This window comes from Microbacterium sp. GXS0129, from assembly GCF_044769785.1.
GTDB classification, from domain to species: Bacteria; Actinomycetota; Actinomycetes; order Actinomycetales; family Microbacteriaceae; genus Microbacterium; species Microbacterium nymphoidis.
The window spans coordinates 732,251-788,378 of the sequence record NZ_JBIZVZ010000002.1; the positions used below are offsets into that span (position 1 = coordinate 732,251).

Here is a 56,128-nt window from a genome sequence, read left to right on the forward strand (position 1 = left end):
CTCCGCCCGAGACGATGCCGGCGCGCCTCCTCGCGGCGGCGGCGACGGCTGCGATCCGCATCAGCCTCGAAGGATGGTCGGCCGACGATGCGCCGGCCACGCCGCCGGCACAACTGGCCGTGCACGCGTTCGCCCAGCTCAGCTCGGGGGTTGCCGGAGCGATCCGCGGGGAGTGAGCGGTCCGCTCGACGAGGACGCTAGAGGCTCATCCAGCAGTACATGTTCTCGCCCCGCTGCTGCGTTGTCTGGGCCAGTCCGCGCCACTCACGGAGCATGTCGAGAAGCTCGGCGGGATCTTCACCGCCCCAGAACTCCTCCGTCTGCGACCACGGCCCCACGACCTCGGCCAGCTTCTCATCGGAAGCGCACGCCACGGCCTCGGTGAACTCGGCCGGCAGCCACACCACCCACGCGGACTCGTGATCAGGCGCCGTGATGAGCCGCGCCCACGACGGACCGGCCGTCACCTCCTCGTAGGTCTGCCCGGTCAGCAGCGCCATCAGAGTGCCGGCCTGAACCGTGGCCTCGACGGCATCCAGGACGGGGGCGAACGAGACTGGCCCGTCGTCGACGGCCGCAGCCGCCGTCGCATCATCCGTTGCTCCGAAGGAGGTATTGATCGTGCCCACGTTCTTCCTCCTTCCGAGAGGTCTGCTGTCGCGGAGCCGGCGCGGTGCGCCGGCGAAGGCGAAGGCGAAGGCGAAGGCATCCGACATCGAGGAGATATCCGCCGACCCCGGCCGGCGGCACTGTTCAGCGCTCGCCACCCGGCGCTGCTCGACCTGGTCCATGATGGGATCGCGACCGTCCGGGCGGACGGAGCGCGCGTCTCGTGACGCCCGCGAGGAAGGCGGAAACATGAACGGGCAGATGATGGCGGCGATCGTGGACCGCTACGGGCCGCCGGAGTCCATCCGCATCGAGACGCTCCCGCAGCCGGTTCCGCGACAGGGCGAGATGATCGTGCGGGTCGAGGCCGCGGCCGTGACATCCGGTGACGCCCGGTTGCGAGCCGGCCGGTTCCCCCCGGGGGTTTGCGCTGCCCGCGCGACTGGCAATCGGCGTCCGCGGCCCACGGCACACAATTCCCGGCGTTGTGTTCGCCGGGCGTGTAGTCTCACGCGGCGCCGGTGTCGACGACTTCGCGATCGGCGACCGGGTGGCGGGGCTGACCGGCGCGCGCCTCGGGGCCCACGCCGAGTACGTCGCGGTGCGAGCGAGTGCCGCGACCCTCATTCCCGAGAGCGTGAGCTCACCCGATGCGGCGGCCGCGCTCTTCGGCGGAAGCACTGCGCTGAGCTTCCTCCTCCACCGCGCTCAGATCGGGGAAGGCCAGTCGGTGCTGGTGAACGGCGGCTCGGGATCGGTGGGCACCGCCGCCATCCAGCTGGCCGCCCGGGCCGGGGCTGCCGTCACCGCGCTGAGTTCGGCCCCCAACCACGAGCTTCTGCGACGCCTGGGAGCAGCCGAGACCATCGACTACCGGACGACACCCGCGGCAAGCGTTCCGCAGCGCTTCGATGCCATCCTCGATGCGGTGGGGAACCTGCGCCGCTCGGACGGCCTCCGCCTCACCGCGCCGAGCGGCAGCGTGATCCTGGCGGTGGCAGGGCTGTGGGACACCGCCACGGCACGGGGCCGCGTGATCGCGGGCCCCGTCCCGGAGCGCCGTGAGGACTTCGCGACGATTCTCGCGCTGGTCGCGAGCGGCGACTTCGATCCGCTCACCGAGGTCATCGGCGGACTGGACGCGTTGCCCGAGGCGCACCGACGCATCGACGCGGGGCGGAAGGTCGGCAACTTCGTCGTCACTCTCTAGGCCGCACCGCCCGTCTGCACCCCGTACCCATACGGCGGGCGTCCTCTCACCCGGCCGAGATCCAGGGCCGGGTGAAGCCGAGCACGCGGCTTCCGTCGGTATCGGCGAGCGAGACGCCCACGAACGAGGTCGCCCCCGCCGAGCTCTGCCACCGGAATCGGTACTCGTCCGCCCGCGCCGCATCGGCGATCGCCGCACCGGCGGATTCGGGTGTCTGAGCGTTCGCAAAAGCCCCCGACGTCCGCGCAATGTACGCCTCGAGCAGCGCCGCATACGGCCCTCCCCGCTCCGGACGAACAGCATTGGCGACGAACGCGCTGGCCACCGCTGCGGGCTCGATCACGCTGACACGCACGCCGAAACGTTCGGCGACGACCGCCAGCGATTGCATGAACCCTTCGACGGCGAACTTCGCGCCGCAGTATGCATCGGCGAACGGCTGCCCCACCGCACCCCCGACGCTCGTCACCGTCACGATCCGTCCGCTGCCACGCTCACGCATTCCCGGCAGGACGAGCTTGGTCAGATTCACCGGAGCGAGGTAGTTGATGTCGAGCTGCTCCTGGATCTGCCGGATGCTCAGCTGCTCAGCCGTTCCGACGGCGCCCTGCCCCGCGTTGTTCACGAGCACCTGGATGCCGCCGAGCTCTGCTTCGACCTCGTCCACGAGCCGGGCCGCAGCAGCGTGATCAACCACGTCGAGAGCACGGACGTCGATCTCCACCCCCGCCGCTGCCGCAGCGTCCCGCAGCGGTGCTGCACGCTCCACATCGCGCATCGTGGCAACGACGTGCAGCCCGCGACGGGCGAGCTCCACCGCCGCGTGCAGGCCCATACCGGATGAGGTTCCGGTGATCAGTGCGACTTCCGTCATGCGTGAACAGTAGCCCCCGGGGGACTATGGATGCACGCACTGCCCGCTGCGGTCGGCACCACGCCTCACACACGCTCCCTAGATGCGTCGGCCGCTGGCGGTCCAGTACGACTCGCGCACCGCACGCTTCAGCACCTTGCCCGTCCCGCTGCGCGGAAGCTGCTCGACGATATCGACCCGTTTCGGCGCCCGCACGCTGCCGAGACCAGCCTTCGCCCACGCGATCAGCTCCTCCGGCGTCACGCTGTGTCCCCGTGACAGCTCCACGACGGCCACGACCATCTCCCCCCAGTCGTCGTGCGGCGCCCCGATCACCGCACAGTCGTTCACCGCGGGGTGGCTCCAGATCACCTGCTCCACCTCGCTCGGGTAGACGTTGAAGCCGCCGGAAATGATGAGGTCCTTCTTGCGATCCGTGACCGACAGGTAGCCATCGGCGTCGATGTGGCCGATGTCGCCGGTGTGCAGCCAGCCGTCGACGATCGTCTCGGCGGTCTTCTCCGGGTCGTTGTAGTAGCCGCGCATGACCAGGTCTCCGCGTACGCAGATCTCCCCGCTCACACCGACGCCGACGGGATGCGCGTCGTCGTCGCGGATCTCGACCGACAACAGCGGCCCCGGCCTCCCGCAGCTGTTCAGTCTGTCGTCGGGGGCCAGCCGGCCGTCCACGAAGCGGTCCTCGGGCGTCGCGAAGGAGATCGCCGCGAAGGCCTCGGTCTGGCCGTATCCGCCCATCAGGACCGGGCCGAAGACCTCGATCGCACGCTTCAGTTTCTCGACCGACATGGGCGCTGCGCCATGAGCCAGATAACGCAGCGATGAGAAATCACGGGTCTGTCCGTCGAGCCAGTCCAGCAGACGGTAGATCGCGGTCGGTGGAAGGAACAGGTCAGTGACCCCGAAGCGCTCGATCGCCTCCACCACGGAGGCGGGGTCCGCCCGCTCGATCAGCACGACGGTGCCGCCGCGGGCGGTGGTCTGCAGGCTCAGCACTCCCGCGGTGTGCGTCAACGGCGCGGCCGCGAGGTTCACCTTCGGATCCGGCTCCGCGTACCGGAAGGCGAGGAGATGGTGGGCACACGCATTCGTCAGCGAACGATGGCTGTTCATCACACCCTTGGGCAGTCCGGTCGTGCCGCCCGTGGGCGAGATCATGACGATGTCGTCCGGGTCGTAGCCGACCGCCGGTCTCGTTGCGGGCTGGTGCCGCGTCCACTCATCGAGTGACGGGAACGTGCCACGCTCGTCCGCATCGATGCACACGGTGAGGCGGATGCCGGGAACCAGCTCGATGATCTGCCGCGCCTCGTCGCGCATCGTGCTGTGAAAGAACAGCACGGTGCAGTCTAAGCGCCGCATCAGCTGCGCGGTGGTCGCCGATGGTTCGCCAGGGTGAAGCGGCACCCAGGTCTTGCCCGCCCGCCAGATGCCGAGCACGCAGATCCACGCCACAGGGTCGTTGGGGGCGAGCACCGCCGCGTGCACGTTTGCCGGCAGTGCAGCGTCCAGCAGTGCGTGGGCGATGCGGCAACTGAGCTTGCCCGCCTCCTCGTAGGTCCAGTGGCGTTCGCCCATGACGTATGCGGTGCCGCCCGGGTTCTGGCGCCAGCCCCGGTCGAACAGGTCGATGACAGACATCCGTGTCCTCTCATGATCGTGACGGCATCATCGCCGCCGGTTCTGCAGAATCGTGACGACCGCGACGGCCTCCTCGCCCGTCACGAATCCGCCGCCGTTCTCCGCGAGCGCGATGCGCGCACCCTCCACCTGGCGGGCTCCGGCCTCGCCGCGCAGCTGGGCCACCAGCTCGAACACCTGACCGAGTCCGGTCGCGGCGAGCGGGTGGCCCTTGGATTCCAGGCCACCGGAAGTGTTGATCGGGATCCGCCCGCCGAGCGAGGTGACTCCGGCTTCCGCAGCCGGCCCGCCCTCCCCCATCGCGACCAGTCCCAGCAGCTCGCTCACCAGCAGCTCGCCGAAGGCGGTCGCGTCGTGCACTTCTGCCACGTCGACCTCTGCGGGGCCCACGCCGGCGCTCTCGAACGCGCGCTGCCCCGCGAGGCGCGTGACGTGACGGGAGAAATCGTCCGGTGCGCGAGTGGTGCCCGTTCCCACCGCACAGGCGAGCACTTCGATGCTGCGATCGCCGGCGAGCCGACGCGCCACGGGCTCACTGCACACGATCACCGCCGCGGCACCGTCGGTGAGAGGCGAGCACATGGGCACGGTGAGCGGAAACCCGAGCGGACGTCCGGCCAGCACGTCCTCGATGCTCATGTCGCGGCGGAAGTGCGCCAGCGGGTTCGCCACCGAATGCCGGTGGTTCTTCGCCGCCACGGCCGCGAGCTGACGCTGCGTGGAGCCGTAGGCGGCCATGTGGGAGCGTGCCATGGCCGCGTAGATGTCCATGAATCTGCTGCGCGGGCCCACGGCGCTCAGATCGACCTCGCCACCGAGGTCGCGAAGGATGCGATCGAGGGCGGCGGGATCCGAGACGTCGTACGCGCCGTCGAAAACGGTCATGCTGCGCATCCGGTCGCCGACGTTCATCTTCTCGACGCCCACCGCGAGCGCGATCTCCGATTCCCCGGCCCGCACGCTGGTGATGGCGAGGCTGAGCGCGGACGATCCGCTTGCACACGCGTTCTCGACGTTGAAGACCGGAACGCGCTCGAAGCCCATTCGCCGCAGTGCGACCTGGCCGGGCACCATCAGCTGACCCTCCAGAGCGCCCTGCGTGGCGTTGGCGAAGAAGACGCTGTCGATCTCGGCGACGGCGATCCCCGCGTCGTGCAGTGCGTCATTCACGGCGCGAGCCGTGAGACCGCCGACCGTGTCGTTCTCGTGCACCCCGAACGGCGTCATGCCGACGCCGGCGATGTGGGCATTGTGACTCATGCGCACTCTTCCTGTGTGAGCGGGCATGCTGCGAGAGCGAGCCCGCAGCATGCCCGGCGGATCAGACGATCTCTCGCAGCACGGGCCCCAGAGCAGCGCCCGGCGCGTCGGTGGGGTGCGCACGAAGAGCCTCGTACATCCGCTCGACGCTCCACTCCTGCAGTTCCCGTCCGGCCGCCTCGCGCAGTCGCGGCGGCATGTCCTCGCGACCGACGAAGGGCACGTGCAGCAGCTCGGCAACCGAGAGCACACCGCCGCGTTCGGCGACCTGCTGGGGCGTGACCCCCTCGGCGTGATCGACACGGGCCTGATCGAGCGCGGCGAGCAGCTTCGTGCGCCAGTAGTGCAGGTCCTCGCGCTTGAGCGGGTCGGAGTGCCCCTGGACGTACCAGTCGACGTCGAGTGTCTCCAGGAGCGCGATCGTCGTGAGCCAGGAGATCGGATTGCCCGACTGGATGGCGGGGGTGGTGCCGGTGTCGGCGATGAAGGCGACCCGGTCGTCGACGGCATGCACGATGGTCGATCCCATGGTGTGTCCCGGCGCCTCGAACAGCGTGAATCGCTTCCCGCCGAGCGCGAAGTTCATCCGTCCGCGATACGTCATCGTGGGCCGGGCCATCTCGAAGGCATCGATGAACGCCGGATCGGAGTCCGGATAGTAGCCCCAGGTGCGCATGGCCTCACGAGCGGCCTCGTCGCTGTCGAGGCCCGCCGCGGTGGTCTCGGAGGTGATGAGAACCTCGGGCTGCAGGATGGGTGCGGACACGGCGTGATCGGAGTGGTGCTCACAGTAGATCTGGAAGCGCAGCGCCCCCTTGGTCGCGATGAACTCCTTCCACACGGCTGCCCGTCCCGGTGACATGGGACCGTCGATGGCGACACAGCCCTCGTCGGTGACCACGAGGCCCGAGTACGGATAGGTACCGAAGACGTAGACGTCATCGCTCAGGCGGATGAGGCGAGGGTCGCCTTCCAGGGCGGGTGCTGCTGCGTTCATTTCTCTCTCCTGTTCGCGGTTGTTACGGCTTCGGTACGACGTACTGGGTCAGAACGCCGATCTTCTCGATGTCGAGCTCGACGAGAGCCGGGCGCGGCAGGCGTCGACCGATCTCGAAGGACGACCCGTTGCGCACGGTTCCGGTCCCCCACACCTCGCCGGCGACGATCTCTTCGCGTGCGCTTAGCTGGACCACCGCTTCGGGGAAGGAGTGCAGCATCTGCGAGGAAGAGCCCTCGCCCCACACCTCACCGTTCACGCGCACGCTCATGCGCAGCGCACCGGGATCGCCGATCTCGTCCCGCGTGACCACGCAGGGTCCGAACGGGTTGGAGTGCGCGAAGTCCTTCGCGTTCCCGTGCGCTCCGGCTCCGGCCAGGGCGTTGCGCGCCTGGACGTCGCGCAGCGACCAGTCGTTGTAGACGGTGTAGCCGAAGATGTGCGACTCGGCATTCTCAGGCGCGATGTTCGAGCCCGTGGTCCCGATGACGGCCGCGAGTTCGAGCTCGTAGTCCAGGTACTCGCTGTCGGCGGGCCACTCCAGGACGGCGTTCGGTGCGGATACCGTGGCGGGGTCGCGTTCCGCGAACTGCACCGGGGTGGAGGGGTCGTACAGCGCGTTGAACGCGCCGTCCATCTGCCGATAGAACTCGCCGTACGAGTGCGGAGTCCGGGTGTTCTCCGTGAGCCAGCGAGCGGTCCGGGAGATGCTCTGTCGCAAATGGCTGACCATCAGTCCGCAGTCGCGCATACGCCGCGGAGTGAAGGGAGCGAGCAGAGTGACGACATCACGCATCACGAGAGCAGACTCGTCGATCTGCTGGTACGCCTCCGCCGCGCGGTCGAGCGCGCGTTCTCCCCCGTCGATCAGAGCGAGCATGGACGCGAATGCCGGGTCGTCGGGATAGCGAGCGGTGAGGTCTGTGTAGGTCTCACCATCGTTGTTGTCGACGCCGAGGCGCGGTCTCAGGTCCCCGGGGCGGTGGAAGGTGACGAACTTCATCTCTTGCTCCTTCAGATTCACAACGTGAGTTGTGGAAACAACGTGACATGTCACGTAAGCATGTCTCAGATGTTACGACTGTGAATCAGGGATCGCAAGAGGGGTAATCTGTGTTCGAAGGCGCGGCGGCCGGAGCCGCGCGAGCGATCTGACGGGAGAGTGGCTGGATGTCCGCATCGGCGCAGCGCGCGGCGACAGGAAGCGAGCTTCCACTGTCTGAGGTGGCTTACAACCGGATCCGAGACGACATCCTGTCGTGCCGGCTCGCACCGGGCGAGAAGGTGACGGAGCGCGGGCTGGTCGCCGACCTCGGCATGAGCATGGCAGCTGTGCGCAATGCGATGACGCGCCTCGACCAGGAGGGACTGCTGATCACGCAACCGCGCCAGGGGTCGGTCGTCGCACCGCTGTCGCTGCACTCCGTGGGCAAGCTCTTCGACTTCTGGGCACTGCTCGCTCCCGAGATCGCGCGCACCGGAATTCCCGCACTGTCCGACGATCAGCTCGCGCGGGTGGTCGAGAACGGATCACGACTGAGCGCCCGTGTGGTTCCCGACGACGATGCCGCGACGCGCGAGAACCTACTGACCGCGATCGATGCTGCCCTGCACATCTTCACGCTGCTCGCCGAGGCCACGGAGAACTCCTACCTCATCGCAGCGCACCGTCGTCTCATCGGCGAGCTCAGCCGCGTCTGGCGGCTGGTCATCCAGTCCGAGTTCGACGAACTCGGCGGCCGCGTGAGCGCGCTTCAGGACGTCGTGCGCTTCGTCGAGGCCCGCGATGCGGAGCGCAGCGCAGAATTCCTGCGCACCCACATCGAGGCATCACGACGGCGGGTACTGAGCGCCCTCGCGCGCTGGCCCTCCGTGAGCAGGTCGGAGATCACCGTCGTGCGGTGACGCGTCCGTGCGCTTCACCGCGTGCCCCGGCGACGACGCCGCGACGCATCCGCGTGAGCGTGCGATCGGAGCACGGAGCACGGCCGCGTGTTGCAGCGCCGCGAACCGGGAGACCTCCCGTGCTCCGCTGATTTCCCCTCAGCAACGTCCCCACGTGGAGGCTGGAGGCCGCACCCTCTGCCGGCTCGGACTGCTCGTGAATCCGCTCGCGCGAGCGGGCTCCAGCAGCCCGGGACACGGACTGCCCTCACACGGTGCTTCCGGGGTGATGTCAGGATCGGAGCGACACCGCCTCGGTCGTGTCGACGACGGGAGCCCAGCGAAAGTGCGCGATCAGACGCGCCAGCGCGGGCACGCGCAGGAGCAGCACCAGCAGACCGTATCCCAGCATGCCGCCGGCGACGTTGCTGACGAGGTCACTGGCGTCCGCGATGTGACCGCCGCCGAACAGCTCCTGCACCGCCAGCTGCGTGAGCTCGATCCCGAGGCTCGTCGCGGTCACTGCGATGAGGACCTTCCACCAGGTCGGTCGTGCGAGCACCAAGGTCAGCAGCATGCTGAGCGGCACGAAGATGAGGGCGTTGAGCACCGCATCCCCGATCTCGTAGTCGACGAACGGCACGAACACCACACCGGTGTACCAGGGCTCGGCGCGGGGGCTGACGTTCGCGTAGATCGGAAAGACGGTGTTCGCGACGATTCCCGCTGCATACACGGCGAGCGCGGCCGCGACAGCGACCCGGCCGGGGCTGACCAGACGGATGACGGCCAGCCGCCACAGCAGAAGCCCGAAGACGAGGATGCCGAAGGGGATGACGATCGGCAGCATCGGGAGCTGATCGAAGTGGTCGCTCATGATCGTCCACGCTATCGACGCCGCCCTGCGAGATCTCCGTGCGGTCGCCTGCCTCGTTTCATTGCGCGCGATTGGCTCCAGAACCTGCGGGATAGGAGCGAGTTGCGCGCGATGAACGGTTCATCAGCCTCCGAAGATCAGTCCAGGCGGATGAGCCCCGCCAGCGTGCTGCGGAATCCGCAGGACGCATAGAAGGATTCGAGCGCGGGTTCGTAGTCCACGTGCAGCCAGGAATATCCCGCGGCGGTGACCTCGGCCCGCAGTGTGTGGATCAGCGCTGACGCGATTCCCCGCCGCTGGTGTCCGGGATCGACGATCGTGTCCAGCACGAACGCGTGGGTTCCGCCGTCGCCGCAGGCATGGACGAATCCGACCAGTTCGTTCCCGTCGAAGGCACCCACCCACGCCACGCTGTGCCGCTCGAGGCGGGCCCGCCAGGGCGTGGTGCCCGCGTCGGGGCTTCCGAAGGCGCGGGCATGGAGACGGCCGAGTTCGTCGTCATCGACGGAGAACCGCACGCGCAGATCCACGGTGGCAGTCATGCCGGCTCCTCCTCACACCCCGCCGCTGATTCGCCGCCGCGAGCCGGGCCATCGGCCCGTCAGAGCTCAACCAGCGTGGGTGTGATGTCCAGCCGCATGCGCTGCAGCATCGACTGGAACTCGGCGAGGGGGTGGCTCGGCGATTCCGTCGCGAGAGATACCAGCCTGCCCTCCCCCGGCGTAGCCAGCGGCGCGAACTCGGCGACGACCTGGTCGGCGGGATCGAACAGGAAGAGGTCCGGCGCCTCCTGCGCGATCGCGGGAGCGAGCCACGGCAGATGAGTGCTCGACAGCGACAGCCCACCCAGGCGCGGGTGCTGATCACGAAGCGCCGCGAGGAAGTCGGCGATGGGCTGCGCGACCTGCGCGCGGTCGAGGAATGCCCCGGACTCGACGAGGGCGATCAGCGCGTCGGCGGGAACGGCGTGCACGCGGTCCGCGTCGTCACCGGCCTCCATGGCGATCAGGCGCTCCAGCGATTCACTATGCACGAGCACGCTTGCGCCGGCGACGACGAGGGTCCGGTCGTCGGGCAGGGCGGCGAGGGCCGCACGCACCGGCGGCACGACGCCCAGGATCGGGCCGCTCAACCGCTCGCGCGGAGGTTCGAGCACCGTCACGCTCGGCGCATTGGAGGCCAGGATGATCGAGCTCGCACCGAGACGCTCCAGAGCACGGGCCGCGCGGCTCACACTGTCCAGGAGCGACGATTCGCTCTGCGCTCCGTACGGGAAGCTCGCGCGATCCGCGAGGTACAGCACGTCCTGCTGCGGATAGGCGGCACGGATCCGGCGCACGAGATCGTAGCTGCCGATCCCCGCGTCGAAGATGCCGACGGGGCGGTGAAGGTCCTCTGGGGTCACGACGACGACTCTAATCCGGGATTCGCGTTGCGTTCCAGAATGTGCGGGCCCCGCACGTCACTCCGTCACCCCACCGAGCTCGACCAGCGCGACTCCGGCCACGATGAGAACCAGCCCCGCGCCCATCGTCCACGTGAGGCGTTCCCCGAAGACCACCCAGGCGAGAACCGCGGTCAGCGCCACCCCTGCCCCCGCCCAGGTCGCATATGCGGTGCCCACGCGCATGCCCAGGCGCAGCACCTGGGACAGCATCACGAAGGCACCGACGTAGCCCCCGACAACGGGGATGAGCCACGGCCACCGCGTGAGTCCGTCCGAGGCTTTCAGAGACAGCGTGGCCACCACCTCCAGCAGGATCGCTCCCCCGAGCATCAGCCATACGAGCATTCGCCTTCTCCTCTCCGATTGCGGCGCGAGGCGTTTACTGTACCGCACGTGCGGTACAGTAAACGCATGCACAAGGAGACACCAGCCGTCCGCGACGGGATCCTCACTGCCGCCGCGACCGCGCTGATCCGCGACGGCGTCGAGGCTTTCACGATCAGTCGCGTCGCCGCGGAAGCCGGCCTCAGCGTGGGCGGACTGCGCTACCACTTCGCGTCCAAGCAGGCACTGCTGGAAGGCCTGATCGATCATGCGGTGGGCGGCTTTGATCAGGCCCTCGAACGGGCGGGTGACACCCCCGGGGCCCGAACCCGCGCGTACATCGCCGCAGCGCTTCCGGGGGAAGGATCCGGGCGCATCGCCGCAGCGCTCGTTGCGACGGTGGCCGTGGACACGAGCATGCTGGCGATCCTGCGCCGGCACTTCGAACGCTGGCAGTCGATGATCGAAGACGACGGCATCGATCCCACGACGAGCACGATGATCCGGCTCACAATGGACGGCTGGTGGCTCGCGGCCTTCGCCGATCTGGCCCAGCCGGATGCGGCCACCGCGGCTGAGCTGAAGTCCCGGCTGACCCGCCTCATCGATGAGGCCACCGATGCCTGACCGGCCTCAGGACGACCGCCTGACGCGGCGGGTGAAGGCGACGATGCTGTGGACCGATCTCGGCTTCCTCGCATACTGGGTCGCGACGGCCGCCGGCGTCCTCTCGGTCGGTGGCGGGCAGATCATGAAGGACTGGAACTGGTCGTTCTTCGGTCTCGACCTCATCGCCATCACGACCGGTCTGCTGAGCCTCGTCCTCTCCCGCTGCGGGCATCCGGCCGGCCGGAGCCTGATGCTGGTCTCCCTCTCCCTGACGGCGGCCGCCGGGCTCATGGCCCTGAACTTCTGGGCCATCCGCTGCGAGTTCGACCTCGCCTGGTGGGCGCCGAACCTCTGGCTGTTCCTCTTCCCCGTGGTCGCGCTGTTCCTGTTGCTCCGACCCGCGTCCGCGCGGGTGCGATGCGGTTGATGCCTCGGGCAGACCCCCTCGGTGACACATACTCCTCGGCGCACGTGTCGCCGAGGAGTATGCCGCGACCGCGGGACGCTCCGGGGCTGCGGGCATGAGGGACGCCTCCCCGTCACGACCGCAGCCACGCCCGCGATCACGAAGTAGGCGCTGGACGCGGGGTTGGCAGAGGCCTCCGTCAGGAAGCCCACGAGGGTCACGCCCGCCGAAGCGAAAAGTTGCACCATGATGAACAGCGCCGCCGTGCCCTGCGCGATCGATGCCTTGGGCAGCACGCGGTACAGGCTGGTACGCGACGAGATCCGGGAACGGGCTGTCCGGCGTGAGCGCCGAGGACGACGGCTGGAAGAGGCTCCGGTCGGCGACCTTCGCCTTCAACGCCGCTCGGCGGACTTCCGTGTATCCCCGGTCGCCTGGACGAGCCGGGTCTTGCCGTCCCAGTCACGGTAGCGGGCGCGCGCGACGACCCGCCCGCTGGGCCTCACGAGGTGGCCGATCTCCCCGAAGGTGCCGATGGTCAGGCGCTGCCGGCTCATCGGATCACCGCCCACCCGCCGGTGCTGGCGGCTCGGGGTCGCGTTGCTGCTCGATCCAGATCCGCACGTCCGAGAGAGCGAACTTCAGATGCTTCCCGAAGCGATACGCCCGCGGACCGAGGCCCCGAGTGCGCCAGTCGTAGACCGTCGAGACGGGTACGCCCAGATAGGCGGCGAGCTCGCCGACGTCGAGCAGCGGCTCCAGGCCCCAGGGGTTGCCGGCCGGGCTGTGTTCGGTGTCCACACCGAACAGGTGCGTCCTGCTCCCACCCACGAACCGGGAGCAACCGCCACGGTCGCTCCGCTACCGGAGCACGACGGCCGGAGATAGCCGTGAGAGCGTCAAAGTGATGGGTTTTCGATGACCGGATCACATCCACCTACAGAAAAAGTCCCGGAAACCCTTGAGTTTCCGGGACCTCTCGGTCGGGCTGACAGGATTTGAACCTGCGACCCCTTGACCCCCAGTCAAGTGCGCTACCAAGCTGCGCCACAGCCCGTTGTTCAGTTTTCTCACCTCCACGGAGGCAACTCATTCATCCTACCCGGTCCGGACGGCAGTCGCGAACCGGGGCAGTCGCGCGTGTCGGAGGGTCGGCGTAGGGTGCAGATCATGGCGAACATCACGATCGAACCCGCAAGCGCGGAGCGATTCGCAGACGTGCAACATGCCATCACCGGAGGCGGGGATGGACCGAGCTGCCAGTGCCAGTGGTGGACCATGCCCAACGCGGAGTTCCGCGGCACCACCCGCGCCGACAAGGAAGTCCGATTCGAAGAGGAGCTCGGATCGCCCGTCTCCCCCGGGCTCGTCGCCTACGTCGACAACGTGCCAGCGGGGTGGGTGCGCGTCGGACCGCGCACTCTGCAGGCGCGCATCGCCCGCACCCGGCTCGTCACGTCGGGGAGCGCCGAACCGCTCGACGATCCGACAGTCTGGGCTGTCACCTGCTTCGTCATCCGTCGCGACCACCGCGGGATCGGACTGGCGCACCTCCTGCTGGACGCGGCCGTCGAGTATGCCCGCGATCACGGGGCCCGCGTGATCGAGGGATATCCGGTCGATACGGCGGAGGTGAAGCGCTCCGCCAACGAACTCTTCCACGGCACGCTCGCAATGTTCGAGGAGAGCGGTTTCTCGGTCTCCAGCCGCCCGTCGAACGGACGCGCGGTGATGACCCTGTCGCTCCCGGTCGCCGCTGAATAGCGACCCTACGATGAGGGGACATCCACCACGAGGAGGTCACCGTGGAAAGCCGCTCCCCCGACGCCGAGCAGACTGACGAACAGCGAAGCCAGCGTGCTGCTGCCATGCGTTCCGGCGCGGATGTGAACGCAGAGGCGACGGCCGGCGCGGAAGTCGCAGCGGAACAGAGCGACATTGATCGGCGCGCGGGCGAGGACTCGGTGATCGGAACGAACGAGTCCGAAGCAGATGCCCCGTTCGACGGGCAAGCCGATACCCCGGTCAGCGACGAAGCGGGCATCACGGACGCACTCACTCCGGAACCGACCGGGGCGAATGCTCGCATTCTGGAAGCGGACGCCGAGGCCAATGCGGAAGCAGACGCTGCCGATCGGGCAGACAACGAGAACACGGATGCGCACGTCGCGAACAGTACGGCCAGCGCTGAGACGCACAGCGCAGAGGCCACGGCGGACGCGACCATCACGCGGAGCCGTGACACAAGCGTTGACGGGACACGTGCGACCCCGCCCACGTCTGCCGGAAACCGGCGCAACAAGACACCCCGCGGCCCCCGCACGACGCAACCCGCCGCGCCGGCCGCAGAACACCGGCCCCCGTCGCAGCCAAGCGCCAGCACCCGTCGGGTCCCCCGTTGGGCGTTCCTCCCCTTCATCGCGCTCTCCACCGTCCATGTGATCGCCCTCGCCTTCCACAACGACGCACTCGCCGCGCCGACGAAGCTCGGGCTCATGCCGCTGCTCGCGTTCGCTGTGCTCGTCGGCGCCAGGGGACTCCGCGCCACCGCGCCCATCGCCCTGTTGCTCACCGCGATCCTCTTCTCCTGGCTCGGCGACGGCGCAGGAACCTTCGTCCCGTTCCTGCCGACGCTGCCCATGATGCTGGCGTTCTTCGGCATCGCGCACCTCGCCTACATCGCCCTCTTCTGGCGTCACCTGCGCGTGCGGAAGTTCCCGCTCGCGGCCGCACTTCTCGTCGTGTGGTGGGCGGCGATGGTCATCGTGATCGCGCCCGCCGCGAAGGAACTCGCCGTCGCGGTCGCCGCATACGGCATCGTGCTCGGGCTCACCGCCGCGTTCGCCACCCGCTGCTCTCCGATGGTGTTGGTCGGGGCGCTGTTCTTCCTCGCATCTGACACGATCCTCGCGTTCATGCTGTTTCTGCCCGACCTCACCCCGCCGCTCACCGACGCGGCCGTCATGTTCACCTACACGCTCGGGCAAGGCCTCATCGCGGCCGGTGCTCTCGCCACCCTCCGCCGCCGACAGAACGAAACCCCCGCGTGAGCGACAGCGCACGCGTCGACAGCTGGCTCTGGGCTGTCCGCGTCTACAAGACCCGTTCCGCCGCGACGGCGGGGTGCCGCGCGGGACACGTCCGCGTCAACGGAGAACGGGCCAAAGCAGCGCAACCGGTGCGGATCGGTGACGAGATACGCATCCGCATCGAAGGATTCGACCGGATTCTCGCGGTCCGCCAGCTCATCACGAAACGAGTCGGCGCACCGCTCGCCGCCCTCGCGGCGGAAGACCGCACGCCTCCGCGCCCCAGCGCGAGCGAGCTCGGGGTCTTCGCGAAACGCGACCGCGGCGCGGGACGACCCACGAAACGCGAGCGCCGCGACATCGACCGGCTGCGCGGTCGAGACCTCGACGGCTACGACGACGAGTAGCAATCGGGAAGCGCCTGAGCGGGCAGAAGGGACTCCCCGGCGACGCGGCCGCCCGCCTACTCCCCCAACAGCTCCGTAATCCAGTGCGCGCCCCGCGGGGTCGCGCCCAGCGCCGACACCCGATCCTGCAACTCACGATCACTCGTCACCACGGTCACCCGCGGAGCGAGATCCTCCTCGTGGCCGGCGAGCGCAACGGCGGCGACGATGGCCTCGTCGCCCAGCCCATCGGCGCGCATCACGGTGATACCGTCCACGTCCTCCGCCGCACGGGCCTCGCCTTCGAGCACCGCGACGATCCACGGGAACCACCGCACGTTCGGCTCGCCGAAGCGATCACCAGCGATGCCCTCGGACGCGAGCCGGGCCAGCCGCTCCAGCACGCGAGCGGATGCGCCCGCACGGTCCTTCCACCAGCCGTTCGGCACGGAACCAACGACGTTCGCGACGTCCACCACGATCACCGGACGCAGGTCGAGCAGGCGACGAAGCTCGGGCCATGCAGCACCGAAGCCCGGATGCAGCGGAAGGTCCTCGACCTCATCCAGCGGCACCCAGCGCAGTTCGAGGCTCTCGGGATCCGAGATCTCGGGGACGAAGGGCTCCTCGACCGTCGCAACCAGCGTCGTGTACTGCCAGATCTCCAGATCCAGCACGCGCGTCAGCAGCGGGCGGACGGCCCCGGGCGGCACGGCGGCCTCTTCTTCGGACTCCCTCAACGCACCGGTGACAGCGTCCTCACCCTGGTGCAGGGCACCACCGGGGATTCCCCAGGTGCCACCGAAGTGACTCCACTCGACGCGCTTCTGCAGCAGCACGCCACGCACCTCGTCGACGGCCAGCAGACCGGCCGCGCCGAAGGCGCCCCAGTACTTCGTGCCGTCCTCGGCGATCACCCACGCATCGCCCGGATCACGCGGCCCCTGCGGTCGACGCGGTTCACCGGGAGTAGGGGGCACGATCGTCACCCTTCCAGACTCCCACACCCCACGAGGGGTGGGACCGTGAATACCCCGCGCGTTGCGCCCCATGACGCGCGCGGACGACGGTCAGGGCCCGGTGAAGCGCCGAGACCGGCCCACGGGGCGTGGTTGAGGAGGGAAGGGTGCGGCATCACCGAGAAGCCGCGACCGAATATCCGTGATCGACAACGTTGACGCGCCAGCCCAGCGGCCCACCCGAACGTGTCCCCCGCAAACACAGAACCGCCCCGGTCTCCCGGGGCGGTTCTGTACCGACTCAACGCTGGCGGCGTTCGCGCACGCGCATGTTGATGACGATGGGCGAGCCTTCGAAGCCGTACAGCTCGCGGAGGCGGCGCTGGATGTAGCGGCGGTAACCGGGGTCCAGGAAGCCCGTCGTGAAGAGCACGAATGTCGGCGGACGCGTGGCCACCTGCGTACCGAAGAGGATGCGCGGCTGCTTGCCACCACGCAGCGGGTGCGGGTGCTCGGCCACGAGCTCCGACAGGAACGCGTTGAACTTTCCGGTCGGGATGCGGGTGTCCCAGGAGTCCAGTGCCAGCTCCAGCGCGGGAACGAGCTTCTCCAGGTGACGACCGGTACGGGCCGAGATGTTCACGCGCGGAGCCCAGGCGACGTGCGCCAGGTCCTGCTCGATCTCGCGCTCCAGGTAGCGGCGACGCTCGTCGTCCAGGAGGTCCCACTTGTTGTACGCGAGCACCAGGGCACGCCCAGACTCCAGCACCAGGTCGATGATGCGGACGTCCTGCTCGCTGATGGGCTCCGACACGTCGAGCACGACCACCGCGACCTCCGCCTTCTCCAGCGCGGCGGAGGTGCGAAGCGACGCGTAGAAGTCGGCGCCCTGCGACAGGTGAACGCGACGGCGGATACCGGCGGTGTCGACGAAGCGCCACAGCTTGCCGCCGAGCTCGACGATCTCATCCACCGGGTCACGCGTGGTGCCGGCGAGGTCGTTGACGACCACGCGCTCTTCGCCCGCCGCCTTGTTCAGCAGTGACGACTTGCCCACGTTCGGACGGCCCAGGATCGCGACACGACGGGGACCGCCGATCTCCTGCTTGGCGACCGCGGACACCTCCGGAAGCTTCTCCATGACCTCGTCGAGCAGGTCCGCCACGCCACGACCGTGGATGGCCGACACCGGGTGTGGCTCCCCCAGACCGAGGTTCCAGAGCACGGCGGCCTCGGGCTCCTGACGCGCATCGTCGATCTTGTTCGCGACGAGGAACACCGGCTTGCCGGACTTGCGCAGCAGCTTCACGACGTGCTCGTCGGTGGACGTGGCGCCCACCATCGCGTCGACCACGAACAGCACCAGGTCGGCGAGGTCGATGGCGATCTCCGCCTGCGCGGCGACCGACGCGTCGATGCCGCGGGCATCCGGCTCCCACCCGCCGGTGTCCACCAGCGAGAAACGACGACCCAGCCACTCGGCCTTGTACGTGACGCGGTCACGGGTGACACCGGGGGTGTCCTCCACGACGGCCTCGCGACGACCGAGGATGCGGTTCACAAGCGCGGACTTGCCCACGTTCGGACGACCCACGATGGCGACCACCGGCAGCGCCGGCGAGTACTCCATCCCGTGCTCGTCGACGAAGACGGTCTGCAGCAGCGCCGCATCCTCCTCGTCGAGGTCGTACTCCTCGAGGCTGGAGCGCAGCGTGGCTGCGCGCGCCTCGATGAGCTCCTCGTCCATGCTCGCGAGCTTCTCCTCGAGCTGGTCGGGCGCGCCTTCATATTCTTCAGTCGACATATGTCTCTCCGCTCCTGCGGTCCACCACGGAAAGCACCGCGGCGATGGTCTGTTCGAAGTCGAGGTCGCTGGAATCGACCACCTCGACACCGGGAGCCGCCTCGAAGAAGTCCACGACGGCAGCATCCGACGCGTCCCGCTTGTGCAGGGCGGCGGCCACCGAAGCGGCATCCTCGCCCACCAGCTCCTTGCTCCGGCGCGTGGCGCGCACCTCGGGCGACGCCGTGAGGAGAATCCTCACCGGCGCATCGGGCGCGACCACCGTGGTGATGTCGCGCCCCTCGATCGTCACGGCCGTACGCCCGGACGATGCCACGATGTCGTGGAACATCGCGTTCAGATATGTGCGGACCGCGGGGATCCGCGCCACGCCGCTCACGGCCGCGGAGACCCGCGGCTCACGGATGGCGGCGGTGACATCGGTGCCCTCCACGATCACCCGGCGCACGTCCGGGTCGAGGCCGATCACCGGCGCGAAGCCGTCAGCGGCAGCGAGCACGGCCGACGCATCGTCGGTGTCGCCGCCGCGCTCCAGCACGAGCCATGCCAGCGCGCGGTACGCGGCACCGGTGTCGAGATAGCCGTAGCCGCGACGCCGGGCGATCTCCTTGGAGACGCTCGATTTGCCGGATCCGGCGGGTCCGTCGATCGCGATGATGAACGGTCCGGCCGTGCCTGTCATGTCCTCAGTCATTCATGCTCGCAATCCGCCAGCCCCGCTCTTCGAGCCCGGCCGTGGCCCGCAGGACGATGGAGGGGTCCACGCTGATCTCCGCGAGACCGAACTGCGCGCCGGGCGAATGCTCCAGCCGCAGGTCCTCCACGTTGATGTCCAGTTCACCGAGATCGCCGAACAGGCGTCCCAGCTGACCGGCGGTGTCGTCGACCATGACCACCAGCTTCTCGAACTGACGGAACTGGCCGTGCTTGCCAGGAAGGCGCTCGACGCCTTCGTTTCCGCGGCGGATGGTCTCGGCGATCTCCCGGCGAGCGCCGGGGACGTCGGGAGCGCGCAGCGCATCGGCCACCGCGGTGAGGTCGCCCGCGAGCTGGTCGAGAACGTCGACCACCTCGGCGGCGTTGGCGCTCAGGATCTGCACCCACAGCTCGGGTGCGGAGGCGGCGATGCGCGTGGTGTCGCGGACACCCTGCCCCGCCAGCTGCAGCAGTCCCTCGTCGACCGTTCGGAAGCGGCCGGCCAGCAGCGATGCCACCAGCTGCGGCACGTGGGAGGTGAGCGCGATGGCGCGGTCATGCTCTTCCGGCGTCATCTCGAGCGGCATCGCGCCGAGCTCCAGAGCCAGGGATTCGACCAGGACGAGGTCGTCGCGGGAGGTCTCGCCATCACGGCACACCACCCACGGACGCCCCGTGAAGATGTCGGCGCGGGCGGAGATTGCTCCCCCGCGCTCTCGTCCGGCCAGCGGGTGCGAGCCGATGTAGCGAGACAGGTCGACACCGCGCGAACGCAGTTCGAGGTATGGCTGCAGCTTCACGCTCGCGACGTCGGTGACCACGGCACGCGGGTAGGCCGCAAGCTCCGCCTGGATCACATCGGCCACCACGTCCGGCGGCACGGCGACCACCACGAGCACGGGCTCATCCTGGGCGGCCGCGGCTCGGCCGGCGCCGTAGTCCACCGCGAGGCGCAGCTGCGCCGGCGAAGTGTCCGTCAGCGCGACGTCCACGCCCTTCAAGCGCAGCGCATGACCGATGCTCGCACCGAGCAGGCCCGCGCCGACGATGCGGACGGTGCCCGACAGGCGCGATGCGACGCGGGTCGCGGGATCGGTCACGATAGCTCCAGTTCAGCGGCGGGGACGGCGCGGGGCACACCGACGCACCAGTCTACCGGGCGCGCACGTCACCGCCTGGGAACTTCGGGCTCCGCCCCGGTCCCGAGTGCAGGAGCATTCACCCAGTCCATGAGCGAATCGGCGAATGCGTCATGGATTCGCAGCGTTCTCATCCCCCAGGGACACAGCGCATCATCCTCGGTGCCGAACACCGATGATGTCCTCCGTGCTGCCGTTGATGACTCGCAAGCCCCAGTCGGTATGCGTCACGAGATCAACGAACAGGGATGCAAGCGCTGCGTTTTGCGTCGCCGTATCCGCGTGACGCGCCACGAGCGCCAGCACGATGACGCCGGGCTTCTCGACGTCGCCCAGGAGATCGACTCGTCCCGCGAACCACGTTTGGGTAACTGCGTGGGCGGCGGCGTACGACGGAGCACCCGTCACCTCCACGAAGTCCGCGTTCATGGCGTGGAAGAAAACCTCGTCAGCTCTTCGCCTCGCGAGCGATCGTGAGCAGCGCACCCCGCTCGGCGGCGGTGAGCTCACGCGCCTTGCCGATGGGCAGCGGTCCCAGATGCAGCGGCCCGAACTGGCGACGCACGAGCTCGGTGACCGGATGTCCCACCGCGGCCATCATCCGGCGCACGATGCGGTTCTTGCCGGAGTGCAGGGTCAGCTCCACCAGACTGGAGCCGCGGGACGAGTCCAGCAGCCGCGCCTTGTCGGCCTGGATGAACCCGTCCTCCAGCTCGATGCCCTTGGTCAGCTGTGCGATCGTGCGCGGGAGCACCTCACCGCGCACCTTGGCGATGTATACCTTGGTGACACCGAAGGAGGGGTGCGCCAGCACGTGCGCCAGGTCGCCGTCGTTGGTGAGCACGAGAAGACCGCTGGTCTCCGCATCCAGCCGGCCGACGTTGTAGAGGCGCTCCTCCCAGTCGGCGGTGAACGCACGGAGGTCCGTGCGCCCCTGCTCGTCCTTCATCGAGCTGACCACGCCGGTGGGCTTGTTCAGCATGACGTACCGCTTCGTGGTGTCCAGCTGGATGGCGGTGCCGTCCACGTCGATGAGGTCGTTCTCGGGGTCGACCCGCGAACCGAGCTCAGTGACGACCTCCCCGTTCACACGAATGCGTCCGGCGACGATCATGTCCTCCACCACGCGCCGTGACGCCACCCCGGCGTGCGCCAGCGCCTTTTGCAGCCGCACCCGGTTGTCGTCACTCGTGTCGTCGGTCATGTTCATTCGTCAGTCTTCTCATTCACATCAGCGAGCCGTCCTCGCGCGAGGACGACATATCCATTCTCGGCCTACGCAATCACGCCGTCGAATCCGTCGGCACCGTCATCGAGCAGCGGAGAGATCGGGGGCAGCTCGTCGAGGGAGTTGATGCCCAGGTAGGTGAGCAGCGCATCCGTCGTGCCGTAGTTGATGGCGCCGGTCTCGGAATCGGTGAACAGCTCGGTGATCAGTCCGCGCGCCACGAGCGTGCGCACTACGCCATCGACGTTCACGGCGCGGATCGACGCCACCTGACTGCGGGTGACCGGCTGCTTGTACGCGATCACGGCGAGGGTTTCCAGCGCGGCCTGCGAGAGCCTCGACGGCGCCTGCGCGTTGACGTAGTCGGAGACCATGTCGTCGTGCTCGGCACGGACGTAGAAGCGCCAGCCGCCTCCCACTTCGCGCAGTTCGAACCCCCGGCGAGGCCCACCGCTCTCCCCGTCGTAGTCGGCGGCCAGCGCCCGGACCACGCGACGGACCGCCGCGGTGGGAGCCTGGACGGCAGCGGCGAGACTCACGATCGACTGCGGCTCCTCCACGATGAGCAGAATCGCCTCGACGCGCTGCGCGATCTCCGCATCGGTCAGCGGCCGGTCCTCTGGCTCGACGGCAGCGGTCACATCGGTGGCGAGGTCATCGGTCATAGTCGGCTCCCAGTGCGGCAAGGGTCTCATCGGACCAGGTCTCGGCCACCCATCGCAGGGTGAGCTCGCCCAGCGGTTCGAGCTGTTCGAAGGTGATGGCCGCGTGACGATACAGCTCGAGGATGGAGATGAAGCGCGCCACGACTACGCCCGGGCCGTCGGCGTCGGCGACCAGTTCCCGGAAGGACATCTGCTCGCGACTGCGCAGCTGCATCACCACGATGGCCGCCTGTTCCCGGATGGAGATGAGCGGGGCATGGAGGTGGTCGAGGCCCACGGTGGGCAGGGTCCGCGGTGCGAAGGCGATGAGCGCGGTGGCCACGAAGTCGTCGAGGGTCGCGGTCCAGATCAGCTCGGGAACGCGCGCGCGGTACTTCTCGTCCAGCCGTACGGCGCGGGTGTGGCGGCGCGCTTCACGATCCAGGTGGGCGGCGAACCACTGCGACGCCTCCTTGAACGCGCGGTACTGCAGGAGCCGGGCGAACAGCAGATCCCGTGCCTCCAGCAGGGCGACGGATTCAGCGTCCACCAGCTCACCCTGCGGCAGCAGGCCCGCCACCTTCATGTCCAGCAGCGTCGCCGCCACCACCAGGAACTCGCTCGCCTGGTCCAGCTCGGACGGGTCATCGAGGTCCCGGAGGTAGGCGATGAACTCGTCGGTGACCGTACTGAGCGACACCTCGGTGATATCCACCTCGTGAGCCGAGATCAGGCTCAGCAGCAGGTCGAACGGGCCATCGAAGTTCGACAGCGAGACGCGGAATCCGCTTGCCGCGTCGGCAGCTCCTTCGTCGCCGGAAGCGACCTCCGAGGGCTCCGCAGCACTGGCCACCGAAGCACCGGCGGCCCCTGCCGACGCGCCAGACGCCTCCGTCACCTCCGCCGTGTGCGCAGCCCGAACGGCCGCAGCCACCTCCTCCGAGGTGGCGAGCTCACCGTGCTCAGGCGACGGCGCCACGATCGACCAGCTCACGCGCCAGTCGGAGGTATGCCTGCGCCGCCGGATGCTCCGGCGCGAACTCGGTGATGGGCATGCCCGCCACCGACGCATCCGGGAACTTCACCGTGCGGCCGATGACCGTCTCCAGCACATCGTCTCCGAACGCCTCCACCACACGCTCGAGAACCTCGCGCGAGTGCAGCGTGCGCGGGTCGTACATCGTCGCCAGCACGCCGTCGAGCTTGATGTCGGGGTTCAGGCGGTCGCGCACCTTGTCGATGGTCTCGATGAGCAGCGCGACACCGCGCAGCGCGAAGAACTCGCACTCCAGCGGGATGAGCACGCCGTGGCTCGCGGTCAGCGCGTTCACGGTCAGCAGACCGAGCGACGGCTGGCAGTCCACCAGGATCACGTCGTACTCGCGGGAGACCTGGCGCAGCACGCGCGACAGGATCGTCTCACGCGCCACCTCGTTGACGAGGTGCACCTCCGCGGCCGACAGGTCGATGTTCGCCGGCATCAGGTCGAGGTTCTCGACCTGCGTCGCGGTGATCACATCATGTGCGTCGCGCTTCGGATCCAACAGCAGGTCGTAGATGGTGGGGATGTCGTGCGTCGGGACGCCGAGACCCGCCGACAGCGCGCCCTGGGGGTCGAAGTCCACGACCAGCACTTTGCGGCCGTATCCAGCGAGAGCGGCCGCCAGGCTGATGGTGGTGGTCGTCTTGCCGACGCCCCCCTTCTGGTTGCACAGGGCGATGATGCGGGCGGGACCGTGCTGGTCCAGCTTGGGAGGAGTCGGGAAGCCGTGATAGGGACGCCCCGTGGGCCCCATCGGCACATCGCCGTTCTGCTGGCTCTTGCCCGTCATCGCCTTGTTCGCCACCGAATCTCCCGTACTCACGCCTGAATCGCGCTCAGGAAAGTCTAGCGGCGCTCTCCCCGCCGCTTTCGTACCGCGCCGCGCGGCGAGACATCCGCTTCGCCCGAAGACGAGGGTGTGCGCCGGCCCCAGAGGACCGGCGCACACCGGTCAGGATCCGCGCAGGGCAGCGACGGGTTCGATCCGCGCCGCGCGACCGGCGGGGTACGCCCCGGCGAGCCATCCGACGACGGCGCCCAGCAGTGCGCCGCCGATGGCGACCCAGGGCTGCACCACCGGTGTCCATCCCTGCGTCAGCGAGACGATGACGATGGCGAACACGCCGACGCTCGCACCGATCAATCCGCCCAGCAGGCCGATGATCACCGACTCCACCATGAACTGCGTGGCGATCTGCCGCCTCGTCGCACCCACCGCCCGGCGAAGACCGATCTCCCCCACGCGCTCCATCACGTTCAGCAGCGTGACGTTGGCGATGCCGAGCGCACCGGCCAACAGCACGATGCCACCGAGGATCAGGAAGACGAAGTTCACGTCGGCCTGCACGTTGCTGGCCAGCGACGAGCGCGACGGCGGCGCAGCGGCCTCCAGCGTCTCGGGCGCATTCGGGGCCAGCACCAGCGGAGCCTGCTTCGCCACCTGCTGACCCGCGCCCACGGCGATGCGGATCTGCAGTTCGCTCGGCGCACCGAGGCGGAAATCCGCCGATGCGGACTGTGAGGGGATGATCACCGCATCGCGGAGATCGGATCGGCGCTGGAAATCGTCCACGATGCCGATGACGGCGTACGGAATCCCGGAGATGAAGATCGCCGGCTGACGGTCGATGCGAAGCACACCGAGGCTCTCCGCCGCGCCCGCTCCGAGCACCGCGACCCGGTCCGCCCGCTGATCATGACCGGCATCGAACATCCGCCCGCTGGTGATGGTCGCATGCAGGGTTGCCAGCACGTCGCCGGACGCGGCGACGAGACTCGGCGGTGCCTTCTGCGGTGCCGACGGGTCCACGATGGGAACCGCCGTGATCGGCTCCGAGCCGAGGTTCACGTCGCTGATGAGCGCGGCACCCTCCACCCCGACCAGTGTCATCACCCGTTCCGGTGCATCCCAGGGGATACGACCCGCCGCGGCAGTGGTCTCCCCTCCGGTGCGCGCCTTGGCGGGCGTCACCTGCACCGTGGTCTGGGCGACCGCGTCGAACTGGCTCGCGATCTGGCCAGCCGTGGTCTCTGCGAATCCGATCGTGGCGACCAGCGCGCCGATGCCCAGCACCGTTCCCAGGGTCGTCATGATGAGCCGGCCGGGCCGCGCACCGATGTCCGCAGTTGCTTCGGCGACCAGGTCCTGCATCGTGAAACGGTCGGCATGCGGCACAGGCCGCAGGAGCGCGGCGACCCCGGTGGGTGCGGACTGCGCATCCACAGCGTCCGTCGCCTCCTCCAGAGCGGTCTTCGAACGACGACGGAAGGGGTTGCGCCACTTCGACCGGGTACCGCCCTCGCGGCGAGGAGCGCGCGCCATCAGGCCACCTCGGTCAGGCGGCCGTCGGCGATGCGCACACGGCGATGGGCACGACGGGCGACGTTGTCGTCGTGCGTGATGAGCACGAGCGTGAGCCCATCGGCGTTCAGCTCCTCGAACAGGCTCATCACCTCCCCCGTCGTCTTCTGGTCCAGGTTTCCGGTCGGCTCATCGGCCAGCAGCATCCGCGGGCTCCCCGCCACCGCGCGGGCCACGGCCACGCGCTGGCGCTCGCCACCGGACAGCGAGGGGGGCAGGAAGTCGAGCCGGTGCCCCAGCCCCACGCGCTCCAGGGCGTCGCGGGCACGCTGCTCGCGCTCGGCGCGCGGAATGCCGTTGTATTGCATCGGCATCAGCACGTTGTCGAGCACCGACCGGCGCGGCATGAGGTGGAACGCCTGGAAGACGAACCCGATGAGGCGTGCGCGCACGGCGGCGCGCTCGTCCTCACCCAGCGTGGAGGTGCTGGTTCCCGCGAGGAGGTACTCCCCCACAGTGGGCCGGTCGAGCAGGCCCAGCAGGTTCAGCATCGTGGACTTCCCGGATCCCGACGGACCGATGATCGAGACGTACTCACCCTCGCCCACGGTGAAGTTCACGCCCTTCAGGGCTTGCACTTCCGGCGGCCCCGGAAAGGAGCGGGTGAGGTCACGCAGTTGCACGAGCGGGACGGTCACGAGGCTCCCGCCGACACGGGCGTGCCGATGACGGTGGTCATTCGCCGATCACCACCAGGTCACCCTCTTCGAGTTTGCCCTCGGTGGGAGTGACTTCCACGAATCCACCGGCGGACAGACCCAGCTTCACCTCGACGAGGTGCGTCTTGGCCGATTCCCCCTCACGCGGATCGCCGTCGACAACCTCGATGCGAGATTCACCGCCGGCACCCGCGGTGAGCGCGGCGAGCGGGACGGAGAGCACCTCGCCCTCGGTGGCTCCGACCGGAATGGTCACGCGGACGTTCGTTCCCTGCACGCTGGCCAGCTGCTCCGGGGTCAGCCCCTCGGGGTCCAGCTGGATGCTCCAGCGCTGCGCATCCGCCTTGCCCTGATCGATCGCACTGATCTTGGCGTTGATCTGCGTGCCATCCGGCAGCGCGAACGTACCGGCGGTTCCGACGGCGAGCAGCTTCGCGTCGGCGACCGCGGCGGAGCCGTTGAGACGCACCGTGGCACCCGACACGCTGAGCGCCGCACCCTCGAGCTTGCTGCCGCGCTTCACCTTCACATCGTCCACGCGACGCGGGAGGTCGGTGAGGAACAGCACCTCGCTCGACGGGAGCGAAGCCTGCACGCCCTGGCGGGCGGTCTCCAGGTCCGCGTAGGCGCGGCTGAGCTGCTCCTGCGCCGCATCCACGGCACCCTGCTGAGCGTCGGTGTTGACACCGGCCCACATCTCTTCACGTTGCGCAATCGCGATGTCGAGGAGGTACTGCGCACTGTCGACATCGCCTTTGGTCCTGCGTGCCTCCGCAAGAGCGACCTCAGCGTCGTGAACCTGTTGGTTGGCCTGAAGAATCTGCACCTGGGAGGGGCCCTCCCCAGCCTTGTTGAGTTCCGCCTGAGCCTGCGCCAGCCCCTGCTCGGCCGCGGTCACGCTCTCCTGAGCGGACTTGTACGCCGTGTTGGCCGCCTCGTCCCCCGTCGGGGCGGCGTACCCCGCTGCGGTGTACAGCGCCGCGACAGCGTCAGCGGTCTGCTGCGTGAACGAGGCGTCGGCGGGGTCGCCGCCGTCGATGCCCACGGCCTGCAGCGCCTGCTTCAGCTGAACCACGTCCGGGCCGTTCACGCCGATGCGCAGCGTGCGGTACGAGGGCAGGTCACCCGGGAGCACGATGACGGGCCGGCCGGCCACTTCCATCGCCACCGAGAGCTTGTCCAGCGTGTCACCGACGGCAGGAACACGGCCGGTCACGATGGCGGCGCCGCTGACATCAGACGCGTCGATGCTCACGTCGACGGCGTCCGCGTAGGCCACATCCGCGCGGATCGTCACGTCGTTGCTCAACTCGCCGAACTCCACGGGAGCCGTCACCAGGCCCGGAGCATCCGGCTTCTTGTCGGCGGCGGCCTCGGCCGGAGAGATGATGAACCGCTGGACCGCAAGTCCCGCCACCAGCGACAGGATCGCGATCACCACCGTGATCCAGAGCATCCGGTTGCCGCGGAAGACCCGCTTCCACCCCTTCACGCGAGAGGTGTCGGGCTTCGCCTCGACCTCCTCGTCCGGCAGCGGAGCACCGAGGATGGTCTCGAAGCCGTCCGTCGCGGCCGCATCGGCGGTGGCGTCGGCATCCGGGTCCACTGCCGCGGTCGGCGTGTCGGTATCGGGATCTGCCGCGGACCCCGCGACGTACCCGAACGTCTCCGTGGCGCCCGTCTCCGGTGCGCCGGCAGGATCCGCGACCTCGGGGGCCGCGGGCGAGACCGCATCGTCCCCGGACGAGACGCCGTCACCGGTGCCGCCCTGGTCGGGCGCCTGGTCTGGCTGCGTGCCGCTCCCCTCGGTTCCCTCGTTCTTGCCCCGTCCGCGTCGTCCGATCACTTGGCCTTCTCCGCGGCCTGCTCCATCGCGGTCTTGTACGCCTCGAGCTCAGCCTTGTGCTCATCGACGAACTTCTGCTCCGCGGCGAACACCAGGTCCTGCTGCTTCTTGGCGTAGTCGGTCTTCTGGCGGCATTCCAGGTCGGCGAGCGCGGTCTCGATCTCCTCCTCGGCGGCCTGCTTCCACTCCGGGGACTTCGTCGGGTCCACGTAGTCCGCCGGATCCGCGGTCTCCGTGCCGGATGCGGACATCGACGCGTTCGCGTCCTCCCAGAACTTGTTGCTGCGCTCGTAGAAGCTCTGGATCACCGCGCTCTGGCGGTCAAAGCCGCTGTAGCCGGCCTCAGCGAAGCAATCGGCCCAGGCCTTGTCGGCTTCCGTGGGCTTGGCACCCTCGCCGTAGAACTGGTCGTAGAACTTGCTGACGGCGTCCATCAGCGGCTGGAACTCATCGGTCTGCCCGATGTTCTGCTCGCCCCAGACCTCCTCCTGCGCCTTGCCCTGACAGCTGTTGGAGTTGTCCCACTGGAACTCGGGATCGTTCATCTCCTCCTCGGTCGGCTGCGGACCGTAGAGGACTTCGTAGTACGACGTGCGCTCGCTCTCGGTGAGGGACTCGACATACTCCTGGTTGGGATCCACCCAGGTGTTGCCGTCGGTGGGCTCCTCGGGCTCCGACGGGTAGGGGTTGTTGAACACGCCGTACCCGTACTGCGCGACCCACTCCTTCTTGTCAGGCTCCCACTCGACGTCGCTTCCGCCGACAACGCCGGGCTGCGAGGAGTAGTCCACGGGCTGGTACTCGAAGCCCTCCTTCGCCATGCACTCGGCGACGAGCTCCTCCACCTTCTTCTGCTTCTTGTCCGACTCGGCCTGCTGCTCCTCGGGCGATGCGTCGAAGTCGTAGCCGGCGTTCATGTACTGCGACAGCGGGGAGTTCTTCCAGGCGTCTTCCGGGGAGAGCGCCTCGCCGGAGCCTCCGCTGGTGCAACCGGTGATCCCGGCGAGCAGAGCGCCCGCCGCCGTCACAACCAACAGCGTCTTCGCTACGTTCATGTTCTTCTCCCCTTTTCGGGCCCGAGGCCGCCTGGTCCGCACAGGCTATCCAAAGCTGCGCGACGGCGGCATCCATCGCGGGATGGATATGCAGATGCTGTACAGGTATGTCCGTTCGGAGGGATAAAGTCTCAAACTCTTCGCTGGAGACATCCGTCCGGGTGTCTCCAGCCTAGGAAGCGCACCAAGAAGGGCGAGTCAGGGACTCCCCTGACTCGCCCCTGATTCTGGGTGAGACGTGCGGCGGTGTCAGCGCATGCGCGCCCGTGCCGCCGCGACCAGTGCGGCGAAGAGCTCGCGGTCCGCACCCTCCTCCGGATGCCACTGCACGCCCACCACGAACCGGTCGCCCGGACGCTCCATCGCGTGCGGGATGCCGTCCTCACCGCTGGCGGTGACCACGAATCCGGGATGCTCGCCGATCCCCTGGTGGTGATGACATTCCACTTCGGCGCGCTCGCCGAGGATCTGCCCGGTTCGCGTACCGCTGTCAACCGTCACCGCGACGTGGCCGTACACGCCGTCGCTCCCGGAGTGCACGGCGTCCCCGCCCGCATCCGGCAGATGCTGGATCAGCGTCCCCCCCGCGGCAACGGCCATCAGCTGCATGCCACGGCAGATGCCGAGCACGGGCAGGTCCCCGTCATCCGCGGCGGCGAGGTAGGCGAGCTCGGAGGCATCCCGATCGTCGTACCAGACCGTGACGGTGGGATCCGGCTCCTGCCCGTAGCGATGGGGCGAGACATCGGCACCGCCCGCGATGATGATCGCGTCCAGCCGGTCCGCCACCGCGGCCGCCTTCTCGGCGTCCGCCACCGGCGGAAGCAGCACGGGCGCGCCGCCGGCCTCTTCGACCGCGCGGGCATACGTCGCGGGCAGGAGGTCGGCGTTCACACCGGGCCAGGTCCCCCACGTCGCGCTCTGGCGGTAGGTGGTGATGCCGATCACCGGGATGCGTTCACTCAAAGTCGCTCTCCAGCGGGGTCACGTAGGCGTGGGACAGGCCGCCGTCCACGAGGAACTCGGTCGCGGTGATGAAGCTGGACTCGTCGCTTCCCAGGAACGCCACCGCGTTGGCGATCTCCTCCGGCTCCGCGAAACGTCCCATCGGGATGTGGATGAGGCGACGCGCGGCGCGCTCGGGGTCCTTCGCGAAGAGCTCCTGCAGCAGCGGCGTGTTCACCGGCCCGGGGCACAGCGCGTTGACGCGGATGCCCTTCCCCGCGAACTGGACGCCGAGTTCGCGGGTCATCGCGAGCACTCCGCCCTTGGAGGCGGTGTAGGAGATCTGGGAGGTCGCCGCCCCCATCAGCGCGACGAACGACGCCGTGTTGATGATGGAGCCGCCGCCCTGTTCCAGCATGTACGGGATCACGGCCTTGCAGCAGAGGTAGACGCTGGTGAGATTGACGTTCTGCACCAGATCCCATGCCTCGATGCCCGTCTTGAGGATCGAGTCGTCGGAGGCCGGCGAGATTCCGGCGTTGTTGAACGCCACATCGATCCGGCCGTACTTCTCCTTCGCGAGGGCGAACATCGCCTCCACCTGTTCGGCGTTGGTCACATCGACCGGCGCGAACGCGCCACCGAGCTCCTCCGCCACCGCGACGCCGTTGCTGGAGGGCAGGTCCCCGATGACGACGGTCGCCCCTTCCGCGGCGAACTTCCGCGCCGTGGCGAGGCCGATTCCGCTGGCGCCGCCGGTAATGACGGCGACCTTCCCGTCGAGCTTTCCCATGTGATGCCTTTCGTGTTGCGAGGGTGTGAAGTCTGTTTGTCGAGGAGTCAGGAGTCGGTGGAGATGAAGACGTTCTTCACCTCACTGAACGAGTTCGGCGCATCCGGGCCGAGCTCACGGCCCAGCCCCGACTGCTTGAAACCGCCGAACGGCGTCCAGTACCGCACCGACGAGTGCGAGTTGATGGAGAGGTTTCCGGAGTCGACGGCGCGCGCCATCCGCAGCCCCCGTCCGAGGTCACGGGTGAAGATCGAGCCGCTGAGGCCGTACTCCGTGTCGTTGGCCTTGGCGATCGCATCCGCCTCGTCCCGGAACGGCATGACCGCCACCACGGGGCCGAAGATCTCCTGCGTCCACACCGGATCCGTCAGTGTCCGCGGCAGCACCACGCTCGGTGCCACCCAGAAGCCGTCGCCGTCGGTGCCGCGCTGACCCGAGAACGCGATGTCGGCATCAGCCAGATAGGCCTCAACGCTCGCCTTCTGGTGTGCCGAGATAAGCGGACCCATCTGCGCCGCATCGTCGTTCGGATCCGTCACCCGGAAGTCGGCCACTGCCGGACGCAGCAGCTCGAGGAACCGCTCGTACACGCTCTCCTGCACGAGGATCCGCGAGCGCGCGCAGCAGTCCTGACCAGCGTTGTCGAATGCGCTGCCCGGAGCCGTCGCGGCCGCGAGCTCGAGGTCGGCGTCCTCGAACACGATGTTCGCGCTCTTGCCGCCGAGCTCCAGCGTGACGCGCTTGACCTGGTCGGCGCAGCCGCGCATGATGCCCTTGCCCACGTCGGTGGAACCGGTGAAGCAGACCTTGCGCACCAGCGGATTCGTCACGAACCGCTCGCCCACCACGCGGCCCTTTCCCGGGATCACCGTGAACACGCCGTCGGGAAGGCCCGCATCGCGCGCCAGCTCGCCGATCCGCATGGCCGTCAGTGGGGTGAGTTCCGCGGGCTTGAGCACGACCGTGTTGCCGGCTGCGAGCGCGGGGGCGAATCCCCAGCCTGCGATCGGCATGGGGAAGTTCCACGGGACGATCACGCCGACCACGCCCAGCGGCTCGTGGAACGTGACGTCGACGCCTCCCGGCACCGGGATCTGCAGCCCAAAGTGGCGCTCCGGCGCGGCCGAGTAGTACGTCAGGACGTTGCGGACGTTCTCGGCCTCCCACACCGCGTTGCCGATGGTGTGACCGGAGTTCGCGACCTCCAGAGCGGCCAGCTCATCCACGTGCGCGTCGATCGCGGCGGCGAACTCGCGAAGCAGCCGCGCCCGCTCGCCGGGGGCGATCGCCCGCCACGCGGGGAAGGCGGCGTGCGCGCGCTCGATGGCGGCGTCTGTCTCGGCGAGATCCGCCAGGCCGACCGAGCCGATCGCCTGCCCGGTCGCGGGATTGATCACGGCGGACTCGCCGCCGCCGTGGAAGGGGGATGCGGGGATGCGCATGAGTCAGAGCCTTTCGAAACCGCGGCGGAGTTCCCAGTCGGTGACCGCCGCATCGAAGGCAGCGATCTCCACGTCAGCGTAATTCGTGTAGTGGCGAACGACGTCCTCGCCGAACGCCGCGGCAGCGAGAGCGGATCCCGCCCACTCCTCCCGCGCCTCCGCCAGCGTCTTCGGCACCACGGGCGCATCCGATGAGTAGGCGTTGCCGACGAGCTCGGGCTCGAGTTCCAGCTCGTTCTCGATGCCGTACAGACCGCCGGCGAGCATCGCGGCCAGGGCGAGGTAGGGGTTCACATCACCACCCGGCAGCCGGTTCTCCATCCGCGCGCTCGCTCCTTCGCCCACGAGCCGGACCGCGCACGTGCGGTTGTCCATGCCCCAGGCGATGGCCGTCGGGGCGAAGGAGCCGAGCGCGAATCGCTTGTAGGAGTTGATGTTCGGCGCATAGAGCAGAGTGAACTCGCGCATGGTGGCGAGCACCCCGGCAATGAAGTGGTCGTACAGCTTCGTGCGCGAATGGGTGGCTTCGTCCCAGAACACGAGCGCTCCGTCCTCCGCGCCCCGCAGCGACATGTGGATGTGGCAGGAGTTGCCCTCGCGCTGGTTGGGCTTTGCCATGAAGGTGATGGATCCGCCCGCCGAGCGCACCACGTCCTTCGCGATGGTCTTGTAGACGGAGTGGTTGTCCGCCGTGGTCATGACTTCGGCGTACTTGAAGGCGATCTCGTGCTGGCCGAGGTTGCACTCCCCCTTCGCCGATTCCACGTTCATCCCCGCCGCATAGGTGACCCGGCGGATCTCGCGCAGCAGGGGCTCCACCAGGAGCGAACCCAGCACGGAGTAGTCCACGTTGTACTGGTTCATCGGCACGAGGTCGCGATACCCGTTGTTCCAGCCCTGTTCGAAGGAGGTCTGGAACATCACGAACTCCAGCTCCGTGCCCGCGAACGCGGTGAACCCGAGCTGTGCCGCCCGCTCGATCTGACGGCGAAGGATCTGGCGCGGCGACACTTCGACGGGGCTGCCGTCGGCGAGGGTGAGATCGCACTGGATCATCGCCGTGCCTTCGCGGTTGGGCAGCAACCGGATGGTGTCGAGATCCAGCACGAACATCATGTCGCCGTATCCCTTCTCCCAGCTGGTCAGGTCGTAGCCGTCGACCGTGTTCATCTCCACGTCCACGGTGAGCAGGTAGTTGCACCCCTCCGTGCCGTGTCCCAGCACGCTCTCGATGAAGAACTCGCCGTGGATGAACTTGCCCTGCAGGCGCCCCTGCATGTCGGTGAAGGCGAGCAGGACGGTGTCGATCGTGCCATCGCTGATGGCGGAGCGGAGCTGCTCGGCGGTGAGCATTCGGTCGTTGCGGGTTGCGCTTGTCATGAAGGAGACCTCGGATCTTACGTGATGTGAGGGATGTTCTGAGGACGAGGGGTCAGGTGACCAGGCCGCGAAGCAGCGCGGCCGTCGCCTCGCAGTGCTCGCGCATCACGGCGCTGGCCGTGTCGGGGTCGCGGTCCAGGATCGCCTGGATCACGCCGCGATGCTGCTCGTCGGAGTGGTGGATGTTGGGCTGCAGGAACGGGATGCGCGCGAGCAGCCGGTGCACGCGGATCAGCGTCTCGCCGCAGGAAGCGGCAAGGGTCGGCGAGCCCGATGCGGTGGCGATCGCGAGGTGCAAGCGGGCGTCCGCCTGGCGGTAGTCGGCGGGCTCGTGGGTCTGTTCGACATCGGCGAGACTGCGCAGCAGCAGTTCCCGCTCCGGTGCAGACAGGTCGCGCGAGGCGCCGGCGGCTGCGGCCCCCGGCTCCACCACCGAGCGCAGCACGATCACGTCGGTGAGCTCGGCTTCCAGTTCCGCCCGGCTGAGCGCATCCGGCGCCGCCGGGCTGGGCCGGCTCTCCACCACGGTCCCGCCGCCGCGTCCGCGACGCGTGGACACGAGTCCCGCGGCACGAAGCGCGCTGATCGCCTCGCGTAGCGTGGCGCGGGAGACGTCGAGCCGGGCCGCAAGGTCGCGCTCCGAAGGAAGACGATCACCCGGACGGAGGATCCCGAGCTGGATCGCGGATCCGAGCTGCTCGACGCACGACTCGAAGGTCATCTGCGAGCGCACCGGGCGCAGCACGAGTCCGATGAGGGGCGAGGGATCCTCCGTCATGGTGTTCACGCTCTCACTCCTCCAGAAGGAGGTCGGCGTCCTTGGTCAGGTGCGGCGCCTCGTCGTGCGACATGAAGGTGCGCTTGCCGTACGCGAACCACAGCACCACGGCGAGGATCGCCACGACGGCCACCGCGACCGGTGCGTAGTTGAACGTGTCGATCGTGATCTCGGCCACCGGCGGCAGCACGAACAGGATCACGATGAAGATCACCCACACCACCGCGATCCAGCCGACCAGCGCGCTCCACTTGCCCAGGTTCCACGGGCCGGGCTTCCACGATGCGTCCAGGCGGCGCAGCAGCACCGGCGTGACGTACGCGATGTACAGACCGATCACCGCGACCGAGGTGACGGCGGCGTAGGCCGTGTAGTTGAACAGCGCCGGGACCGTGAGGATCACCGACAGCACGACGCACAGCCAGATGGAGTTGGTCGGCGTTCCGGTGCGCTTGTTCACCTGCGCCCAGATGCGCGATCCGGGGATCGCGTTGTCGCGTGAGAACGCGTAGCTCATGCGGGAGTTCGCCGTCACCGACGCCATTCCGCAGAAGAACTGGGCACCGCACACGATGAACAGCAGGAACTTCGCGACGTCGGGGTTGTTCAGTGCGTCGATGAAGATCTGTGCCGGACCGGAGCCCAGTGAGGTTCCCACGATGGCCGACAGGCCCTCCTCGCTGCCGTCCTGGATCGCCGCGACGATCGTGTACAGCAGGATCCAGCCGCCGATGATCGAGATGAGCACGCTCATCACGATGCCTCGGGGGGCCGCGCGGGACGCGTTCTTGGTCTCCTCGGCCACGTGAGCGGAGGCGTCGTATCCGGTGTAGGTGTACTGGGCCATCAGCAGACCCATGAGGAAGACGTAGGGCCCGAAGGTCCACCCGGTCTCGTTGTGCCAGGTAGTGAAGGTCCATGCCACATCCTGGTGCTGTGACGGCATGATCCACAGCACCGCGACGATGATCACGACGCCGACGATGTGCCACCAGGCCGACACGGTCGACAGCAGGCTGACGAGGTTCACGCCGAAGGTGTTCAGCAGACCGTGGATCACGATGAGGACGACGAACAGGCCGAAGGTATTGAGGGCGGTCACCTCCACGCCCCACATGAGGTTGGCGAACGCCATCATGGTGGCCGCCGCACCGTAGTCGATGGCCGCCGTCACGGCCACTTCGCCGAGGAAGTTGAACCAGCCGACGAACCAGGCCCACTGCCGCTTGTTCTTCTTCGCGAGACGGCCGGCCCAGAAGTAGAGCCCGCCGGCGGTCGGGTACCGCGAACACACCTCGGCCATCGCGAGAGCGACACACAGCACGAAGACGCCGACCAGCGGCCAGCCGATCGTGATGGCGGAGGGGCCGCCGGACTTCAGAGCGATGTTGAACGAGGTGATGCACCCCGCCAGGATCGAGATGATCGAGAACGACACCGCGAAGTTGGAGAAGCCGGACATCCCCCGGTGGAGCTCTTGTTTGTAGCCGAGTTCGGCGAGGGCCGCCGCATCATCGTCCACGTGATTCACCGGCGTCTTTGACGATTCTTCACTCATTGCACTTCCCATCGGAATCACAGAAAGAAACAGTTGAGCGATTCTCGTGCCGCCGGGAGCTGAATGTCAATGGCCTGACTTCAGACCGATAGAAGTTCCCGGCCGTGGTGAGAGAGGGAAATCGCACCCCGAAGGGCTTCGGAGGTGCGATTTCCCCCTTCCACGGCGTCAGCGGGCTCGAGGATGGGCGAGGGTGTAGACGTCTCGGAGGGCGTCGACGGAGACGTGCGTGTAGATCTGCGTGGTCGTGACCGATGCGTGCCCGAGGAGTTCCTGCACCACACGCACGTCCGCTCCGCCCTGCAGCAGGTGCGTGGCGAAGGAATGGCGCAGCGTGTGTGGGGAGACGTGAGCGCTCAGCTGCGCACGCTCGGCGGCCGACTGGATCACCAGCCAGGCGCTCTGTCGCGACAGCGGCGCGCCGCGTGCACCGAGGAACAGCTTCGGCGTGGCGCTCCCCCGCGCCGCGAGAGCCGGACGAACCCGGGTGAGGTACGCGTCCACGGCCGCGCGCGCGAACGAGCCGACCGGCACGATGCGCTCCTTCGATCCCTTGCCGCGGAGCCGGATCACGTCCCCGTGCGTGAGGTCGTCGACGTCCAGGCCGATCGCCTCGGACACGCGCGCGCCGGTGGCGTACATCAGCTCCAGCAGCGCGCGATCGCGCAACCCGATCGGATCATCCGACGGGGGCGCGCTCAGAAGCGACTCGACCTGCGCGATCGTCAGCGCCTTCGGCAGTCGTCGGGGCGGCTTCGGGGGGCGGAGCCTTCCCGTGGGGTCGTCCGTGTCGATCCCCTCACGGACCAGGAAGCGATGCAGTCCCCGCACCGAGGACTGCATGCGCGCGAGGCTCGTGGCCGCGGGCGGCGGGTCGAGGCTGGCGCGCTGCGCGGCGAACTCCGCCACGATCGCCGGGGTGATCGCCGCGGTGTCCTCGGTGCCGGCATCGGCGAGCCACTGCGCGTACGCGGTCAGATCGCGCCGGTACGCGGCCACCGTGTGTTCGGAGAGCCCGCGTTCGATGGTGACGTGACGCAGATACCGATCCACGGCGCGCTCGATGTGCATGGCGTCAGGCGCCGCGACGCAGGACCTCGGCGGCCGCGAGCGCGCCGAACGCGAGGATCCCGTTCTGGAACCGTCCCGCCAGCACGCCGTCGATCACGTCGCTCAGAGCCACCCACTCACGACGCATGTCCGCCTCTTCGCCCTCGCGAACGAAGTCCGTCGTGACGCTGGAGAGGCCGCGGGCCAGATAGATGTGGATGATCTCGTCGTTGCCACCGGGTGTGGTGTGGATCGATCCGAGCAGCTGCCAGCGCTCGGCCTGCAGGTCGGCTTCCTCGGCGAGCTCGCGTGCTGCGGCCGCCTGCGTGTCCTCCCCCGGCACATCCAGCAAGCCCGCCGGGATCTCCCAGTCGCGGGAGCGGATCGGGTGACGGTACTGCTGGATCAGGATCATCCGGTCCGCGTCGTCCAGGGCGACGACGGCGGCCGCCCCCGGGTGATGCACGAAGTCCCGGGTCAGGGTCTCATCGCCGTACGCGAAGGTCTCCGTGACCACGTCCCAGACGTATCCGTGGAAGGCGGTGCGCCGCTCGATTCCGTCGCCGAGCGCGACGGGTTCGTCGCGCAGCGCTTCCGTACCGGCGCCCGGCACCTCGGTTGGAGAGACGATGTCTGTCATGTGATCCCTTTCCAGCGGTGACGAGAGGCGGCCGGGCCGATCAGCCCGGCCGCCTCTCACGCGGTGATCGCCGTCACTCGCCATTCTCGACGGCGAACAGCTCCGAGCTGCGGTGACGCTCCAGCGCCGCACCGATCAGGCCCCGGAACAGCGGGTGGGCATCGGTGGGACGCGAGCGCAGCTCCGGGTGCGCCTGGGTGGCGATGTAGTACGGGTGTACCTCGCGGGGCAGCTCGACGAACTCGACCAGGTCTAGCTCCGGGTTGAGCCCGGAGAACACGAGCCCGGCCTCCGACAGCTGGTCGCGGTAGGAGTTGTTGACCTCGTAACGGTGACGGTGACGCTCCTGCGCCGTGGTGCTGCCGTAGACCTCCGCCGCGATGGAGCCCTCGGCGAGAGCCGCCGGATACAGGCCGAGACGCATCGTTCCGCCCAGATCACCGGCGGCGAGGATGTCCACCTGCTCCTCCATCGTGGCAATCACCGGTGCCGTGGTGTCGGGGTCGAACTCGGTGGAGGAGGCCCCCTCGATCCCCGCCTCGTTCCGGGCGTACTCGATCACCATGCACTGCAGGCCGAGGCAGATGCCGAGCGTGGGAATGCCCTGCTCACGCGTGAACCGCAGCGCGCCGAGCTTGCCCTCGATGCCGCGGATACCGAAACCGCCCGGCACCACCACTCCGTCGAGGTGCGCCAGGGCCTTGGCTGCGCCTTCCGGCGTGGTGCAGGTGTCCGAGGCGATCCACTCGATCGTGACGTGCGTCTCCTGGGCGAATCCGCCGGCGCGCAGCGCTTCGGTCACCGAGAGGTAGGCGTCGGGCAGGTCGATGTACTTGCCCACCAGCCCGATGGTGACCTCGTGCTTGGGGTTGTGCACCGCGCCGAGGACCTTGTTCCAGCGTGTCCAGTCCACATCGGTGGCGCGATCCTGCAGGCCGAAGGCGTCCACGATGTACTGATCCAGCCCCTGCTCGTTGAGCATGGTGGGGATGTCGTAGATGCTCGGCACGTCGGTGGCGTTCACCACCGCGTCCTCGTCCACGTCGCACATGAGGGCGATCTTGCGCTTGTTCGACTCCGTGACAGGCCGGTCCGAGCGCAGCACCAGCGCATCGGGCTGGATGCCGATGGAGCGGAGCGCTGCGACGGAGTGCTGCGTGGGCTTGGTCTTCTGCTCGCCCGATGCCCCCATGAACGGAACCAGCGACACGTGCACGAAGAACACGTTCTTGCGGCCCAGTTCGTGACGGATCTGGCGGGCCGACTCGATGAACGGCTGCGACTCGATGTCGCCCACCGTGCCGCCGATCTCGGTGATGATCACGTCGGGCTGCGGGTCGTTCGAAGCCTGCAGGCGCATGCGCCGCTTGATCTCGTCGGTGATGTGCGGGATCACCTGGACGGTGTCGCCGAGGTACTCGCCGCGGCGTTCCTTCGCGATCACCTGAGAGTAGATCTGACCGGTGGTGACGTTGGCGGCCTGGCTCAGCTCGATGTCGAGGAAGCGCTCGTAGTGGCCGATGTCGAGGTCCGTCTCGGCGCCGTCATCCGTCACGAAGACCTCGCCGTGCTGGAACGGGTTCATCGTTCCGGGGTCGACATTCAGGTAGGGATCGAGCTTCTGCATCACGACGTGTAGTCCGCGCGCCGTGAGGAGGTTGCCGAGACTGGCGGCCGTGAGCCCCTTGCCGAGGCTGGAGACGACACCCCCGGTCACGAATATGTGCTTGGTGACCTTCTCAGAAGAGGTCGCCGGGGAGGAAGAGTTCGCCGCGTTGTTATCCGTCACGGACTTCCACCCTATCAGCGGTTGCGGCCTTTCGGCTGAGAATCCGATTCGTGCCTCAGCCGCCGACCGCGAGCGCCGCGGCGAGCTCTGCCGCGGTGGGCGGGTTGGCACCGGTGCGCGACACCGTGATCGCCGCGGACGCGAGGGCGCAATCCAGTGCCGTCACGACCGCGTCCACGGTGAGCGGGACATCGGTCACGAGTGCACGATCGGTGTCCTCGCGGAGCAACCCGAAGAGCAGCCCGGACATGAACGCGTCACCCGCGCCGATGGTGTCGGAGACGGTGGTGGTGCGTGCCTCCCGGTGATGCACCTCGTCGTCCACGCGCGCGATGCAGCCCTGTGCTCCCCGCGTGATGACGCCGAATCGAACGCCTGCCCCGGCCAGCTCTGACAGCACATCCTCCAGCGGGACGCCCGGGCGAAGCCAGTGTGCGTCCTCGTCGCTCAGCTTCACCACATGGCACGAGGCCGCGAGGGCGAATGTACGCTCACGCGCCTGCTCGCCCATGACGGCGGCGCGGATGTTCGGATCGAAGCTCAGCATCGTGCCGAGACTCGCCGCAGCGAAGGCCTCTCGCACATCGGCTGCTTCGGCGTCACGCAGCGCGCCGATCGATCCCGTGTGCACGAGCCTCAGGCCCTCCAGCGGGGGAACCGGGATGCGCCCGTCGAGATCGAACTCGTAGGTCGCACTGCCGTTGGCGTCCAGCGTCGCACGCGCCGACCAGGTACGCGTGGCACCCACGGATCCCGCCCCGAGCGTCACGCCGGCGGCTGCGAGGTGCGCGCGGATGAGGTCGCCGTGCGAGTCAGCGCCCACGAGCGTGTGTAGAATCGCCGGCTCCCCCAGCCTCGCGAGCCCCACCGCCACGTTCATCGGGGAACCGCCCGGGTGGGCGACGCCCGCGACGATGTCGACGAGGGCCTCGCCGATGACAGCGACCGCGGGTGCGGCAGGGGTGTGCGGGGTCATGGCTGATCCTCGTCTCTCCGGAGAACGTCTGCGGCCGTCAGCACGAGGGCCGACGTCGTCGGCATCATGCGCCGCTCATCGACGTTACCGCCACAGCCTGCTGCTGCGTCTCCCGAGCATCGGCGGAGATCGTCTCCACGCTGAGACGCCGGAGCACGGCATCGCCACCCTCCGCGGAGACGATGAGCGACGATCCGCGCGGAGCGATCAGATCTGTGATCACGCGCGTGCCGTCATCCGCGAACAGCTCGATGGAATCGTGGTCGAGCCACATCTCCAGTTGCACGAGCCCGGACGCCGACAGATCGACCGACTCCGCACTCGCGAATCCTGCGGGCATCTGCGCAGACCCCGGGCGTCGGTCCAATCGCACCTCACCACGGGCGCCGTCCACCTCGACCAGCGCCGAACCGCCGAGATCCAGGCGCAGACAGGCACCGGGTGCCACCTCGGCCGCCACCTCGATCCGGCAGCGTGCCGGAAGCCCGGAACGTAGCTGCGCTCCCGGACCCACCGGCGCATCGATGGAGGTCGCGACGGGCTCCGTCGGCGGAGCGATGGGCTGCTGCCGAAGGACGATACGGCCCTGACGACGCACAAGGGAAAGGCGACGGGCGAGCGTCATCGCACCGCGGCTGGGGGCTTCCTCGTCGACGGCCAGCTCACCGGCGTAGTCCCAGTTGCTCATCCAGGCGATGAGAGTGCGCTCGTCGTCCGGCATCCCGGAGAACGTCACGCCCGCGTAGCAGTCGCGGCCGTGGTCCAGCCAGTCGAGCCCCGCCAGTTCCACTCGGGATGCGATCGCGCCCGGTGCGCGCTGCGCGGGTGCATCGTCGGGGATGAACCGCTCACCGTCGAAGCGGCCGACGACGTACTGGGTTCCGGAACCACCGGCGATACCGCCGGGGTTGATGCTGATCAGCAGCACCCAGCGCACATCGTCGGGGTTTCCGTCGACGGCGAGCGGGAACAGATCCGGGCACTCCCAGACTCCCTCTGTGGCGCCACGAGGACCGTAGTCCGAGAGGAACTCCCAGTTGATCAGATCGTCCGACCGATACAGCACCACCCGGCGCTCCGCGGCCTCGACGGCCACCATCACCCAGTACTCGCCGCCTTCCCCGCGGTAGCGGAAGACCTTCGGATCCCGGAAGTGGTCCGATCCCCGATCGAGCACCGGGTTGGCCCCGAAGGGGATCCAGGTCATTCCGCCGTCGGTGCTGGACGCGATCCCCTGCGCCTGGCGTCCGCCGGCACGGTCCGCGAGGGTGAAGATCGCGACCAGCGGTGACCCCTCCGACGTGCCGAGCCCACTCGTGTTCGCGTCGTCGAAGACGACGGAGCCGGAGAAGATCTCGTCATCCTCGGTGTACCCGATCGCCACGGGATGCTCCTCCCAGTCGATCAGGTCCGGGCTGGAGGCGTGCCCCCAGCTCATGAAGCCGTGCGACGCCCCGTGCGGGTTGTACTGGAAGAACAGGTGGTAGCGACCGTCGTGCCGGATGAGGCCGTTCGGGTCGTTCATCCAGTTGCGATGCGGGCGGAAGTGCAGGGAGCAGGTACGGGGGGTCATCGTCTCTCGTCGGGAGGGGGTGTGTGATTTCGAGTCGAGCGCCATGGCGACGCTCCGGTCAGGGAACCGGGGAGGCCGGCGCACCGGTCATTTGCCGGCTCCCGCAGTCAGGCCCTCACGCAGCGGCTTCTGACCGAAGACGAACACGATCAGCGCGGGGATCATCGAGATGACCACACCGGCGAGCACCGTGGACACGCTTCCCGTGCCGAGGTTGCCCTGCAGGGTCACCAGGCCCAGCGGCAGGGTGAAGTTCTGCTCGCTGATGGTCATGATGAGCGGCCGGAAGAACTCGTTCCAGTGGTAGTTGAACGCGAGGATCCCCACGATCGCGAGACCGGGCGTGGACAGCGGGAGATAGATCCGGAAGAACGTCCGCCAGGGGCCGGCACCGTCCAGCTCCGCCGCCTCCCCCAGCTCGTCCGGCAGTCCCAGGAAGTACTGGCGCATGAGGAACGTTCCGAATGCGGTGGGCAGGGCGGGGATGATCAGGGCGAGCAGGGTGTCTGCGAGGCCCATTCCGCGCACCAGCATGAAGACCGGGACGATGATCACCTGCAGCGGCACCATCATCGTCGCGAGGATCATGCCGAACAGCACCTTCTTGCCGCGGAACTCATACCGGGCGAAGACGTACCCGGCCATCGCCGCGCTGAGCATCTGACCGGCGGCGATGAGCCCCGTGACCAGAGCGCTGTTCCAGACGTAGAGCCAGACCGGGATCTTCGTGAAGACGTCGCCGAATGCGGCGAGCCCGAAGGACGTGGTGTGCGTGACGGCATCGGTGGGGGTGAGCGCCGTGATCAGCGTCCACACGACGGGGGCGAGGGTGAGCGCTGCGGCCACGGTCAGCACGACGAAGGTGCCGGCGCGGCCGAGGGCGGGAATGCCCGCCCGGGATCGGAGTGCAGGAGTGGACATGGTCGACCTCATCCGTAGAAGACGAAACGCTTGCTGAGCTGGAACTGGATGCCCGTGACGAGCATGATCAGCAGCGTCAGAGCGATGCCGATCGCGGAGGCGCCGCCGAAATCGAGCTGACGGAATGCCGATTCGTAGATGACCATGACAGCCGTCCGGGTCTCATCCCCGGGGCCCCCGCGCACCAGCACGTAGGGCTGGTCGAAGATCTGCAAGGCGTTGATGATCGCCATGACGGTCGCCACGAGCATCGTCGGGCTGATCAGCGGGAGCGTGATGTGACGGAACTGCGACCAGCCCCGCGCCCCGTCGATCGACGACGCCTCGTAGACCTCGCGCGGAACGGCGGCGAGGCCGCCGAGGAAGAGCAGGAAGGTGAATCCGAAGTTCTGCCACACGTACACCAGGAGCACCACCGTCTTCGCTCCGAGGCCCGTGGTCAGCCACCCGACCTTGCCTACACCGAGCAGGCCGAGCAGCTGATTCACGAGGCCGAACTCCTGGTTGAACAGGTACGACATCACCAGCGAAACGGACGCGGCCGACAGGATCAGCGGGAAGAACAGGGTGGATCGGAAGAAGGTGCTGAGCCACCGCGGCATCCGGGCCTGCACGAGCACGGCCAGCAGGAGCGCGACCGCCAGTTGCAGCAGCACGGCCACGATCACGAATCCGATGGTGTTCAGGAAGGACACCCGGATGGTCGGGTTCGTGGCGGCGTTGACGAAGTTGTCGATGCCGACGAACTCGGGCGCCGTGATGATGTCCCAGCGGAAGAACGCGAGGACGACGGAGGCGAGGATCGGCAGGAAGCTGAACAGCCCGAGGCCGATCACGGTGGGCGCCAGGAACACGGCGATCAGCGAGCGCGTGCCCCGACGGTGAGTTCCGGCTGGGCGGACGGCGCCCGCAGCGATGGCCGAGGTGGCGGTGGAGACGGTGGTGGACATCAGCGTCCCTTCAGTGCGAGTTCGAGGTCGCGCTGCATGGTCGACAGACCGCGACGCACACCGGCCGAGCCGTTGGTGATGGTCGCCACGACGTTCTTGATGAGCGCCTGCTCGACGGCGGCCTGCTGCGGCGGCGCGGGGATGGGCCCGGTGCTGGGGAAGCGGTCGAGCGTGTCGTAGAAGACCTTCCAGTGCGCGGGCCCGGTGCCTGCACCATAGAGCGCGTCGTTCAGCGAGCGGCGGGTCAGCGAGGAGTCCGGCTGCGGGTGGGCGATGGTCATCCCCTCCACCGAGACGCAGTACTTGAGCCATTCCCATGCCTCGTCTTTGCGGCGCGAGGTCTCCATGATGGCGTAGCCGGCCGCGCCGAACTGGTGGCGCTGACCCCGCATGCGCGGGAAGAACGACACGTCGTAGTCGTCGTTCGCGAACCCGGCCTCCGCGAGTCCCTTCACCCAGAACCCGCCTGCCGGGGTCATGCCGACCGCGCCCGTGGAGAACAGCGAGACCAGCTCGTTGCCGCCTCCCTGAGCGGGGTTGGCAGCGATCCCCTCGGACACCATCCGCTCGAGGACTTCGAAGCTCTCGATGGTGCGCTCGTTCAGCGCGTCGGCGTTCTCCCACAGGTACCCGCCACCGCGCGGTGCCTCGTCCGGGTAGAACTGCTTCCAGAACCACTCCCCGCCCGGGGCCTTCTCCTCGGTGACGATGCTCGTCTCGTTGATGTACAGCCAGGGGACGACGCCGCCCCACAGCCGGTTGTTCCAGAAGTACGGCAGGAAGGAGCCCTGCCCCGATCGGCGCATGGCGCGCGCCACGGTGAAGAAGTCGTCGACGCTCCAGTTGTCCGCGGGGCGTTCGAGACCCGCACGATGGAGCGCCTTCGTGCTGTAGTAGACGTTGGCGGCGTTGAAGTTGTCGGGCAGCTGGAACAGGCTCCCCCGGTACAGGAACGCCTCGATGAGCGACGGATGAACGTCGTCGAAGTACTCCTGCATCTCGCTCGCGTCACGGCGCACGTAGTCGTCGAGAGGGTGCGCCATGCGGGATGCGAACAACTGCGCGCCCTCGGTGGCGACGGTGACCACGTCCGGAGAGGTGCCGGCCGCGACCATCGTGAGGATCTTGGCGAAGTAGTCGCCCCAGTCGGTCCCCTGAATCGCGACGATGCGCACGGGGATGTCGGGATGCTTGCGCTGGAAGCCCTCGACCAGGCTCTGCCGTGCAGCCGCGTCCTGGGCGGTGCCCAGCAGTGCCACCGTGAGCGCCTCGTCGCCGCGTCCCGGGATGTCCAGGCCGGTCAGGCGCGGCCAGGAGATCGCCGTGCCCACCAGCCCCAGCCCTAGAACGCCGAGCATCGCTCTGCGTGAGATGTCAACCACGTCGTCGTGTCTCCTCGTGCCGAAGTACAGATATGCCGCCGGGATTCAGCGGTGCTGAATTGATTCAGCACGCGATGCTAACAACTTCCGAACTGCTGCCGCAACCGTTCTGCTGAATTAATTCAGCAAAACGGTTCCCGGTTCCCGCAATTCGGGTCGCTATCGTGGGGAGGAGTCCGTGCCGCACGATCGAGGGGAGCGCCATGTCCGTGCCACCGCCCGCGCGCCGCCCCACCCTCGCCGACGTGGCAGCGCGCTCCGGGATGTCCAAGGCCGCCGTGAGCATGATCCTCAACGATCGGCCGGGGACGAGGCTCTCGGCCGAGGCCGCGGAGAAGGTCCGCACGGCCGCAGCCGAGCTCGGTTACCGTCCCAACCCCGCGGCTCAGAGCCTGCGGCTAGGCAAGACCCGCACGCTGGGATTCATCTCGGATCAGGTGACCATCACCCGATACGCGTCCGGGATGATCCGGGGTGTGCTGGCAGCTGCCAAGGAACGCGACCAGACGGTCCTCATCGCGGAGACCGGAGGCACGGAGGACCTCGCCCGCGTCATTCAGCAGATGACCGATCGCCGGGTGGACGGCCTCCTCATCGGATTGATGGCGGCGCGCCAGATTGACATCCCGAAGGTGCCGCACGATGTGCCCGTGGTCGTGGTCAACGGCATGTCCTCCACCGATCACCCGAACATCCTGCCGGACGAGCGCGCGGCCGGAGTTCAGGTGGCCGAGCACCTCATCGAGCGCGGCCATCGCAGGATCGGCGTGATCGGCCCTCTCCCCCGCATCGCGGGCGACCTCCGGCTGTCCGCCACCATCGGCGAGCGCTTCGCGGGCCTGGACCACGTACTGGACGCCTCGTCCGCGGACGTCGTCCGCATCGACGTCGACGGGTGGCGACCGGACGTCGGCTACGACCAGACGCATCTGCTCCTGGAAGCGCATCCGGAGATCACGGCGATCATCGCGGGAAACGACAATGTGGCGTTCGGCGTGTACCAGGCGATGAGCGAGCGTGGACTGCGCGTCGGCGCGGACATCTCGGTGATCTCCTTCGATGACGAGGAGCTGGCCGAGTTCCAGCGCCCGGGGCTCACCACGGCACGCCTGCCGTACGAGGAGATGGCGCGGCGAGGAGTCGAGATGCTGCTGGGTGAGCGTGAACTCTCGCACGAGCGCATCGCCATGCCGCTCATCGTGCGCGACTCCGTGCGTGCCCCGCGAGGGTGATCTCGCGAGGCACGCACGTCTCAGCGTCGGACGATGCGTCCTGCCAGCCAGTTGCCGAACAGCTGGCCCACCTGCACGATCACCACGATGATCGCCACCGTGACCCAGGTCGCCGCGGGGTCGAACTGCTGGTAGCCGTAGATGATGGCGAAGTTGCCGAGACCGCCACCACCGATGTAGCCGGCCATCGCCGACATGTCGACCACGGCCACGAACATGAATACGTAACCCAGCACCAGTTGCGCCAGCGCCTCCGGGATGACGACGCCGAAGAGCACCGCCAGGCGCCGTGCCCCGGATGCTCGCGCCGCTTCGACGATGCCCGGGTCGACGCTCACGAGGTTCTGCTCCACCACGCGGGCGATCACGACGGTGGCCATGATCGTCATCGGCACGATCGCCGCTGTGGTGCCGAGTGTGGTGCCGGCGACCACCTTGGTGAGCGGTCCGACGGCGGTAAGGAAGATGATGAACGGGATCGGCCGGATGATGTTCACGAGCACGTTCAGCACGCCGAACACGACCGCGTTCTCGAACAGGTTTCCCCGGCGCGTGGCGTACAGCGCCGCGCCGAGCACCAGGCCGGCCACGCCTCCGATCAGCAGTGTGACCGCCGTCATCCAGACGGTCTCGACCACCGATTGACCCAGCACGGGCCCGATGACATCCCAGTCCGCTGCGAGAACGATCATGATGCGACCCCCTCTCCGGCGTCGGCATCCGGCCACGCGTCGCGTTGCCGATCGGGGCGCACCACGCGCGTGCGTGCCGCAAGATCCGCGAACACGGCACTCACGGCGTCCTCGGTCGCGTTCACGCGGTAGGTGAGGGTTCCCAGCTGACGTCCCCGGATGTCGGTGACGCCGCCGAACACCACGACACCGCGCACACCGTGCCGTGCGAACACGGTCTCCACGTCCTCGCTGGTGAACTCGTTCACGTCCACGCTGAGCAGCGCCCCGCCACCACGGCGCAGGGCCTCGAGCACATCGCCACGCGGGACACCCTGAGTGGCGTCGGAGACGAAGCGGGAGGTCAATGAGGCCGTCGGGTGGGCGAACACACGGTAGGTGTCCCCCTCATCCACGATGCGGCCCTGCTCCATCACGATGACCTCGTCGCAGAGCTCGTGCACCACGCTGATCTGGTGGGTGATGACGACGATGGTGATGCCCAGTTCGCGGTTGGCACGAGCGAGGAGATCGAGGATGTCGCGGGTGGTCTGCGGATCCAGCGCGCTGGTGGCCTCGTCGGCCAGCAGGATGTCCGGGTTCGTGGCCAGCGCACGCGCGATGCCCACGCGCTGCTTCTGACCGCCGGAGAGCCGTCGTGGAAACTGATCCGCCTTGTCGGCGAGCCCCACGAAGTCCAGGAGCTCGGCGACCCGTGCCGCGATCCGCTCCTTCGGCCAGCCCGCGACCTTCAACGGATAGGTGATGTTGCCGCGCACGGTCCGCGATGAGAACAGATTGAACTGCTGGAACACCATGCCGATCCGGCCCCGCAGCGCGCGCAGCGCCGCCTCGTCCGCGGCGCCCACGTCGACCCCGAGGGTCGACACGATTCCGGAGGTGGGCTTCTCCAGTCCGTTGATCATCCGCACCAGGGTGGACTTCCCCGCGCCGGAGTAGCCGATCACACCCACGATGCGGCCGGCGGGCACCCGGAGCGACACATCGTCCACGGCTCGGATGGCGCCGCGGCTGCGCCGCGCCGGGAACTCCTTGCCGACACTGTCGAAAACGACCGCGAAGTCCGCGGTGGAGGATTCCTCCACCGCGGACGCGGTCTTACTGCGAACCACCGGCCGCCTTACTTCGCCGCGGAGATGTCCGACTCGAGTCCGGTCAGCACCTCCGTGAGCTTGGCCTGGGTCCAGTCGGCCTTGAAGACGAGGTTGCCGTCGTTGAGCTTCGAGACCGCCTCTTCCACCTCGGGGCTGTGGTAGGCCTCGATCAGCTTGGCCCAGCGGGGGTCGTCGGCCAGCTCTGCGCGGGTGACGAACGCGTTGATGTACGGCGCGAGCTGCGGGTCGTTGATGTCTTCCTTGAAGATGATGTCCGCGTCGGTCAGCCCGCCGCGCTGCGCCTGCACGTTGTTGACCACTGCGGCATCGGCGCTGCCGTCCTTGAGCGCGGTCACCGTCTGGTTCGCATCGACCGGCGTCACCTTGACCTTGGAGTCGACCACGTCTGCCGGCGTCGACAGTGCGTTGCCGCCGTCCTTCAGCGTGAGCAGACCGGCCGTCTGCAGGTTGAGGAGGGCGCGGGCGAGGTTGGTCGGGTTGTTCGGCACAGCCACGACGGCATCCGCGGGGAGCTTCTCGACCGCGTCGTACTCGGTGGAGTGGAGCCCCAGCGGGTACACGGCGGTGGCACCGACAGGGACTAGGTCTGCATTGTTGTCCACGTTGAACTGGGCGAGGAAGATGAGGTGCTGGAACAGGTTGATGTCGAGGGAGCCGTCCTTGACACCCTGGTTCAGCTGCACGCCATCGGTGATCGTCTTCACCTCGAGGTCGATGCCTTCATCGGCCAGCTTGTCCTTCAGGATCTGCCAGTGGGGCTCGTTGCCGTCGTCGGCGCCCAGCACGATGGTGTCCTGCTTGGCGGCGGTGCTGGCGCCGTCCGTCGTGGCACCGGCATCACCGGAGCAGCCGACGAGTCCGCTCACCATGAGCGCGACCGTGGCGAGTCCGAGGATGGAGGTGGCTCGTTTGGCGAGGGAAATCTTGGTCATGGCTCCATGAAACAACCCCCGATCGGTGCCGTCATCCGCGCCCGCAACACCTCGCCACGGAAGTTCTCATGACGTCACGGAACTACATGAAACGTCATGAGATTTTGACACGGGCGTATCGCGCCGTTCGACCGCGTGCCTCTCGCCTCCGCCGGCTCGAAGCCATCCCCTCGCCGGCTGTGCCCGCGCAGTCGGCTCCGGACGATGCGGAGGACTCTGCGGACAGTCCAGCGCATGAGAGGGCCGACATGCCCGCGCGCACGGCGGACGTCAGCCGCGCGGCTCGGCCAACGAGAGCAGTTCTCGCGCATGCGTCAGCGCGGCGTCCGAGTCCGCGAGGCCCGACAGCAGTCGTGCCATCTCGGCTTCGCGTTCCTCCCCGGTGAGCTGGCGCACGCTCGACGCGGTCACGGAGCCGTCATTGCTCTTCACCACGCTGAGGTGATTGTTCGCGAACGCCGCGACCTGCGCCAGGTGCGTGACGGCGATGACCTGACTGGTGCGCGCGAGGGTGGCCAGGCGGCGGCCGACCTCGATGGCCGCGGCACCGCCGATTCCCGCGTCTACCTCGTCGAAGACGAAGGTCGGTACCGGATCGGTTCCGGCGATCACCACCTCGATCGCGAGCATCACCCGGCTGAGCTCGCCGCCGGATGCGCCCTTCGCCACCGACCGCGGTGAGGCACCGGGGTGAGCCGCGAGCAGAAGTGCCACGTCATCCCGGCCGGAATGAGACGCGGTTCCGGCGCTGACCTCGACCGTGAGCGTGGCGTCGGGCATCGCCAGGGCGTGGAGTTCCTCGGTGACCGCGGCGCCCAGCCGCACCGCTGCCTCCGTACGCCGTGCGGTGAGAAGCTCGGCCGCGCTGTCCAGTTCGGCACGCAAGGACTCGATACGCGCGGTGAGCCGCTCGACGCGATCACCGTCGTCGTCCAGCTCCATGAGGCGGGCGGACCCGGTCTGCAGCAGCGCGAGCGCGTTCTCCAGCGATCCGTGCTGACGGATGAGACCGGCCAGCAACGCACGGCGCTCCTCGACCGCTTCGAGTTCGTGAGGGCCGGATTCGTCGAGATCGGCGAGATACCCCGACAGCTGCGCCGCGATGTCGACGGCGCGGTAGCCGATCTCCGCCAGCTGCTCGGTGAGCGCGGTCAGCACCGGATCCGTCGCGCGCTCCAGCGCTCTGCGGGCGTCGGCGATGAGCCCCGAGACGTCCGCGGCGTCCTCCTCGCTGGACAGCGCCTCCCGCGCCGTGCTCGCCGCAACCCGCAGCTCTTCGGCATTGCTCAGACGCTCCGACTTCGCCGCGAGTTCGGCGTCCTCCCCCGGTTCCGGAGCGATGCCCTCGATCACGGCGATCGCCTCGCGCAACTGCGCCGCCTCGGCCTGGCGCTCGTCGCGTCGCGTGGTCAGCTCGGCGAGCTCGGCCTCTGCCGCGAGGAATGCGTCGTACACCCGTCGATACTCGGCCAGCGCGTATGCCACCGGCTCTCCCGCGAAACGGTCCAGCGCATCGCGCTGTGCGGCAGCGGAGCGCAACCGCAGCTGATCCGACTGGCCGTGCACGACCACCAGTTCGTCCGCGAGGTCCGCGAGAACGCCCGCCGGCGCGCTTCGCCCGCCGACGCTGGCACGGCTGCGGCCCTCGGCGGTCAGGGTGCGTGACACGTAGAGCTCAGCGCGGCCATCGCCGATCGCTTCGACTTCTCCCCCGGCTTCGGCGACGCGATCCGCCACGCTGCCCACCTCAGGCACCACCCACACGCCCGCAACCACCGCGGAATCGGCTCCCGCGCGCACCGCGCCGGAATCCGCACGGGCGCCGAGCAGAAGGCCGAGCCCCGTCACCACCATCGTCTTGCCGGCGCCCGTCTCACCCGTGATCGCCGTGAAGCCGGGGCCGATCGGCAGCGTCGCCTCGGAGATGACTCCGAGGTCTCGCATGCGCATCTCCTCGATCATGCGGATCCTCCCTGAATGGGCAGCACGTCTGTCGCCGGGTCCGGTCCCCGCCAGCCGTCCACCGGCAGCCGGAACTTCCGCACCAGCCGGTCGGTGAACTTGGCCTCGTGGAGACGGGCGAGCCGCACGGGAACTGCGGACCGTCGCACCACCACGCGCGCGCCCGGGGGCAGCTCGTGGGAGCGGCGCCCGTCCGCCCACAGCACGCCGCTGCCGTTCGTGCGGCTCATCACCTCGATGGCGACCGACGATGACGGATCCACCACGATGGGCCGGGCGAATAGCGCATGCGCCGATAGCGGCACCACGCTGATCGCCTGGACCGTGGGCCAGATCACCGGGCCCCCGGCCGAGAAGTTGTAGGCGGTCGAGCCCGTCGGGGTGGAGACCACCATGCCGTCGCAGCCGAAGCTTGTGAGCGGTCGGCCGTCCACCTCCAGGACCACCTCGAGCATGCGCTCTCGGCTGCCCTTCTCGATCGAGGCGTCGTTCAGCGCGAAGGTGGAGTACACCACGTCGCCCTGCGCGTTCTTCACGCGGATGTCGACCGCCATGCGCTCTTCGACCGTGTAGTCCCGGGCGATCACGCGGCGAACGGCCTCGTCCATGTCATCGCGCTCGCTCTCCGCGAGGAAGCCGACGTGACCCATGTTGATGCCGAGAACCGGCGCGGCGCTGCCGCGGACCAGCTCCGCAGCCCGCAGGATCGTACCGTCGCCGCCGAGGACGATGGCGAGTTCCAGATCGGCCGTGCTCAGCTCCTCGCCGAGCATGCGGACGCGATCCAGCACGCTGGGGTCGGGCATCGCATCGGCGAGGTCGTTGCGATCGTCCGGAGACATCACCGGGATCGCGCCGGCGGCGGTGAGGGAATCGATCACCCGCATCGCCGCGGCGACCGTGTCATCGCGTCGTGCGTGCGCGACGACGAGGATGAAGCGTTCGTCGGTCATGCTCCGGTCACCTCCAGAACTCGCTCACGGAAATCGGTGGGGTTGGCGCCCTCCCGCCGCAGATGTATCAGGAACTCCGCGTTGCCGTGGGTGCCGAGAAGAGGGCTGGGGAGAATTCCGAGGGTGCCCAGACCGGCATCCCACGCGCTCCACAGCACCGAGGAGACGGCATCGGCGCGCAGCCCCGGGTTCGTGACGAGGCCACCCTTCACCGCGGTGCGCCCCACTTCGAACTGCGGCTTGACGAGCAGCACCACGTCGGCCTCCGCTGCCGCAACTGCGACGACAGCGGGGATCACATGCTCGAGCGAGATGAACGAGAGGTCACCGGTGACCACCTGGGGAGGAACGGACACACCGGTCGCCGCAGCGAGACTCTCCGGGCTCATGTGACGTACGTTGAACCTTTCGACGCTTCGTACCCCGGGATCGGCGGCGATCTCGGCCGCCAGCTGATCGTGGCCCACATCCACGGCGAGCACCGGCTCCGCTCCCCGTTCCCGGAGAACCTGCGTGAAGCCTCCCGTAGAGGCACCCATATCGAGCGCGACGCGACCGCCCGGGTCGATGCTGAACCCGTCGAGCGCAGCGATCAGCTTGTGCGCGGCGCGGCTGACATAGTGATCTGCACCCGCCACCTCGATGATTGCATCGTCGGAGACGGCGGCCGAGGACTTCACGACGGGGGTGCCGTCGACGCTCACCAGGCCGTCGGCGATCAGGCGCGCCGCCTGGGACCGGGAACGAGCGAGCCCGCGACTCGTGAGCGCAGCATCCAGGCGCGTCATCAGGCGGACTCTGCCCGCGGAACGCCGGAATCGAGGCGCCGTGTCAGTTCGTCGTGCAGACCCGCATACGCCTCCGCCCGTGCGGCCAGCGGCTGCGCTTCGATGACGCGCAGGCGGCTCACGAGTCCCGGATCAGAGGAGAAGTCGGTCACGACTCCACAATACGCGCCACCCCCGACACGGTCACGGAGATCCCGCGGCCTGCCGCGGAGCCCGGCGAACGTTCCCGCGCGCGGAGACGGCGAACGGGCGATCGCGAGTCGCGCCTCAGCGCTCCCCGCGCGACACCGGCTTGCTCAGGAACGCCGGCTGACGAAAGGGTCCGCGTACAGCTGCTCCGGCACACGGAAGCCGAAGATCGCGCGTCCGCTGCGCCAGATCGCCTGGGCACCGGCACGAAGCAGGTTCAGCTGGTCGCCGGCGCGCTCGATGACGATATCCGGACCATCGACGCGAACGGTCGCGTCCGCGACACTCACCCGCTCCCCATCGATCACAGTCTCCGGGTAGGGCTCGAAGAGGCCACGCAGGTCGGCCACGATGAAGTCCGGCCGTGAGTCCGGCGGCGCCGCGAGCACATGCTTCGGGCGATCGATCCCGGTCAGCACGTGCAGGGATGCGATGCCGGCCCGGTTCGCGCCGAGGATGTCGGTGTCGAGCCGGTCGCCGAGGAACAGGGCCTTCTTCGCGGAGAATCGCGACACGGCTTCCTCGAAGATCGGCGTCTCCGGCTTTCCCGCGACGGTGGCCAGTCGCCCCACGGCCGTGTGCACGGCCGAGACGAGTGTGCCGTTCCCGGGCGCGATTCCACGCTCCTTCGGGATGGTCCAGTCCGTGTTCGTAGCGATCCACGGAATCCCGCCTTCGTCCTCCGGAGTCTGCAGCGCGTAGGCCGCTTCCGCGAGCTGGTTCCAGTCCACCTCGGGCGCGAAGCCCTGCACCACGGCAGCGGGGGCATCCTCGGCGCTGCGAGTCACCGTGAATCCGGCCTTGTGCAGCTCATCGACGAGGCCGTCCCCGCCCACGACGAGGATCGTCGACCCGGGCGCGACGCGTGCGGCCAGCAGCCGCATCGCGGCCTGTGGGCTCGTCACGACCTCATCCGGCCGCGTGGGCAGCCCGAGTTCGCTCAGGTGCTCGGCGACAGCCCGGTCCGTGCGAGACGCGTTGTTGGTGATGTAGCCGACTCGCGCCGATTCACGCGCACGATTGATGCTCTCGACCGCGTGCAGGATCGCTCCCGCACCGGCGTACACGACACCGTCAAGATCGGCCAGAACGGTGTCGACGCCCTCCAGCGGGGTCGCCGCCGATCCGGCCGCGGAGGCGGAGCGACGCGAGAACAAGCCCACGATCACTCCCCCGCGTCGGTGGCGTCGTCCGTCGTCTTCGCCGCACGCTTTCGCGCCGGCTTGTCCTCGACGACCTTCACACGAACACGCGGCGACGCTTCGTCCGCGCTCGGACGCGACTTCATCGCCTTCTCCGCCTCTACAGCCTTCTTCGGCTTCTTCTCCGTCTCGGCGTCCTCGGAGGTGTCGGACGAACGAGCCTTGCTCTTCTTCTCCGACTTGTCCTTCGCCGGCTTGTCGCTCTTCGACTTGTCCTTCTTCGGCTTGTCGCTCTTCGACTTGTCCTTCTTCGGCTTGTCCTTCGCCGGGGAGGGCTCGGCAGCTTCGCCGTCAAGCTCCGTGCTCGGCTCCTCGTCATCGGCGTTGTTCTCACCGAGAAGATCCGCGACCTCGTCCTCGACGGAGTAGTCGTGCGCATTCGGCATCTCGTCAGCGCCGTCGGCGGCATCTGCTACCGGCGTCTCGCCGACGGGAGACGCATTCGGTGCGCCGTCGACGGCCGCCCCCGCTGCAGACTCATCGCCTTCAGACTCATCGCCTTCAGACACATCGGCGGATTCATCACCGCCGGAGCCCTCGCTCGGCTCGGCATGCTCCGCGACGGTCTCCGCAGAAGCGGTCGACAGCGCGTCCGCGCCGCCTTCGCCGCCGTGGTCACCGTGGTCGGCGTGGTCGGCGTGGTCGGCGTGGTCGGCGTCGTCCTCGTCGGCATCGTCGACGAAGGCATCCTCATCGAACGTGTCCTCGACCACGAGGAACTCATCGCTCATGCCCCCCGAGAGGGCTTCCTCGGCCACTGCGGCACGATGGTGCCACTGTGCCGCCTCATCCTCCAGGCCCAGTTCCTCCAGAACGACGGCGCGCGCCTCGAACAGAGCCGGACTCCACTCGAACGCCCGGTCGGGATCCAGCTCAGGAATATCCAGCTCACCGAGTGCCGCGGCAGTCTGACCAAGGTCCAGACGAGCGCCGGACATGGCGATTGCGAGCTGGACGCGGACATCCGTGGGCAGCGACGCGCGATCGACGGCGCGCCCCTCCTCCAGGCCCTTCTCCGGACGGCCCAGCCCGCGCTCGCTGTCGACGATGAGGGCGATCTGGTCGTCCTTGCCAGAGATGCGGCGATAGGTGCGCAGCTCGCGCAGAGCCAGAGCGAAATCGCCGATGCCGTAGGCGGTGATCGCCAGGGTCTCGCGTACGAGGGCAATGCGTCCGGCTCGGCGCGAGGCCGCGAGGGCGTGCTCGTGGGCGAGCGCGGGGTCATCCTCGATCAGGCGAGCCGCCATCACCAGGTGACGGGCCACACCCTCCGCGTTCTCCTTGCTCAGGGTCTTGAGCTCGTTGCGCGCAGCCGCGGGCAGGTCGCGCGCGTCGATCGCATCGGGGATCTCGGGATCCCGCGGCCGATCCGCACGCTCGTCCTGCGTCGGGCGGCTCGAGCGACGCTCGTCCTCGTTCCGGTGGTATGAACGTCGCTCCCCATCACGCGGACGGTCGTATCCATCACGGCGAGGACGGTCGAAGGAACGGCGCTCACCATCACGCTGTGGACGGTCGAACGAGCGACGCTCACCATCCCGGTTCGGGCGGTCGAACGAGCGACGCTCACCATCACGGTTCGGGCGGTCAAAGGAACGACGCTCACCATCCCGGTTCGGGCGGTCAAAGGAGCGACGGTCACCATCGCGCTGCGGACGATCAAACGAACGACGCTCACCATCCCGATTGGGACGATCGAAGGAGCGACGGTCACCATCGCGCTGCGGACGGTCGAACGAACGACGCTCACCATCCCGATTGGGACGATCGAACGAACGGCGCTCACCATCACGCTGCGGACGGTCAAAGGAACGGCGCTCACCATCACGCTGCGGACGGTCAAAGGAACGGCGCTCACCATCACGCTGCGGACGGTCAAAGGAGCGACGCTCACCATCACGC

General features: G+C 68.3%; 58 protein-coding genes and 1 tRNA gene (2 of these 59 cut by a window edge). 9 read left to right on the forward strand and 50 right to left on the reverse strand.

All coding sequences use genetic code 11. From position 1 onward, the window contains the following. On the forward strand, positions 1-176 hold the 3' portion of the coding sequence (locus tag ACIQJ5_RS09875; RefSeq protein WP_402843296.1) for a TetR family transcriptional regulator. 460 nt of this gene lie to the left of the window's left edge; 176 of the gene's 636 nt are visible here — the last part of the coding sequence; the start codon falls outside the window, past its left edge; it ends in the stop codon at positions 174-176. A 21-nt stretch (positions 177-197) separates the two neighbouring features. Here the strand turns inward: ACIQJ5_RS09875 and ACIQJ5_RS09880 are convergent, their stop codons facing one another. After that, positions 198-629 carry a hypothetical protein gene (locus ACIQJ5_RS09880; protein WP_402843299.1) on the reverse strand — a complete coding sequence of 144 codons (432 nt, stop codon included), beginning with the start codon at positions 627-629 and terminating at the stop codon, positions 198-200. Between the two features lie 365 nt (positions 630-994). Here ACIQJ5_RS09880 and ACIQJ5_RS09885 point away from each other — a divergent pair, with 365 nt between their 5' ends. Then, a complete protein-coding gene (locus ACIQJ5_RS09885) occupies positions 995-1,819 on the forward strand; it encodes an NAD(P)-dependent alcohol dehydrogenase (protein ID WP_402843302.1) in 825 nt (274 codons plus the stop codon). Between the two features lie 46 nt (positions 1,820-1,865). On the opposite strand, the gene ACIQJ5_RS09890 is transcribed toward ACIQJ5_RS09885, so the two are convergent. The 5 genes from ACIQJ5_RS09890 to ACIQJ5_RS09910 form a co-directional block, all read right to left on the reverse strand. Next, positions 1,866-2,693: an SDR family NAD(P)-dependent oxidoreductase gene (locus ACIQJ5_RS09890; protein WP_402843305.1), complete on the reverse strand. Its 828-nt coding sequence runs from the start codon at positions 2,691-2,693 to the stop codon at positions 1,866-1,868. Between the two features lie 78 nt (positions 2,694-2,771). After that, positions 2,772-4,331: a class I adenylate-forming enzyme family protein gene (locus ACIQJ5_RS09895; protein WP_402843308.1), complete on the reverse strand. Its 1,560-nt coding sequence runs from the start codon at positions 4,329-4,331 to the stop codon at positions 2,772-2,774. Positions 4,332-4,358: 27 nt separating this feature from the next. Continuing rightward, positions 4,359-5,591 carry a thiolase family protein gene (locus tag ACIQJ5_RS09900; protein ID WP_402843311.1) on the reverse strand — a complete coding sequence of 411 codons (1,233 nt, stop codon included), beginning with the start codon at positions 5,589-5,591 and terminating at the stop codon, positions 4,359-4,361. A 61-nt stretch (positions 5,592-5,652) separates the two neighbouring features. Further along, positions 5,653-6,588, reverse strand: coding sequence for a hypothetical protein (locus ACIQJ5_RS09905; RefSeq protein ID WP_402843314.1), 936 nt, complete (start codon positions 6,586-6,588; stop codon positions 5,653-5,655). Between the two features lie 22 nt (positions 6,589-6,610). Then, positions 6,611-7,591 (reverse strand): fumarylacetoacetate hydrolase family protein, encoded by a 981-nt coding sequence (locus ACIQJ5_RS09910; RefSeq protein WP_402843317.1) that lies wholly within the window; start codon positions 7,589-7,591, stop codon positions 6,611-6,613. A gap of 167 nt (positions 7,592-7,758) precedes the next feature. Here ACIQJ5_RS09910 and ACIQJ5_RS09915 point away from each other — a divergent pair, with 167 nt between their 5' ends. Beyond that, complete coding sequence (locus ACIQJ5_RS09915) at positions 7,759-8,493, forward strand: GntR family transcriptional regulator (RefSeq protein WP_402843320.1); 735 nt, start codon at positions 7,759-7,761, stop codon at positions 8,491-8,493. A 271-nt stretch (positions 8,494-8,764) separates the two neighbouring features. Here the strand turns inward: ACIQJ5_RS09915 and ACIQJ5_RS09920 are convergent, their stop codons facing one another. From ACIQJ5_RS09920 to ACIQJ5_RS09935, 4 genes are all read right to left on the reverse strand, one after another. Continuing rightward, entirely contained in the window at positions 8,765-9,349 is a 585-nt protein-coding gene (locus tag ACIQJ5_RS09920) for a VanZ family protein (RefSeq protein WP_402843323.1), read from the reverse strand. 137 nt (positions 9,350-9,486) lie between these two features. Further along, a complete protein-coding gene (locus ACIQJ5_RS09925) occupies positions 9,487-9,891 on the reverse strand; it encodes a GNAT family N-acetyltransferase (RefSeq protein WP_231091936.1) in 405 nt (134 codons plus the stop codon). Between the two features lie 59 nt (positions 9,892-9,950). Then, positions 9,951-10,754: a glutamate racemase gene (locus ACIQJ5_RS09930; RefSeq protein ID WP_402843327.1), complete on the reverse strand. Its 804-nt coding sequence runs from the start codon at positions 10,752-10,754 to the stop codon at positions 9,951-9,953. A 57-nt stretch (positions 10,755-10,811) separates the two neighbouring features. Next, the gene (locus ACIQJ5_RS09935) at positions 10,812-11,141 is read right to left on the reverse strand and encodes a multidrug efflux SMR transporter (protein WP_231091934.1); all 330 of its coding nucleotides are present in this window, start codon (positions 11,139-11,141) and stop codon (positions 10,812-10,814) included. A 66-nt stretch (positions 11,142-11,207) separates the two neighbouring features. Here ACIQJ5_RS09935 and ACIQJ5_RS09940 point away from each other — a divergent pair, with 66 nt between their 5' ends. Together ACIQJ5_RS09940 and ACIQJ5_RS09945 are read left to right on the forward strand one after the other, a co-directional pair. After that, positions 11,208-11,747, forward strand: a complete 540-nt coding sequence (locus tag ACIQJ5_RS09940; protein WP_402843331.1) for a TetR family transcriptional regulator — start codon at positions 11,208-11,210, stop codon at positions 11,745-11,747. Next, positions 11,740-12,156 (forward strand): DUF5360 family protein, encoded by a 417-nt coding sequence (locus ACIQJ5_RS09945; protein ID WP_402843334.1) that lies wholly within the window; start codon positions 11,740-11,742, stop codon positions 12,154-12,156. The genes ACIQJ5_RS09940 and ACIQJ5_RS09945 overlap by 8 nt, the downstream gene beginning before the upstream one ends. 374 nt (positions 12,157-12,530) lie before the next feature. Here the strand turns inward: ACIQJ5_RS09945 and ACIQJ5_RS09950 are convergent, their stop codons facing one another. The 3 genes from ACIQJ5_RS09950 to ACIQJ5_RS09960 form a co-directional block, all read right to left on the reverse strand. Beyond that, positions 12,531-12,692 carry a hypothetical protein gene (locus ACIQJ5_RS09950; protein WP_402843337.1) on the reverse strand — a complete coding sequence of 54 codons (162 nt, stop codon included), beginning with the start codon at positions 12,690-12,692 and terminating at the stop codon, positions 12,531-12,533. A gap of 4 nt (positions 12,693-12,696) precedes the next feature. Next, entirely contained in the window at positions 12,697-12,936 is a 240-nt protein-coding gene (locus tag ACIQJ5_RS09955; protein WP_151459698.1) for a helix-turn-helix domain-containing protein, read from the reverse strand. Positions 12,937-13,118: 182 nt separating this feature from the next. Next, positions 13,119-13,192 (reverse strand) — tRNA-Pro (locus ACIQJ5_RS09960). A gap of 113 nt (positions 13,193-13,305) precedes the next feature. Here ACIQJ5_RS09960 and ACIQJ5_RS09965 point away from each other — a divergent pair. Genes ACIQJ5_RS09965 through ACIQJ5_RS09975 form a run of 3 tightly spaced genes read left to right on the forward strand, consistent with a single transcriptional unit; the run spans position 13,306 to position 15,571 of the window. Further along, positions 13,306-13,899: a GNAT family N-acetyltransferase gene (locus ACIQJ5_RS09965; RefSeq protein ID WP_231091925.1), complete on the forward strand. Its 594-nt coding sequence runs from the start codon at positions 13,306-13,308 to the stop codon at positions 13,897-13,899. 41 nt (positions 13,900-13,940) lie between these two features. Next, complete coding sequence (locus ACIQJ5_RS09970; RefSeq protein WP_402843341.1) at positions 13,941-15,185, forward strand: lysoplasmalogenase; 1,245 nt, start codon at positions 13,941-13,943, stop codon at positions 15,183-15,185. After that, a complete protein-coding gene (locus tag ACIQJ5_RS09975) occupies positions 15,182-15,571 on the forward strand; it encodes an RNA-binding S4 domain-containing protein (protein ID WP_402843343.1) in 390 nt (129 codons plus the stop codon). Before ACIQJ5_RS09970 ends, ACIQJ5_RS09975 begins: the two co-directional genes overlap by 4 nt. Before the next feature lie 56 nt (positions 15,572-15,627). Here ACIQJ5_RS09975 and ACIQJ5_RS09980 read toward each other — a convergent pair whose 3' ends face one another. The 27 genes from ACIQJ5_RS09980 to ACIQJ5_RS10110 form a co-directional block, all read right to left on the reverse strand. Next, the gene (locus tag ACIQJ5_RS09980; protein WP_231091922.1) at positions 15,628-16,539 is read right to left on the reverse strand and encodes an NUDIX domain-containing protein; all 912 of its coding nucleotides are present in this window, start codon (positions 16,537-16,539) and stop codon (positions 15,628-15,630) included. 271 nt (positions 16,540-16,810) lie between these two features. Continuing rightward, positions 16,811-18,313, reverse strand: a complete 1,503-nt coding sequence (gene der, locus ACIQJ5_RS09985; RefSeq protein ID WP_402843346.1) for a ribosome biogenesis GTPase Der — start codon at positions 18,311-18,313, stop codon at positions 16,811-16,813. Further along, positions 18,303-19,007 carry a (d)CMP kinase gene (gene cmk / locus ACIQJ5_RS09990; RefSeq protein WP_402843349.1) on the reverse strand — a complete coding sequence of 235 codons (705 nt, stop codon included), beginning with the start codon at positions 19,005-19,007 and terminating at the stop codon, positions 18,303-18,305. The genes der and cmk overlap by 11 nt, the downstream gene beginning before the upstream one ends. Next, positions 19,000-20,109 carry a prephenate dehydrogenase gene (locus ACIQJ5_RS09995; protein ID WP_231091919.1) on the reverse strand — a complete coding sequence of 370 codons (1,110 nt, stop codon included), beginning with the start codon at positions 20,107-20,109 and terminating at the stop codon, positions 19,000-19,002. Before ACIQJ5_RS09995 ends, cmk begins: the two co-directional genes overlap by 8 nt. 192 nt (positions 20,110-20,301) lie before the next feature. Continuing rightward, entirely contained in the window at positions 20,302-20,577 is a 276-nt protein-coding gene (locus ACIQJ5_RS10000; RefSeq protein WP_402843350.1) for a hypothetical protein, read from the reverse strand. 19 nt (positions 20,578-20,596) lie between these two features. After that, entirely contained in the window at positions 20,597-21,352 is a 756-nt protein-coding gene (locus tag ACIQJ5_RS10005) for a pseudouridine synthase (protein WP_402843353.1), read from the reverse strand. Positions 21,353-21,423: 71 nt separating this feature from the next. Continuing rightward, on the reverse strand, positions 21,424-22,041 hold the full coding sequence (gene scpB / locus ACIQJ5_RS10010; RefSeq protein WP_231091917.1) for an SMC-Scp complex subunit ScpB: 618 nt from the start codon (positions 22,039-22,041) through the stop codon (positions 21,424-21,426). After that, entirely contained in the window at positions 22,031-22,873 is an 843-nt protein-coding gene (locus ACIQJ5_RS10015; RefSeq protein WP_402843450.1) for a segregation and condensation protein A, read from the reverse strand. Before ACIQJ5_RS10015 ends, scpB begins: the two co-directional genes overlap by 11 nt. A gap of 109 nt (positions 22,874-22,982) precedes the next feature. After that, positions 22,983-23,852: a ParA family protein gene (locus ACIQJ5_RS10020; protein WP_231092131.1), complete on the reverse strand. Its 870-nt coding sequence runs from the start codon at positions 23,850-23,852 to the stop codon at positions 22,983-22,985. 162 nt (positions 23,853-24,014) lie between these two features. Beyond that, positions 24,015-25,385, reverse strand: coding sequence for an ABC transporter permease (locus ACIQJ5_RS10025; protein WP_308070900.1), 1,371 nt, complete (start codon positions 25,383-25,385; stop codon positions 24,015-24,017). Then, entirely contained in the window at positions 25,385-26,062 is a 678-nt protein-coding gene (locus ACIQJ5_RS10030) for an ABC transporter ATP-binding protein (protein WP_231091916.1), read from the reverse strand. Before ACIQJ5_RS10030 ends, ACIQJ5_RS10025 begins: the two co-directional genes overlap by 1 nt. A 37-nt stretch (positions 26,063-26,099) precedes the next feature. Beyond that, on the reverse strand, positions 26,100-27,929 hold the full coding sequence (locus ACIQJ5_RS10035) for a hypothetical protein (protein WP_402843359.1): 1,830 nt from the start codon (positions 27,927-27,929) through the stop codon (positions 26,100-26,102). Then, positions 27,926-28,984 carry a hypothetical protein gene (locus ACIQJ5_RS10040; RefSeq protein ID WP_231091914.1) on the reverse strand — a complete coding sequence of 353 codons (1,059 nt, stop codon included), beginning with the start codon at positions 28,982-28,984 and terminating at the stop codon, positions 27,926-27,928. Before ACIQJ5_RS10040 ends, ACIQJ5_RS10035 begins: the two co-directional genes overlap by 4 nt. A gap of 249 nt (positions 28,985-29,233) precedes the next feature. Next, positions 29,234-29,950, reverse strand: coding sequence for a gamma-glutamyl-gamma-aminobutyrate hydrolase family protein (locus ACIQJ5_RS10045; RefSeq protein WP_231091913.1), 717 nt, complete (start codon positions 29,948-29,950; stop codon positions 29,234-29,236). Continuing rightward, complete coding sequence (locus tag ACIQJ5_RS10050) at positions 29,943-30,722, reverse strand: 3-oxoacyl-ACP reductase (RefSeq protein ID WP_231091912.1); 780 nt, start codon at positions 30,720-30,722, stop codon at positions 29,943-29,945. The genes ACIQJ5_RS10045 and ACIQJ5_RS10050 overlap by 8 nt, the downstream gene beginning before the upstream one ends. Positions 30,723-30,769: 47 nt before the next feature. Further along, a complete protein-coding gene (locus ACIQJ5_RS10055; RefSeq protein ID WP_231091911.1) occupies positions 30,770-32,164 on the reverse strand; it encodes an aldehyde dehydrogenase in 1,395 nt (464 codons plus the stop codon). 3 nt (positions 32,165-32,167) lie between these two features. Beyond that, complete coding sequence (locus tag ACIQJ5_RS10060) at positions 32,168-33,544, reverse strand: glutamine synthetase family protein (protein WP_402843365.1); 1,377 nt, start codon at positions 33,542-33,544, stop codon at positions 32,168-32,170. 52 nt (positions 33,545-33,596) lie between these two features. Then, positions 33,597-34,322, reverse strand: coding sequence for a FadR/GntR family transcriptional regulator (locus ACIQJ5_RS10065; RefSeq protein WP_231092129.1), 726 nt, complete (start codon positions 34,320-34,322; stop codon positions 33,597-33,599). Between the two features lie 13 nt (positions 34,323-34,335). Further along, on the reverse strand, positions 34,336-35,880 hold the full coding sequence (locus ACIQJ5_RS10070; RefSeq protein WP_402843368.1) for an amino acid permease: 1,545 nt from the start codon (positions 35,878-35,880) through the stop codon (positions 34,336-34,338). A 168-nt stretch (positions 35,881-36,048) separates the two neighbouring features. Next, on the reverse strand, positions 36,049-36,951 hold the full coding sequence (gene xerD, locus ACIQJ5_RS10075; protein WP_402843371.1) for a site-specific tyrosine recombinase XerD: 903 nt from the start codon (positions 36,949-36,951) through the stop codon (positions 36,049-36,051). A 4-nt stretch (positions 36,952-36,955) separates the two neighbouring features. After that, a complete protein-coding gene (locus ACIQJ5_RS10080) occupies positions 36,956-37,570 on the reverse strand; it encodes an NUDIX domain-containing protein (protein WP_231091907.1) in 615 nt (204 codons plus the stop codon). A 73-nt stretch (positions 37,571-37,643) separates the two neighbouring features. After that, positions 37,644-39,359, reverse strand: a complete 1,716-nt coding sequence (locus ACIQJ5_RS10085; RefSeq protein WP_231091906.1) for a CTP synthase — start codon at positions 39,357-39,359, stop codon at positions 37,644-37,646. Between the two features lie 55 nt (positions 39,360-39,414). Beyond that, a complete protein-coding gene (locus ACIQJ5_RS10090; protein WP_402843376.1) occupies positions 39,415-40,335 on the reverse strand; it encodes a carbohydrate kinase in 921 nt (306 codons plus the stop codon). Positions 40,336-40,399: 64 nt separating this feature from the next. Beyond that, positions 40,400-41,908 carry a glycoside hydrolase family 32 protein gene (locus ACIQJ5_RS10095; RefSeq protein WP_402843379.1) on the reverse strand — a complete coding sequence of 503 codons (1,509 nt, stop codon included), beginning with the start codon at positions 41,906-41,908 and terminating at the stop codon, positions 40,400-40,402. A gap of 87 nt (positions 41,909-41,995) precedes the next feature. Further along, positions 41,996-42,829 (reverse strand): carbohydrate ABC transporter permease, encoded by an 834-nt coding sequence (locus tag ACIQJ5_RS10100; protein WP_231091903.1) that lies wholly within the window; start codon positions 42,827-42,829, stop codon positions 41,996-41,998. An 8-nt stretch (positions 42,830-42,837) separates the two neighbouring features. Continuing rightward, positions 42,838-43,779 (reverse strand): carbohydrate ABC transporter permease, encoded by a 942-nt coding sequence (locus ACIQJ5_RS10105; protein WP_402843382.1) that lies wholly within the window; start codon positions 43,777-43,779, stop codon positions 42,838-42,840. After that, positions 43,779-45,161: an extracellular solute-binding protein gene (locus tag ACIQJ5_RS10110; protein ID WP_402843385.1), complete on the reverse strand. Its 1,383-nt coding sequence runs from the start codon at positions 45,159-45,161 to the stop codon at positions 43,779-43,781. The genes ACIQJ5_RS10105 and ACIQJ5_RS10110 overlap by 1 nt, the downstream gene beginning before the upstream one ends. A gap of 203 nt (positions 45,162-45,364) precedes the next feature. On the opposite strand from ACIQJ5_RS10110, the gene ACIQJ5_RS10115 reads away from it, so the two are divergent. Beyond that, positions 45,365-46,393: a LacI family DNA-binding transcriptional regulator gene (locus tag ACIQJ5_RS10115; RefSeq protein WP_231091900.1), complete on the forward strand. Its 1,029-nt coding sequence runs from the start codon at positions 45,365-45,367 to the stop codon at positions 46,391-46,393. Between the two features lie 20 nt (positions 46,394-46,413). Here the strand turns inward: ACIQJ5_RS10115 and ACIQJ5_RS10120 are convergent, their stop codons facing one another. The 10 genes from ACIQJ5_RS10120 to ACIQJ5_RS10165 form a co-directional block, all read right to left on the reverse strand. Further along, on the reverse strand, positions 46,414-47,085 hold the full coding sequence (locus ACIQJ5_RS10120; protein ID WP_402843390.1) for a methionine ABC transporter permease: 672 nt from the start codon (positions 47,083-47,085) through the stop codon (positions 46,414-46,416). Then, positions 47,082-48,197, reverse strand: coding sequence for a methionine ABC transporter ATP-binding protein (locus tag ACIQJ5_RS10125; RefSeq protein WP_402843393.1), 1,116 nt, complete (start codon positions 48,195-48,197; stop codon positions 47,082-47,084). The genes ACIQJ5_RS10120 and ACIQJ5_RS10125 overlap by 4 nt, the downstream gene beginning before the upstream one ends. Before the next feature lie 8 nt (positions 48,198-48,205). Continuing rightward, positions 48,206-49,132 carry a MetQ/NlpA family ABC transporter substrate-binding protein gene (locus tag ACIQJ5_RS10130; protein ID WP_402843396.1) on the reverse strand — a complete coding sequence of 309 codons (927 nt, stop codon included), beginning with the start codon at positions 49,130-49,132 and terminating at the stop codon, positions 48,206-48,208. Positions 49,133-49,402: 270 nt separating this feature from the next. Further along, positions 49,403-51,094, reverse strand: coding sequence for a DNA repair protein RecN (gene recN, locus ACIQJ5_RS10135; RefSeq protein ID WP_402843399.1), 1,692 nt, complete (start codon positions 51,092-51,094; stop codon positions 49,403-49,405). Then, on the reverse strand, positions 51,091-52,047 hold the full coding sequence (locus ACIQJ5_RS10140; RefSeq protein ID WP_231091895.1) for an NAD kinase: 957 nt from the start codon (positions 52,045-52,047) through the stop codon (positions 51,091-51,093). The genes recN and ACIQJ5_RS10140 overlap by 4 nt, the downstream gene beginning before the upstream one ends. Next, on the reverse strand, positions 52,044-52,835 hold the full coding sequence (locus ACIQJ5_RS10145; protein WP_231091894.1) for a TlyA family RNA methyltransferase: 792 nt from the start codon (positions 52,833-52,835) through the stop codon (positions 52,044-52,046). Before ACIQJ5_RS10145 ends, ACIQJ5_RS10140 begins: the two co-directional genes overlap by 4 nt. Then, a complete protein-coding gene (locus ACIQJ5_RS10150) occupies positions 52,835-52,987 on the reverse strand; it encodes a hypothetical protein (RefSeq protein WP_231091893.1) in 153 nt (50 codons plus the stop codon). Before ACIQJ5_RS10150 ends, ACIQJ5_RS10145 begins: the two co-directional genes overlap by 1 nt. 144 nt (positions 52,988-53,131) lie before the next feature. Continuing rightward, positions 53,132-54,187, reverse strand: coding sequence for an HAD-IIA family hydrolase (locus ACIQJ5_RS10155; protein WP_402843404.1), 1,056 nt, complete (start codon positions 54,185-54,187; stop codon positions 53,132-53,134). Positions 54,188-54,189: 2 nt separating this feature from the next. Then, a complete protein-coding gene (locus ACIQJ5_RS10160) occupies positions 54,190-55,491 on the reverse strand; it encodes a hypothetical protein (RefSeq protein ID WP_402843407.1) in 1,302 nt (433 codons plus the stop codon). Between the two features lie 20 nt (positions 55,492-55,511). Continuing rightward, a protein-coding gene (locus ACIQJ5_RS10165; protein ID WP_402843409.1) for a hypothetical protein crosses the window boundary here: on the reverse strand, positions 55,512-56,128 show its 3' portion. The gene runs 457 nt beyond the window's last position; the window shows 617 of its 1,074 coding nt (coding positions 458-1,074); its start codon lies beyond the right edge, outside the window; it ends in the stop codon at positions 55,512-55,514.

What these genes read in the sequence shown, in the direction of transcription:
- ACIQJ5_RS09890 (WP_402843305.1), bottom strand. Translation starts at nt 2,693, where the DNA reads ATGACGGAAGTCGCACTGATCACCGGAACCTCATCCGGTATGGGCCTG.
- ACIQJ5_RS09895 (WP_402843308.1), bottom strand. Translation starts at nt 4,331, where the DNA reads ATGTCTGTCATCGACCTGTTCGACCGGGGCTGGCGCCAGAACCCGGGC.
- ACIQJ5_RS09900 (WP_402843311.1), bottom strand. Translation starts at nt 5,591, where the DNA reads ATGAGTCACAATGCCCACATCGCCGGCGTCGGCATGACGCCGTTCGGG.
- ACIQJ5_RS09905 (WP_402843314.1), bottom strand. Translation starts at nt 6,588, where the DNA reads ATGAACGCAGCAGCACCCGCCCTGGAAGGCGACCCTCGCCTCATCCGC.
- ACIQJ5_RS09910 (WP_402843317.1), bottom strand. Translation starts at nt 7,591, where the DNA reads ATGAAGTTCGTCACCTTCCACCGCCCCGGGGACCTGAGACCGCGCCTC.
- ACIQJ5_RS09915 (WP_402843320.1), top strand. Translation starts at nt 7,759, where the DNA reads ATGTCCGCATCGGCGCAGCGCGCGGCGACAGGAAGCGAGCTTCCACTG.
- ACIQJ5_RS09920 (WP_402843323.1), bottom strand. Translation starts at nt 9,349, where the DNA reads ATGAGCGACCACTTCGATCAGCTCCCGATGCTGCCGATCGTCATCCCC.
- ACIQJ5_RS09925 (WP_231091936.1), bottom strand. Translation starts at nt 9,891, where the DNA reads ATGACTGCCACCGTGGATCTGCGCGTGCGGTTCTCCGTCGATGACGAC.
- ACIQJ5_RS09935 (WP_231091934.1), bottom strand. Translation starts at nt 11,141, where the DNA reads ATGCTCGTATGGCTGATGCTCGGGGGAGCGATCCTGCTGGAGGTGGTG.
- ACIQJ5_RS09940 (WP_402843331.1), top strand. Translation starts at nt 11,208, where the DNA reads ATGCACAAGGAGACACCAGCCGTCCGCGACGGGATCCTCACTGCCGCC.
- ACIQJ5_RS09945 (WP_402843334.1), top strand. Translation starts at nt 11,740, where the DNA reads ATGCCTGACCGGCCTCAGGACGACCGCCTGACGCGGCGGGTGAAGGCG.
- ACIQJ5_RS09950 (WP_402843337.1), bottom strand. Translation starts at nt 12,692, where the DNA reads ATGAGCCGGCAGCGCCTGACCATCGGCACCTTCGGGGAGATCGGCCAC.
- ACIQJ5_RS09965 (WP_231091925.1), top strand. Translation starts at nt 13,306, where the DNA reads ATGGCGAACATCACGATCGAACCCGCAAGCGCGGAGCGATTCGCAGAC.
- der (WP_402843346.1), bottom strand. Translation starts at nt 18,313, where the DNA reads ATGTCGACTGAAGAATATGAAGGCGCGCCCGACCAGCTCGAGGAGAAG.
- cmk (WP_402843349.1), bottom strand. Translation starts at nt 19,007, where the DNA reads ATGACTGAGGACATGACAGGCACGGCCGGACCGTTCATCATCGCGATC.
- ACIQJ5_RS10000 (WP_402843350.1), bottom strand. Translation starts at nt 20,577, where the DNA reads ATGAACGCGGACTTCGTGGAGGTGACGGGTGCTCCGTCGTACGCCGCC.
- ACIQJ5_RS10005 (WP_402843353.1), bottom strand. Translation starts at nt 21,352, where the DNA reads ATGACCGACGACACGAGTGACGACAACCGGGTGCGGCTGCAAAAGGCG.
- scpB (WP_231091917.1), bottom strand. Translation starts at nt 22,041, where the DNA reads ATGACCGATGACCTCGCCACCGATGTGACCGCTGCCGTCGAGCCAGAG.
- ACIQJ5_RS10020 (WP_231092131.1), bottom strand. Translation starts at nt 23,852, where the DNA reads ATGACGGGCAAGAGCCAGCAGAACGGCGATGTGCCGATGGGGCCCACG.
- ACIQJ5_RS10025 (WP_308070900.1), bottom strand. Translation starts at nt 25,385, where the DNA reads ATGGCGCGCGCTCCTCGCCGCGAGGGCGGTACCCGGTCGAAGTGGCGC.
- ACIQJ5_RS10040 (WP_231091914.1), bottom strand. Translation starts at nt 28,984, where the DNA reads ATGAACGTAGCGAAGACGCTGTTGGTTGTGACGGCGGCGGGCGCTCTG.
- ACIQJ5_RS10050 (WP_231091912.1), bottom strand. Translation starts at nt 30,722, where the DNA reads ATGGGAAAGCTCGACGGGAAGGTCGCCGTCATTACCGGCGGCGCCAGC.
- ACIQJ5_RS10055 (WP_231091911.1), bottom strand. Translation starts at nt 32,164, where the DNA reads ATGCGCATCCCCGCATCCCCCTTCCACGGCGGCGGCGAGTCCGCCGTG.
- ACIQJ5_RS10060 (WP_402843365.1), bottom strand. Translation starts at nt 33,544, where the DNA reads ATGACAAGCGCAACCCGCAACGACCGAATGCTCACCGCCGAGCAGCTC.
- ACIQJ5_RS10065 (WP_231092129.1), bottom strand. Translation starts at nt 34,322, where the DNA reads ATGACGGAGGATCCCTCGCCCCTCATCGGACTCGTGCTGCGCCCGGTG.
- ACIQJ5_RS10070 (WP_402843368.1), bottom strand. Translation starts at nt 35,880, where the DNA reads ATGAGTGAAGAATCGTCAAAGACGCCGGTGAATCACGTGGACGATGAT.
- xerD (WP_402843371.1), bottom strand. Translation starts at nt 36,951, where the DNA reads ATGCACATCGAGCGCGCCGTGGATCGGTATCTGCGTCACGTCACCATC.
- ACIQJ5_RS10080 (WP_231091907.1), bottom strand. Translation starts at nt 37,570, where the DNA reads ATGACAGACATCGTCTCTCCAACCGAGGTGCCGGGCGCCGGTACGGAA.
- ACIQJ5_RS10090 (WP_402843376.1), bottom strand. Translation starts at nt 40,335, where the DNA reads ATGACCCCGCACACCCCTGCCGCACCCGCGGTCGCTGTCATCGGCGAG.
- ACIQJ5_RS10095 (WP_402843379.1), bottom strand. Translation starts at nt 41,908, where the DNA reads ATGACCCCCCGTACCTGCTCCCTGCACTTCCGCCCGCATCGCAACTGG.
- ACIQJ5_RS10100 (WP_231091903.1), bottom strand. Translation starts at nt 42,829, where the DNA reads ATGTCCACTCCTGCACTCCGATCCCGGGCGGGCATTCCCGCCCTCGGC.
- ACIQJ5_RS10105 (WP_402843382.1), bottom strand. Translation starts at nt 43,779, where the DNA reads ATGTCCACCACCGTCTCCACCGCCACCTCGGCCATCGCTGCGGGCGCC.
- ACIQJ5_RS10115 (WP_231091900.1), top strand. Translation starts at nt 45,365, where the DNA reads ATGTCCGTGCCACCGCCCGCGCGCCGCCCCACCCTCGCCGACGTGGCA.
- ACIQJ5_RS10120 (WP_402843390.1), bottom strand. Translation starts at nt 47,085, where the DNA reads ATGATCGTTCTCGCAGCGGACTGGGATGTCATCGGGCCCGTGCTGGGT.
- ACIQJ5_RS10130 (WP_402843396.1), bottom strand. Translation starts at nt 49,132, where the DNA reads ATGACCAAGATTTCCCTCGCCAAACGAGCCACCTCCATCCTCGGACTC.
- recN (WP_402843399.1), bottom strand. Translation starts at nt 51,094, where the DNA reads ATGATCGAGGAGATGCGCATGCGAGACCTCGGAGTCATCTCCGAGGCG.
- ACIQJ5_RS10140 (WP_231091895.1), bottom strand. Translation starts at nt 52,047, where the DNA reads ATGACCGACGAACGCTTCATCCTCGTCGTCGCGCACGCACGACGCGAT.
- ACIQJ5_RS10145 (WP_231091894.1), bottom strand. Translation starts at nt 52,835, where the DNA reads ATGACGCGCCTGGATGCTGCGCTCACGAGTCGCGGGCTCGCTCGTTCC.